The 57,671-nt window shown below is 49.7% G+C and carries 52 protein-coding genes, 1 tRNA gene and 3 pseudogenes (1 of these 56 running past the window's edge); 17 read left to right on the forward strand and 39 right to left on the reverse strand.

Annotation, left to right across the window (positions count from 1 at the left end; genetic code table 11):
- Positions 1-106 precede the first annotated feature (106 nt).
- The 12 genes from H9644_RS19980 to cydA all read right to left on the reverse strand — a co-directional run bounded on the left by H9644_RS19980 (position 107) and on the right by cydA (position 9,289).
- Positions 107-182, reverse strand: a tRNA-Lys gene (locus H9644_RS19980).
- 164 nt (positions 183-346) lie between these two features.
- Complete coding sequence (gene cpoB / locus H9644_RS19985) at positions 347-1,135, reverse strand: cell division protein CpoB (protein ID WP_191776248.1); 789 nt, start codon at positions 1,133-1,135, stop codon at positions 347-349.
- A 9-nt stretch (positions 1,136-1,144) separates the two neighbouring features.
- On the reverse strand, positions 1,145-1,666 hold the full coding sequence (gene pal, locus H9644_RS19990; RefSeq protein WP_001295306.1) for a peptidoglycan-associated lipoprotein Pal: 522 nt from the start codon (positions 1,664-1,666) through the stop codon (positions 1,145-1,147).
- Between the two features lie 34 nt (positions 1,667-1,700).
- Positions 1,701-2,993 (reverse strand): Tol-Pal system beta propeller repeat protein TolB, encoded by a 1,293-nt coding sequence (gene tolB, locus H9644_RS19995; protein WP_010352214.1) that lies wholly within the window; start codon positions 2,991-2,993, stop codon positions 1,701-1,703.
- Positions 2,994-3,125: 132 nt separating this feature from the next.
- The gene (gene tolA / locus H9644_RS20000; RefSeq protein ID WP_191776264.1) at positions 3,126-4,406 is read right to left on the reverse strand and encodes a cell envelope integrity protein TolA; all 1,281 of its coding nucleotides are present in this window, start codon (positions 4,404-4,406) and stop codon (positions 3,126-3,128) included.
- A gap of 63 nt (positions 4,407-4,469) precedes the next feature.
- The gene (tolR, locus tag H9644_RS20005) at positions 4,470-4,898 is read right to left on the reverse strand and encodes a colicin uptake protein TolR (RefSeq protein WP_000090097.1); all 429 of its coding nucleotides are present in this window, start codon (positions 4,896-4,898) and stop codon (positions 4,470-4,472) included.
- 3 nt (positions 4,899-4,901) lie between these two features.
- Positions 4,902-5,594 (reverse strand): Tol-Pal system protein TolQ, encoded by a 693-nt coding sequence (tolQ, locus tag H9644_RS20010; protein ID WP_074399532.1) that lies wholly within the window; start codon positions 5,592-5,594, stop codon positions 4,902-4,904.
- Entirely contained in the window at positions 5,591-5,995 is a 405-nt protein-coding gene (gene ybgC, locus H9644_RS20015; protein WP_001098372.1) for a tol-pal system-associated acyl-CoA thioesterase, read from the reverse strand. The genes tolQ and ybgC overlap by 4 nt, the downstream gene beginning before the upstream one ends.
- A 149-nt stretch (positions 5,996-6,144) precedes the next feature.
- Positions 6,145-6,438, reverse strand: a complete 294-nt coding sequence (ybgE, locus tag H9644_RS20020; protein WP_064528854.1) for a cyd operon protein YbgE — start codon at positions 6,436-6,438, stop codon at positions 6,145-6,147.
- Entirely contained in the window at positions 6,438-6,551 is a 114-nt protein-coding gene (gene cydX / locus H9644_RS20025) for a cytochrome bd-I oxidase subunit CydX (protein ID WP_000270283.1), read from the reverse strand. The genes ybgE and cydX overlap by 1 nt, the downstream gene beginning before the upstream one ends.
- Positions 6,552-6,565: 14 nt before the next feature.
- On the reverse strand, positions 6,566-7,705 hold the full coding sequence (cydB, locus tag H9644_RS20030) for a cytochrome d ubiquinol oxidase subunit II (RefSeq protein ID WP_064528856.1): 1,140 nt from the start codon (positions 7,703-7,705) through the stop codon (positions 6,566-6,568).
- 15 nt (positions 7,706-7,720) lie between these two features.
- Positions 7,721-9,289: a cytochrome ubiquinol oxidase subunit I gene (gene cydA / locus H9644_RS20035; protein WP_064528858.1), complete on the reverse strand. Its 1,569-nt coding sequence runs from the start codon at positions 9,287-9,289 to the stop codon at positions 7,721-7,723.
- 1,383 nt (positions 9,290-10,672) lie between these two features.
- Between cydA and glmS the strand changes: the two genes are divergently transcribed.
- The 8 genes and pseudogenes from glmS to H9644_RS22020 all read left to right on the forward strand — a co-directional run bounded on the left by glmS (position 10,673) and on the right by H9644_RS22020 (position 19,081).
- Positions 10,673-11,122, forward strand: a complete 450-nt coding sequence (gene glmS, locus H9644_RS20040; protein ID WP_064528860.1) for a methylaspartate mutase subunit S — start codon at positions 10,673-10,675, stop codon at positions 11,120-11,122.
- Positions 11,122-12,510: pseudogene (gene glmL / locus H9644_RS20045) on the forward strand (methylaspartate mutase accessory protein GlmL). Before glmS ends, glmL begins: the two are co-directional and overlap by 1 nt.
- Positions 12,511-12,528: 18 nt before the next feature.
- Positions 12,529-13,974 (forward strand): methylaspartate mutase subunit E, encoded by a 1,446-nt coding sequence (locus H9644_RS20050; protein ID WP_191776267.1) that lies wholly within the window; start codon positions 12,529-12,531, stop codon positions 13,972-13,974.
- Positions 13,974-15,215 carry a methylaspartate ammonia-lyase gene (locus H9644_RS20055; protein ID WP_191776270.1) on the forward strand — a complete coding sequence of 414 codons (1,242 nt, stop codon included), beginning with the start codon at positions 13,974-13,976 and terminating at the stop codon, positions 15,213-15,215. Before H9644_RS20050 ends, H9644_RS20055 begins: the two co-directional genes overlap by 1 nt.
- 3 nt (positions 15,216-15,218) lie before the next feature.
- Positions 15,219-16,589 (forward strand): acyclic terpene utilization AtuA family protein, encoded by a 1,371-nt coding sequence (locus tag H9644_RS20060; protein WP_191776273.1) that lies wholly within the window; start codon positions 15,219-15,221, stop codon positions 16,587-16,589.
- The gene (locus H9644_RS20065) at positions 16,586-16,903 is read left to right on the forward strand and encodes a DUF4387 domain-containing protein (protein WP_064528869.1); all 318 of its coding nucleotides are present in this window, start codon (positions 16,586-16,588) and stop codon (positions 16,901-16,903) included. The genes H9644_RS20060 and H9644_RS20065 overlap by 4 nt, the downstream gene beginning before the upstream one ends.
- 290 nt (positions 16,904-17,193) lie before the next feature.
- Positions 17,194-18,846, forward strand: coding sequence for a class I fumarate hydratase (locus tag H9644_RS20070; protein ID WP_225221487.1), 1,653 nt, complete (start codon positions 17,194-17,196; stop codon positions 18,844-18,846).
- Between the two features lie 46 nt (positions 18,847-18,892).
- Positions 18,893-19,081 (forward strand): hypothetical protein, encoded by a 189-nt coding sequence (locus H9644_RS22020; protein ID WP_404825906.1) that lies wholly within the window; start codon positions 18,893-18,895, stop codon positions 19,079-19,081.
- On the opposite strand, the gene H9644_RS20080 is transcribed toward H9644_RS22020, so the two are convergent.
- The 10 genes and pseudogenes from H9644_RS20080 to sdhC all read right to left on the reverse strand — a co-directional run bounded on the left by H9644_RS20080 (position 19,015) and on the right by sdhC (position 30,872).
- Positions 19,015-19,920: a LysR family transcriptional regulator gene (locus H9644_RS20080; RefSeq protein WP_191776276.1), complete on the reverse strand. Its 906-nt coding sequence runs from the start codon at positions 19,918-19,920 to the stop codon at positions 19,015-19,017. The genes H9644_RS22020 and H9644_RS20080 overlap by 67 nt on opposite strands.
- Before the next feature lie 269 nt (positions 19,921-20,189).
- A pseudogene (locus tag H9644_RS20085) lies at positions 20,190-20,495 on the reverse strand (aromatic amino acid lyase); the annotation flags it as partial.
- 473 nt (positions 20,496-20,968) lie between these two features.
- Positions 20,969-21,838 (reverse strand): succinate--CoA ligase subunit alpha, encoded by an 870-nt coding sequence (gene sucD / locus H9644_RS20090; protein WP_064528877.1) that lies wholly within the window; start codon positions 21,836-21,838, stop codon positions 20,969-20,971.
- Positions 21,838-23,004 (reverse strand): ADP-forming succinate--CoA ligase subunit beta, encoded by a 1,167-nt coding sequence (sucC, locus tag H9644_RS20095; RefSeq protein ID WP_001048602.1) that lies wholly within the window; start codon positions 23,002-23,004, stop codon positions 21,838-21,840. Before sucC ends, sucD begins: the two co-directional genes overlap by 1 nt.
- A gap of 274 nt (positions 23,005-23,278) precedes the next feature.
- A complete protein-coding gene (gene odhB, locus H9644_RS20100) occupies positions 23,279-24,493 on the reverse strand; it encodes a 2-oxoglutarate dehydrogenase complex dihydrolipoyllysine-residue succinyltransferase (protein ID WP_064528879.1) in 1,215 nt (404 codons plus the stop codon).
- 14 nt (positions 24,494-24,507) lie between these two features.
- A complete protein-coding gene (sucA, locus tag H9644_RS20105; RefSeq protein ID WP_064528881.1) occupies positions 24,508-27,309 on the reverse strand; it encodes a 2-oxoglutarate dehydrogenase E1 component in 2,802 nt (933 codons plus the stop codon).
- A 319-nt stretch (positions 27,310-27,628) separates the two neighbouring features.
- On the reverse strand, positions 27,629-28,345 hold the full coding sequence (sdhB, locus tag H9644_RS20110; protein ID WP_064528883.1) for a succinate dehydrogenase iron-sulfur subunit SdhB: 717 nt from the start codon (positions 28,343-28,345) through the stop codon (positions 27,629-27,631).
- 15 nt (positions 28,346-28,360) lie between these two features.
- Positions 28,361-30,127, reverse strand: a complete 1,767-nt coding sequence (sdhA, locus tag H9644_RS20115) for a succinate dehydrogenase flavoprotein subunit (RefSeq protein WP_064528885.1) — start codon at positions 30,125-30,127, stop codon at positions 28,361-28,363.
- Positions 30,127-30,474: a succinate dehydrogenase membrane anchor subunit gene (sdhD, locus tag H9644_RS20120; RefSeq protein WP_064528887.1), complete on the reverse strand. Its 348-nt coding sequence runs from the start codon at positions 30,472-30,474 to the stop codon at positions 30,127-30,129. The genes sdhA and sdhD overlap by 1 nt, the downstream gene beginning before the upstream one ends.
- A complete protein-coding gene (gene sdhC / locus H9644_RS20125) occupies positions 30,468-30,872 on the reverse strand; it encodes a succinate dehydrogenase cytochrome b556 subunit (protein ID WP_064528889.1) in 405 nt (134 codons plus the stop codon). Before sdhC ends, sdhD begins: the two co-directional genes overlap by 7 nt.
- A 380-nt stretch (positions 30,873-31,252) precedes the next feature.
- Here sdhC and H9644_RS20130 point away from each other — a divergent pair, with 380 nt between their 5' ends.
- The 6 genes and pseudogenes from H9644_RS20130 (at position 31,253) to H9644_RS20155 (ending at position 38,156) form a co-directional block, all read left to right on the forward strand.
- Positions 31,253-31,360: a hypothetical protein gene (locus H9644_RS20130; RefSeq protein WP_123057984.1), complete on the forward strand. Its 108-nt coding sequence runs from the start codon at positions 31,253-31,255 to the stop codon at positions 31,358-31,360.
- A 204-nt stretch (positions 31,361-31,564) separates the two neighbouring features.
- Complete coding sequence (gene gltA, locus H9644_RS20135) at positions 31,565-32,848, forward strand: citrate synthase (protein ID WP_064528891.1); 1,284 nt, start codon at positions 31,565-31,567, stop codon at positions 32,846-32,848.
- Between the two features lie 391 nt (positions 32,849-33,239).
- Positions 33,240-33,806 (forward strand): fimbrial protein, encoded by a 567-nt coding sequence (locus H9644_RS20140; RefSeq protein ID WP_064528893.1) that lies wholly within the window; start codon positions 33,240-33,242, stop codon positions 33,804-33,806.
- A 100-nt stretch (positions 33,807-33,906) separates the two neighbouring features.
- Positions 33,907-36,349, forward strand: a pseudogene (locus H9644_RS20145) (fimbria/pilus outer membrane usher protein).
- 14 nt (positions 36,350-36,363) lie between these two features.
- Positions 36,364-37,098 carry a fimbrial biogenesis chaperone gene (locus H9644_RS20150; RefSeq protein ID WP_064528895.1) on the forward strand — a complete coding sequence of 245 codons (735 nt, stop codon included), beginning with the start codon at positions 36,364-36,366 and terminating at the stop codon, positions 37,096-37,098.
- Positions 37,095-38,156, forward strand: a complete 1,062-nt coding sequence (locus H9644_RS20155; protein WP_064528897.1) for a fimbrial protein — start codon at positions 37,095-37,097, stop codon at positions 38,154-38,156. The genes H9644_RS20150 and H9644_RS20155 overlap by 4 nt, the downstream gene beginning before the upstream one ends.
- 275 nt (positions 38,157-38,431) lie before the next feature.
- Here H9644_RS20155 and H9644_RS20160 read toward each other — a convergent pair whose 3' ends face one another.
- The 8 genes from H9644_RS20160 to H9644_RS20195 all read right to left on the reverse strand — a co-directional run bounded on the left by H9644_RS20160 (position 38,432) and on the right by H9644_RS20195 (position 45,248).
- Positions 38,432-39,730 carry a TRAP transporter large permease gene (locus tag H9644_RS20160; RefSeq protein WP_191776280.1) on the reverse strand — a complete coding sequence of 433 codons (1,299 nt, stop codon included), beginning with the start codon at positions 39,728-39,730 and terminating at the stop codon, positions 38,432-38,434.
- On the reverse strand, positions 39,730-40,191 hold the full coding sequence (locus H9644_RS20165) for a TRAP transporter small permease (RefSeq protein WP_191776283.1): 462 nt from the start codon (positions 40,189-40,191) through the stop codon (positions 39,730-39,732). The genes H9644_RS20160 and H9644_RS20165 overlap by 1 nt, the downstream gene beginning before the upstream one ends.
- Before the next feature lie 59 nt (positions 40,192-40,250).
- Positions 40,251-41,168 carry a C4-dicarboxylate TRAP transporter substrate-binding protein gene (locus H9644_RS20170; protein WP_404825907.1) on the reverse strand — a complete coding sequence of 306 codons (918 nt, stop codon included), beginning with the start codon at positions 41,166-41,168 and terminating at the stop codon, positions 40,251-40,253.
- A gap of 78 nt (positions 41,169-41,246) precedes the next feature.
- Positions 41,247-42,443: a UxaA family hydrolase gene (locus tag H9644_RS20175; protein ID WP_191776289.1), complete on the reverse strand. Its 1,197-nt coding sequence runs from the start codon at positions 42,441-42,443 to the stop codon at positions 41,247-41,249.
- A complete protein-coding gene (locus H9644_RS20180) occupies positions 42,443-42,754 on the reverse strand; it encodes a UxaA family hydrolase (RefSeq protein WP_074399540.1) in 312 nt (103 codons plus the stop codon). The genes H9644_RS20175 and H9644_RS20180 overlap by 1 nt, the downstream gene beginning before the upstream one ends.
- A gap of 14 nt (positions 42,755-42,768) precedes the next feature.
- On the reverse strand, positions 42,769-43,524 hold the full coding sequence (locus tag H9644_RS20185; RefSeq protein ID WP_191776292.1) for an SDR family NAD(P)-dependent oxidoreductase: 756 nt from the start codon (positions 43,522-43,524) through the stop codon (positions 42,769-42,771).
- A gap of 11 nt (positions 43,525-43,535) precedes the next feature.
- Complete coding sequence (locus H9644_RS20190) at positions 43,536-44,549, reverse strand: zinc-binding alcohol dehydrogenase family protein (protein WP_191776295.1); 1,014 nt, start codon at positions 44,547-44,549, stop codon at positions 43,536-43,538.
- Between the two features lie 12 nt (positions 44,550-44,561).
- Positions 44,562-45,248 carry an RraA family protein gene (locus H9644_RS20195; RefSeq protein ID WP_191776298.1) on the reverse strand — a complete coding sequence of 229 codons (687 nt, stop codon included), beginning with the start codon at positions 45,246-45,248 and terminating at the stop codon, positions 44,562-44,564.
- 262 nt (positions 45,249-45,510) lie between these two features.
- On the opposite strand from H9644_RS20195, the gene H9644_RS20200 reads away from it, so the two are divergent.
- Together H9644_RS20200 and H9644_RS20205 are read left to right on the forward strand one after the other, a co-directional pair.
- Entirely contained in the window at positions 45,511-46,224 is a 714-nt protein-coding gene (locus tag H9644_RS20200) for a FadR/GntR family transcriptional regulator (protein WP_191776301.1), read from the forward strand.
- Positions 46,225-46,403: 179 nt separating this feature from the next.
- Complete coding sequence (locus H9644_RS20205) at positions 46,404-47,450, forward strand: AbrB family transcriptional regulator (RefSeq protein ID WP_191776304.1); 1,047 nt, start codon at positions 46,404-46,406, stop codon at positions 47,448-47,450.
- Here H9644_RS20205 and nei read toward each other — a convergent pair.
- The 5 genes from nei to ybgI are packed head-to-tail and all read right to left on the reverse strand — an operon-like array spanning position 47,447 to position 51,346.
- A complete protein-coding gene (gene nei, locus H9644_RS20210) occupies positions 47,447-48,238 on the reverse strand; it encodes an endonuclease VIII (RefSeq protein ID WP_191776306.1) in 792 nt (263 codons plus the stop codon). The genes H9644_RS20205 and nei overlap by 4 nt on opposite strands.
- A 35-nt stretch (positions 48,239-48,273) precedes the next feature.
- Complete coding sequence (gene pxpA, locus H9644_RS20215) at positions 48,274-49,008, reverse strand: 5-oxoprolinase subunit PxpA (RefSeq protein ID WP_191776308.1); 735 nt, start codon at positions 49,006-49,008, stop codon at positions 48,274-48,276.
- A complete protein-coding gene (pxpC, locus tag H9644_RS20220; RefSeq protein WP_064528924.1) occupies positions 48,998-49,930 on the reverse strand; it encodes a 5-oxoprolinase subunit PxpC in 933 nt (310 codons plus the stop codon). Before pxpC ends, pxpA begins: the two co-directional genes overlap by 11 nt.
- A complete protein-coding gene (gene pxpB, locus H9644_RS20225) occupies positions 49,924-50,580 on the reverse strand; it encodes a 5-oxoprolinase subunit PxpB (RefSeq protein WP_064528925.1) in 657 nt (218 codons plus the stop codon). The genes pxpC and pxpB overlap by 7 nt, the downstream gene beginning before the upstream one ends.
- A gap of 22 nt (positions 50,581-50,602) precedes the next feature.
- Positions 50,603-51,346: a radiation resistance protein YbgI gene (ybgI, locus tag H9644_RS20230; protein ID WP_191776316.1), complete on the reverse strand. Its 744-nt coding sequence runs from the start codon at positions 51,344-51,346 to the stop codon at positions 50,603-50,605.
- A 270-nt stretch (positions 51,347-51,616) separates the two neighbouring features.
- Between ybgI and dtpD the strand changes: the two genes are divergently transcribed.
- Positions 51,617-53,098: a dipeptide permease DtpD gene (gene dtpD, locus H9644_RS20235; protein ID WP_064528926.1), complete on the forward strand. Its 1,482-nt coding sequence runs from the start codon at positions 51,617-51,619 to the stop codon at positions 53,096-53,098.
- A gap of 137 nt (positions 53,099-53,235) precedes the next feature.
- Here dtpD and phrB read toward each other — a convergent pair whose 3' ends face one another.
- From phrB to H9644_RS20255, 4 genes are all read right to left on the reverse strand, one after another.
- Positions 53,236-54,654, reverse strand: a complete 1,419-nt coding sequence (phrB, locus tag H9644_RS20240) for a deoxyribodipyrimidine photo-lyase (RefSeq protein WP_064528927.1) — start codon at positions 54,652-54,654, stop codon at positions 53,236-53,238.
- Positions 54,651-55,160, reverse strand: coding sequence for a YbgA family protein (locus H9644_RS20245; protein WP_064528928.1), 510 nt, complete (start codon positions 55,158-55,160; stop codon positions 54,651-54,653). The genes phrB and H9644_RS20245 overlap by 4 nt, the downstream gene beginning before the upstream one ends.
- A 150-nt stretch (positions 55,161-55,310) precedes the next feature.
- Positions 55,311-56,447 (reverse strand): ISAs1 family transposase, encoded by a 1,137-nt coding sequence (locus tag H9644_RS20250; protein WP_191776310.1) that lies wholly within the window; start codon positions 56,445-56,447, stop codon positions 55,311-55,313.
- 733 nt (positions 56,448-57,180) lie between these two features.
- Positions 57,181-57,671, reverse strand: the 3' portion of a protein-coding gene (locus H9644_RS20255; protein ID WP_225567294.1) for an N-acetylmuramidase family protein. 121 nt of this gene lie beyond the right edge of the window; 491 of the gene's 612 nt are visible here — the last part of the coding sequence; the start codon falls outside the window, past its right edge; its stop codon occupies positions 57,181-57,183.

Below are 57,671 nucleotides of genomic sequence, written 5' to 3' on the forward strand. Positions count from 1 at the left end.
GGTGATGACGGGATCGAACCGCCGACCCCCTCCTTGTAAGGGAGGTGCTCTCCCAGCTGAGCTAATCACCCGATACTACGCTGGATACTACAACTAACTATGTTAGTGGTGGGTCGTGCAGGATTCGAACCTGCGACCAATTGATTAAAAGTCAACTGCTCTACCAACTGAGCTAACGACCCACTTTTGCGTTGCTTTTGGTTTGTTTGATATCCCGTGGCAACGGCGGCATATATTACTGATTTCAGACTTGAGCGCAACAAAAATTTCGATGTAGATCACTCAACTGCTTATGATTCGCACGACACGACCAGAAATAATGCGACTTCTGGTCGCGTGTTATGCATTACATGGCGTTCAGACGTTTTTGCGCCTGTTTAGCGCCATCAGTACCAGGGTATTTACTGATAACCTGCTGATACACGGCTTTTGCTTTCGCGGTGTCACCTTTATCCTGCATGATGACGCCGACTTTAAACATCGCATCTGCAGCCTTTGGTGACTTCGGATAGTTTTTCACCACCGAAGCAAAATAGTACGCCGCATCATCTTTCTTACCCTTGTTGTAGTTTAACTGACCCAGCCAATAATTGGCGTTGGGCAGGTAAGTTGAATCAGGATAATTTTTGATGAAATTCTGAAATGCCACCATCGCATCATCCTGGCGGGATTTATCCTGCACCAGCGCAATAGCTGCATTGTAATCAGTGTTTGCATCGCCGCTTTTCACCGGCGCGCCAGCATTTGCAGTACCTGCATCAGCTGTCGGCGTCGTTGCCGCCGCCCCGCTTTGATCGCCGCTGGTTGATTGTGCCGCTGCGCCACCGCTGCTGAGGCTATCGATCTGCAACAGGATCTGCTTTTGCCGCTCCACGACCTGATTCAGTTGATACTGATTTTCCTGAATTTGACCACGCAGGGAATCAATATCGGACTGATTATCAGAGAGTTGTTGCTGGAGTTGGGTTAAAAGCTGGCTGTGAGCATTAGAAATACGCTCAAGTTGAGTGACACGGTCTTCGACCGAGCCTGAGCCGACACTACTGATTGGTGCCTGAGCAAAAGCGGCCCAGGGGGCCGCTATACCAACCAGTAACGACAGACTCAATAGTTGATGTCTGAAGTTACTGCTCATGCAATTCTCTTAGTAAACCAGTACCGCACGACGGTTTTTGGAGTATGCCGCTTCGTCATGACCCAGTACTGCAGGTTTTTCTTTACCGTAAGAAACGATGGAGATCTGGTCTGCAGAAACGCCTTTACCCTGCAGGTACATCTTAACGGCGTTTGCACGACGTTCACCCAGGGAGATGTTGTATTCCGGAGTACCACGTTCGTCCGCGTGACCTTCTACGGTGACTTTGTAAGACGGGTTGCTACGCAGGAAGTTTGCGTGTGCATCCAGCATTTGAGCGAAGTCAGAACGGATATCGTATTTGTCCAGATCGAAGTAAACGATGTTGTTCTGCTGCAGCTGTTGCATTTGCAGACGAGCCTGCTCTTCGGAAGACATGTTGCCATTTCCGCCGTTCGCATCCATACCAGTGCCGGCACCCAGCATGCCTTCGCTGCCGTCATTGCTGGCGTTCTTGTTGGAAGAACATGCCGCAATTGCCATAACAGGCAGAGCAATCATCAGCCCTTTCAGCACTTTGTTCAGTTGCATTTCAATGATTCCTTTACTATTCAATTAATTATTATCACAGATACGGCGACCAGGCAGGGAATTTGACCTGTCCATCAGTTGCCGGAAGACGCGCTTTGAAACGCCCATCTGTAGAAACCAAATTCAGCACGGATCCCATCCCCTGAGAAGAGCTGTAGATTACCATAGTGCCGTTAGGTGCCAGACTTGGCGTTTCATCCAGGAACGTTGAGGACAGAACTTGTACGCCTCCCGTTACCAGATCTTGTTTGGCAATGTGCTGCTGCCCACCATTGGAGCTGACCATTACCATAAATTTACCGTCGCTGCTGACATCCGCATCCTGGTTCTGCGAACCTTCCCAGGTAATACGTTGCGGCGCACCGCCGTTGATATTCACTTTATAAACCTGCGGACGACCGGCCTGGTCAGAGGTAAAGGCCAGGTTCTGACTGTCCGGGAACCAGGTCGGTTCGGTGTTGTTGCTGCGACCATCTGTCACCTGACGGATTTGACCAGAGGCTAAATCCATTACGTACAGATTCAGGCTACCGGTTTTAGACAGCGCGAAAGCCAGTTTGCTGCCGTCTGGCGAGAATGCAGGCGCACCGTTGTGACGCGGGAATGAAGCAACCTGACGCACCGCACCGTTAGCCAGCGTCTGGATAACCAGCGCGGAACGACCGCTTTCGAAGGTAACATATGCCAGTTTAGAACCGTCCGGTGACCACGCCGGAGACATCAGCGGCTGCGGAGAACGGTGAACCACAAACTGGTTGTAGCCATCATAGTCAGACACGCGCAACTCATACGGGAACTGGCCGCCATTGGTCTGAACAACATAGGCAATACGGGTACGGAACGCACCTTTAATGCCGGTCAGTTTTTCAAACACTTCATCACTGGCGGTATGACCAGCGTAACGCAGCCATTGCTTGTTTACTTTGTATGAGTTCTGAGCAAGTACAGTACCCGGTGCACCGCCGGTATCAACCAGCTGATAAGCGACATTATAAGAACCGTCCGGATTCGGAGTTACCTGACCTACAACGACAGCGTCAATGCCCAGCGCAGACCATGCAGCCGGTTGAACTTCCTGCGCGCTACCTGGCTGTTGAGGCAGACGAGCGCGATCTAACGGATTAAATTTACCGCTGTTACGCAAGTCAGCAGCAACGATGCCGCCAATATCTTCAGGTGCCGCACCTGGTCCCGCCCACTGGAATGGAACGACACCAATAGGACGACCGGAATCTACACCACTGTCGATCACAATGCGGACTTCAGCATGCAGAACTGACGCCCACAGTATGAGAAAACCAAATGCTACTCGTAATGCCTGCTTCATCATATCTCCCTTATCTGGACAGATAGCCCACGATAATTTAGCAGAATGTTAACAAACTCAAATACACAAAACTACCAGAACCCGACGATAACCGGTGTCTGATGTTGACCGCCGTGACGCCCAACATCGCGATTACGGTTTGAAGTCCAATGGTGCGTTCTTGAACACTTCATATACTGCCTGGCTTGGTGGTTTTGGGATCTTCGCAAGTTTAGCTGCTGCCAGTGCAGCCTGACAAAGTGCGGGATCGCCACCTTCAGGTTTGATATCCAGTAACATGCCATCTGGTGCCAGTTTTATGCGCAACGTACAGGTTTTACCTGCATAAGACGAAGCATCATAGAACTTACTTTCGATAGCAGATTTAATCTGCCCGGCATAGTTATTGATATCTGCGCCTGATGCGCCATTGTTTTTAGTATTACCACTCCCGGCAGGCGAAGCATTGTTCCCTTTCGCCCCTCCCCCCGTTTTCGGTGCATTCTTACCAGAGCTTAGTTCACCGAAAATATCATCTGCCTCTGCGGCAGCTTTTGCTGCAGCCGCTTTTTCAGCTGCTGCTTTTGCCGCTGCCGCTTTTTTGTCTGCGGCGGCTTTTTCTGCAGCGGCTTTCTTATCAGCGGCAGCCTTTTCAGCAGCCGCTTTTTCTGCCGCTGCTTTTTTCTCGGCTGCGGCTTTCTCTGCGGCTGCTTTCTTATCCGCAGCCGCCTTTTCAGCAGCCGCTTTCTTCTCAGCTTCTACCTTCGCCTTTTCAGCAGCTTCAGCAGCTGCTTTCTTTCTAGCTTCCGCAGCGGCTGCTTCTGCCGCTTCCGCTTTCTTCTTCAGCGCCGCTGCAGCTTTGGCGGCTTCGGCCTCAGCTTTTTTCTGCGCTTCTGCTGCGGCTTTGGCGGCTTCTGCTTCTGCTTTTTTCTTCGCGTCCGCAGCTGCTTTCTTCGCTGCTTCTTCCGCAGCTTTAGCATCCGCTTCGGCCTTCGCTTTAGCATCTGCCGCAGCTTTCGCTGCCGCCTCTTCCGCTTGTTTTTGCTTTAACTCAGCTTGTTTAGCCGCTTCTTCAGCCTGCTTTTTCTGCTCCTGAGCTGCTAAACGTTCTTTTTCAATTTGCTTCAGGCGTTCCTGTTCTGCAGCTTGTTTCTCGCGCAACTCTTCAGCAGCCTGCTGCTCCTGTTTCTTACGCTGTTCTTCAGAACGCTGCGCACTTGATTCCTGGCTTTGCATGCGCTTGTACTGCTCAACTATTGCGCCTGAATCAACCATGACGGCGTCGATGGATGAACCACCGCCGCCACCGGCTGAAGCTTCTATGTTCTCATCGAACGAACTCCAGATCAGCGCCGCAAATAAAATGATATGCAGCACTGCTGAAATAATTATCGCCCGTTTGAGCTTGTCGTTTTGTTCGGTTGCCTTTGACACTCTCGGTTCCCAAAAACTGTTCGCCTGTTACCCGCTCTCTTAAAGCAAGGGAAACGCAGATGCTTAAATAGGCTGCGTCATTAAACCAACCGATTTCACACCCGCACTGTGTAACAAGTTCAGCGCTTTAATTATTTCATCGTAAGGCACATCTTTTGCGCCACCGATCAGAAAGACCGTTTTCGGGTTGGCCTTGAAACGACTGGACACTTCTGCCACCACCTGTTCTGGTGGTAAACGCTCCAGACGATCTTTCTCAACCACCACGGTGTACTGACCAATACCAGACACTTCAACAATCACAGGCGGATTATCGTTACTGCTCACTGCCTGTGATTCAGTAGCGTCTGGCAGATCGACCTCCACGCTCTGGGTAATAATTGGCGCCGTTGCCATAAAGATCAGCAGCAGCACCAGCAGTACGTCCAGCAACGGTACGATGTTGATTTCGGACTTGAGATCGCGACGACCTCGTCCACGCGCTCTGGCCATGGCTTACCCCTTGTTGCTCTCGCTAACGGTAAACGCCTGGCGGTGCAGAATCGCGGTAAACTCTTCCATAAAGTTGTCGTAATTCAGTTCCAGTTTGTTTACGCGCTGGTTGAGGCGGTTGTAGGCCATAACCGCTGGAATAGCGGCGAACAGACCGATAGCTGTGGCAATCAACGCTTCTGCGATGCCTGGCGCAACCATTTGCAGTGTTGCCTGCTTCACCGCGCCGAGAGCGATAAAGGCATGCATGATCCCCCAGACTGTACCAAACAGACCGATATATGGGCTGATAGAACCCACCGTGCCGAGGAACGGAATGTGCGTTTCCAGACTTTCCAGCTCACGGTTCATGGAAATACGCATCGCGCGCGACGCACCTTCCACTACGGCTTCCGGTGCATGGCTGTTGGCACGATGTAGGCGCACAAATTCTTTGAACCCACTGTAAAAGATTTGTTCCGACCCCGAGAGATTATCTCGTTTTCCCTGGCTCTCCTGATAGAGGCGAGAAAGTTCGATTCCAGACCAGAATTTATCCTCAAACGCTTCTGCTTCACGAGCTGCGGCGTTAAGAATACGGGTCCGCTGGATAATAATGGCCCAGGATGCGATTGAAAAACCAATCAAAATCAACATGATAAGTTTAACCAGAAGGCTCGCCTTCAGGAACAAATCAAGGATATTCATGTCAGTCACTGCTTAAACTCCGCGACAATAGACTTGGGAAGCGCACGAGGCTTCATTTTGAGTGGGTCAACGCAAACAATCAGAACCTCGGCTTCATTCAGCAGAGTATTCTCAGCGTTGACAATACGTTGCGTGAAAACCAAAGAGGTGCCACGCATTGATGTTATTTCAGTCTGTATTTCGAGCATATCGTCGAGCCGCGCAGGTGCGTAATATTCCACCGTCATCTTACGCACCACGAAGGCAACGCGTTCAGCCATCAGCGCCTGTTGACTGAAGTGATGATGACGCAGCATCTCTGTACGTGCTCTTTCATAAAAAGCGATGTAACTGGCGTGGTACACCACACCACCGGCATCGGTATCTTCATAGTAGACGCGAACCGGCCATCGAAACAGCGTTGTATTCACTTTACATCCCGGTAATGCAACAAAAGTTAGAACTTTTAAACGCTGCTACTATACGCGTGCGATTGAGGTTTGGGAATGAGGGCAAGTTAAGGGAGCGTAAAAATTTATGGACTGTTGAAGGTCCATAAATTTTTAAAGAGAATTCTGATTTAAAAGAAGAAGAAAATCAGCCCGACAATGAGAACAATATCGGCAAGCAGTGGGCAAAAAATCCCTTGCCAAAGAACCTTCTGCGGACGAAAACCCACGCCGTGAATTACGCCTGCGCAGACGGCCCACATCAGCAATAATCCATGCCAGATTTCCAGTTCACTGGTCTTCGCGGCAAAACGTGATGGGTCCCAAAACATACATCCTGCTAACAGAAGTGCCATCACTAAGGAAAGCGCCCGCAAGGGGCGCTTTTCCATTACCGCATACAACGTTGCGATAATCTTACTCATTAGCTGTCTTCTTGACCGGCTTTACCTGATTCGACGTGCTCAAGCGCCAGCGCGGTGATTACCCCAAACGAACAGGCAAGAAGCGTTCCCAGAATCCATGCGAAATACCACATTATTAGCTCCTTACTTAGTACAGAGAGTGGGTGTTACGTTCAATGTCTTCTTTGGTGATACGTCCGAACATTTTCCAGTAACACCAGGTGGTGTAGAGAAGAATGATCGGAACCAGAACCACCGCAACCCAGGTCATAACGTTAAGCGTCAGCTGGCTGGAAGTTGCATCCCACATTGTCAGACTTGCATTCATCATGGTGCTGGACGGCATCACAAACGGGAACATTGCGACACCGGCAGTCAGGATGATGCAGGCCAACGTCAGGGAGGAGAACACAAACGCCCACGCGGCTTTATCCATACGTGCAGTCAGGATGGTCAGCAGCGGCAGAACAACACCCAGCGCCGGAATAGCCCACAGAATCGGCATATTGTTGAAGTTCACCAACCATGCGCCAGCTTCACGAACCACTTCTTTATTCAGCGGGTTAGAGGCTGCGTAATGGTCCATTGTCGATTTCACGACATAACCATCGATACCGTACATCACCCATACACCAGCCAGTGCGAAGCACACCAGTGTCACCAGCGCCGCCACCTGAGCCGTTGCACGGGTACGCAGGTGCAGTTCGCCCACGGTACGCATTTGCAGATAGGTTGCGCCCTGAGTGATGATCATCCCGACGCTCACCACACCAGCCAGCAGGCCGAACGGATTAAGCAGCTGGAAGAAGTTACCGGTGTAGTACAGACGCAGATATTCATCCACGTTGAACGGTACGCCCTGCAACAGGTTACCGAACGCCACGCCAATCACCAGCGGCGGAACGAAGCTACCAATGAAGATGCCCCAGTCCCACATGTTGCGCCAACGGGTGTCTTCAATCTTGGAACGATAATCAAAACCGACCGGACGGAAGAACAAAGACGCCAGCACGAGGATCATCGCGACATAGAAGCCGGAGAACGCAGCGGCATAGACCATCGGCCAGGCAGCAAACAGCGCGCCGCCCGCGGTGATAAGCCAAACCTGGTTACCGTCCCAGTGTGGTGCGATGGAGTTAATCATAATTCGACGCTCGGTGTCGTTACGACCGAGGAAACGGGTGAGCATGCCCACCCCCATGTCGAAACCGTCAGTGACTGCAAAACCAATCAGCAGAATGCCAACCAGCAGCCACCAGATAAAACGCAATACTTCATAATCGATCATTTGACGACTCCTGTCTTAGCGTGCCGGCTGAGTAGTCGTGGAAGACTGCTCAAAGTGATAGCGACCGGTTTTCAGGCTGCTTGGGCCAAGGCGTGCAAATTTGAACATTAAGAACAATTCTGCCACCAGGAACAGGGTATACAGACCGCAAATCAGTACCATCGAGAAGATGAGGTCGCCTGCGGTCAGTGACGAGTTCGCCACGGCGGTAGGCAGCACTTCACCGATAGCCCACGGTTGGCGACCATATTCAGCAACGAACCAGCCAGCTTCTACAGCAATCCACGGCAGCGGCATACCGTACAGCGCGGCGCGCAGCAGCCATTTTTTCTCGCCAATACGATTGCGGATGACACTCCAGAAGGAAAGCGCAATGATTGCCAGCAGCAGGAAGCCACACGCCACCATGATACGGAACGCGAAGTACAGCGGCGCTACACGCGGAATGGAGTCTTTGGTTGCCTGTTGAATCTGCGCTTCAGTCGCATCAGCCACATTCGGCGTATAGCGTTTCAGCAGCAGACCGTAGCCAAGGTCTTTCTTCATACTATTGAACTGGTCACGGACAGCCTGGTCGGTAGAACCAGAACGCAGTTGCTCGAGCAGAGAGTATGCCTTCATCCCGTTACGGATGCGTTCTTCATGCTGCACCATCAGCTCTTTCAGGCCGATAACCGGTGTATCCACGGAACGCGTTGCGATAATACCCAGAGCGTAAGGGATCTGGATCGCAAATTTGTTCGTCTGCTCATCCTGATCAGGAATACCGAACAGAGTAAAGGCAGCAGGCGCAGGTTGAGTTTCCCACTCGGCTTCAATTGCAGCCAGTTTGGTTTTCTGCACGTCGCCCATTTCGTAACCAGATTCATCACCCAGAACAATAACAGACAGAACGGCAGCCATACCGAAGCTGGCAGCGATAGCAAAGGAGCGTTTTGCGAAGGCGAAGTCACGGCCTTTCAGCATATACCATGCGCTGATACCGAGGATGAACATCGCGCCAGTCACATAACCAGACGCTACAGTGTGAACGAATTTCACCTGAGCAACCGGGTTAAGCACCAGCTCGGAGAAGCTCACCATCTCCATACGCATGGTTTCGAAATTGAAATCCGACGCGATTGGGTTTTGCATCCAGCCGTTCGCGACCAGAATCCACAGAGCGGACAGGTTTGAACCGAGCGCCACCAGCCAGGTGACACACATATGCTGAACTTTACCCAGACGATCCCAACCGAAGAAGAACAGACCTACAAAGGTGGATTCGAGGAAGAAGGCCATCAGACCTTCGATTGCCAGCGGCGCACCGAAGATATCCCCTACATAGTGGGAATAGTAAGACCAGTTAGTCCCGAACTGGAACTCCATGGTCAGACCGGTTGCCACGCCCAGAGCGAAGTTGATACCAAACAACTTGCCCCAGAACTTGGTCATATCTTTATAAATCTGTTTGCCGGAAAGGACGTAGACCGTTTCCATAATGGCCAGCAGGAACGCCATACCGAGCGTCAGTGGCACAAAAAGGAAGTGGTACATCGCGGTCAAGGCAAACTGTAAGCGCGACAGTTCGACTATATCTAACATCATGACTCCTTGCTCATCGCATGAAGACTCCGAGAGTGAACCCCGTTAGAAAGGGTCACACGCATGCCCCAATACAAATGTATTTGCTCGCCCCTATCGTTGCCACTTCATCAAAAGAGGAAAAGACAATGATAAAAAGTTACAAATATGTTAATGAATAAACCAAATTGATCCCGCAATTATATTACGCTGCAAAATCCTTACAATAAACAGGTTTTTATTGAGCAAATTTGCATTTTTCGACAGTGATCAATTTATAGCGAAATTGTCACTACCCCACCAATTTGATCTACAACAATTTATCGCATTTTACTGATTTTTTTCAAGATTTAAAAATTGATTTATATCAAAATCAATCAAATATGTTAATCACATGTAAACTATAGATTACTGATGATTTTATTGTTAATTTATTGTGATATATAAGTGCAAAATATTTATCCACCAGGAAAGATATAGATAAAAAACCAGTACTTTATTTAACAAAAGCACCTTGCCGACTTTTTATAATACTAATTGATTAGATTAGCCAATTTGTTTTCATTTTACATAACATATTTTTATCAAAGTTAATTGATTGTTGTCTTTATGAGCACCAATCTTTATCCCCGGAATGTTATTGTTTTCTTGCTAATAATCACATTAAAGGATTGATTTGTAGATTGCAGGGAGAAGAAAAGAAAATTTTTAAGCGAAATTGCATCTGATATAAGTATTTTTCCATTCTTATATTCAACGAACAGCTCAGTGACCCAACACCAAACAACATGAGATTCAATAACTAAGTTTATCCTGTGTTGTTATATGTAAATTATTTTTATTAGCCCAACTGCAAGGCGAGACAATGAAACGGTATTATATCTGAACGTTATTGAACACCAGCCCCCTCTAAGTAATACGCTCGACTGGTCCAGAATAATCATTTCATTAGAGATGATTAATTATGTCCAATGAATAGCCCCCCCAAATGAGTTATTAACCATTTGTTACTTTCAACATTACCGTTACAATTCTATGTTAATACGGCAGTAAATTGTATTAATAATGCACAGCCAACTTTATGGAACTGCTTTTATAACCAGCCCACTCTCACAAAAATGCAAATCAGATGTTGATCACAAATATATCAACACATTAAATCAATATAATTTGAAAAATTAAAATCAATAACAGCCATATATGTAAATAGTTGAAATAACTGTCATATTTAAAGCAACCACATAAACAAGCATTTTTCGAAAAATATTTTGAAAATAGATCAATTGCAACCTGACGACAGGACAAAGACACTCCAGTGTTATTAATCATGTGCCGCAGAAAACGGCCATAAATACGACGTGTGTAACTTATTTTACCCTCTCTCTGTCTTACAAAGGATTCCCCATGAAGAAAGCAACACTTGTGCTGGGCGTTATTGGTGCCGACTGCCATGCAGTTGGCAATAAAGTTCTGGATCGCGTTTTTACTTCCCACGACTTCAGAGTCATTAACCTGGGCGTAATGGTCAGCCAGGATGAATATATTGATGCCGCCATTGAAACTGGCGCTGACGCGATAGTGGTTTCCTCTATCTATGGACATGGTGATATCGACTGTCTGGGCATGCGTGAACGCTGCATCGAACGTGGACTTGGCGACATTCTGCTCTATGTAGGCGGTAACCTGGTGGTGGGTAAACATGACTTCGCCGACGTGGAAATCAAATTCAAAGAGATGGGTTTTGACCGCGTCTTCGCCCCCAGTCATGACTTAGAAGATGTCTGCCAGCTGATGGCCAACGATATCAACCAGCGTCATGGTGTTGAAACACGTATTTTCGAAGAGGCCATCTGATGCAAATCGTCTCTGTCGATATTGGATCGACGTGGACCAAAGCTGCCCTCTTTACCCGGGAGGGGGACGCGTTAACGCTGGTTAACCACGTTCTGACTCCAACCACCACGCGTCATCTGGCCGATGGTTTTTTCTCAAGCCTGAATCAGGTGTTAAACGTAAATAACGCCCTCCCCCTGTTAAAAAGTGGCGAAGTCGCATTGAAGTACTCCTCTTCAGCCAAAGGTGGACTGGCGGTTGCCGCAATGGGATTAGTGCCTTCTATTACCCTGGAATCCGCGAAAGTAACCGCTCACTCTGCTGGCGCTAAAATTGCGCAGAATTACTCCTACAAGCTGAACCGCCGTGATATTCAGGCGCTGGAAGAGTCACCACCCGATATCCTCTTGTTCACGGGCGGCACCGATGGCGGAGAAGAGAGTTACGGGCTAAATAACGCCCGTGTGCTGGCGGAATCAAAACTCGATTGCGCCATTATTTATGCCGGAAACCGGGATATTCAGGACAACATACAGGACATCCTCGGGCATAAAGATCTGACCATCGTCGATAACGTCCTGCCTGATCTTGAAAATCCCTCCCCTTTCGCCGCACGTCAGGCCATCTGCGACATTTTCCTCAAACGCATTGTTAAAGGAAAAGGGCTGGATGTAATTGTTGATGAAACGGGCGAAGAGCCGATGCCGACGCCGTGGACAGTTTTTGAACTGGTTAAGGCAATCAGTAATGTCGATAGCAGTTGGAAAGAGTTCATGCTGATCGACATGGGCGGCGCAACCACCGATATGTATTCTGCCTGCGCCAATAATCTCTCGCCCGACACCGTTTTACACGGCGTACCGGAACCATTCGTAAAACGGACCGTTGAAGGCGATCTGGGAATGCGCGTCTCAGCCATAGTGGTTGGTGAAAGCGCAAAAGACTTAGTTAATGTGCTCTTTTCTCAGCACCCCACACAGCAGGACGCTTTTTATCATTATCTCCGTCATTTAGTCGCACATCCCGATCATTTACCCACTAACGCAGAAGAAAAATATTTCGATACTGTGCTGGCCGGGCTGCGCGTAGGTTACGCCACTGAACGTCATGCCGGCACCAAAAAAGAGGTCTGCACCTGCGTCGGCAATGTCGATTTACAGATGGGACGCGACCTGACCACCGTGCGCAAAGTCGTTGGTTCCGGTGGATAGCTGTCGCGCGCAAGCCAGTTTGATATTCATCGTTGGTTGAAACACCGCGAGTTAAACGACGACGGCAAACGCATTCTCTTACCGACCGAATTTGAATATTACCGAGATCCACGGGGGCTATTTCCACTGCTGGCAAACGTCGCCAGAGTAGATCCGCAGGCCGCCGCGCGTACCAGTATTCAATGCTTAACCCTATAACAATTAAGGCAGCAATCAATGGAACTTCGAAATAAGAAATTAACCCATGACGAATTCATGACCGAGCGGCAACAGGTACTGAAAACCTGGGAAACCGGCAAGGATGTTGAAAACTTCGAAGATGGCGTTAAATATCAACAAACCATTCCTGATCATAAACGCTTTTCCCTTGCCCTACTGAAAGCAGACCTGGAAGGTAAAACACTTAGCCAACCGCGCGCAGGCGTGGCGTTGATGGACGAACACATCGAACTACTCAAAACTCTGCAAGATGAGTGTGATCTGCTGCCGAGCACCATCGATGCCTATACCCGTCTGAATCGTTACGAAGAAGCCGCGATAGGGATTAAAAAATCCATCGAAGCCGGAACCTCTAAACTGAACGGTTTACCGGTGGTTAACCACGGCGTCGCAGCATGTCGTCGTCTGACCGAAACCCTGCAAAAACCGCTACAGATCCGCCACGGCACACCAGATGCGCGGCTGCTGGCTGAAATTTCAATGGCCAGCGGCTTCACCAGCTATGAAGGCGGCGGCATTTCCTACAATATTCCGTATGCCAAACGCGTGACACTGGAAAAATCGATCCGCGACTGGCAGTACTGCGACCGTTTAATGGGGCTGTATGAAGAGTACGGTATTCGCATCAACCGCGAACCGTTTGGCCCGCTTACAGGTACCTTAATTCCACCGTTTATCTCGCACTCTATTGCGATAATCGAGGGCTTGCTGGCGCTGGAACAGGGCGTGAAATCTATCACCGTCGGTTATGGTCAGGTCGGAAGCCTGACGCAAGATATTGCGGCGATCCAGTCTTTGCGTGAACTCGCTCACGAATACTTCCAGAACCATGGCTATGCAGATTACGAATTAAGTACGGTGTTCCACCAGTGGATGGGCGGTTTCCCGGAAGACGAGTCAAAAGCGTTCGCGATTATCTCCTGGGGCGCGGCGGTTGCCGGAATGTCGGGCGCAACAAAAGTGATAACCAAGAGTCCGCATGAAGCCTGGGGCATCCCTACCGCTGCCGCCAACGTGCAGGGGCTGAAAGCCTCCCGCCAAATGCTCAATATGGTTAGCGATCAGAAATTCCCGCCGTGTCCTGCGGTGGAACTGGAAGTTGAGCTGATTAAGAGCGAAGTTCGCGCCGTGCTGAATAAAGTGTTCGAACTGGGGAATGGGGATATCGCGCGCGGTACGGTGCTGGCATTTGAAGCGGGCGTACTGGATGTGCCTTTTGCGCCAGCCGCCTGCAACGCGGGCAAAATTCTTCCGGTCCGCGACAACACCGGCGCAATACGCGTGCTGGAAGCTGGCGCCGTTCCGTTGCCAAAAGACATTCTCGACCTTCACCACGATTATGTTGCCGAACGCGCACGCGTTGAAGGACGCCAACCGACATTCCAGATGGTTGTAGATGACATCAATGCTGTATCCCACAGTAAATTAATAGGAAGACCATAATGAAAATAAAACAGGCCCTGTTCACCGCTGGCTACTCCTCATTCTATTTCGATGACCAGCAGGCGATAAAAAACGGAGCGGGTCACGACGGATTTTTTTATACCGGAGAGCCGGTTACGTCTGGTTTTAGCGCAGTTCGTCAGGCTGGGGAATGCGTTTCAGTTCAGTTGATTCTGGAAAATGGTGCAGTCGCGGTTGGTGATTGTGCTGCGGTGCAGTACTCCGGAGCAGGCGGTCGCGATCCGCTGTTCCTCGCAGAGCATTTTATTCCGTTCCTTAATGACCATATCAAACCGTTACTGGAAGACCGCGATGTGGATGCGTTTGTGCCGAACGCCCGTTTTTTCGACAAGCTGCGTGTTAACGGCAACTTGCTGCATACCGCCGTGCGCTATGGGTTATCGCAGGCGCTGCTTGACGCTACCGCGCTGGCAACGGGTCGTCTGAAAACTGAAGTAATTTGCGATGAATGGCAGCTACCGCGCGTGGCGAAATCCATTCCTTTATTTGGCCAGAGCGGCGACGATCGGTATATCGCCGTCGATAAGATGATCCTCAAAGGGATCGACGTGCTGCCCCATGCACTGATTAATAACGTCGAAGAGAAGCTGGGCTTTAAGGGGGAAAAACTGCGCGAATATATCCGCTGGCTGTCAGATCGCATTCTGAGCAAACGCACCAGCGCTCGCTACCACCCTACCCTGCACATCGATGTATACGGCACCATCGGTCTGATCTTCGACATGGATCCTGTTCGCTGCGCGCAATACATCGCCAGCCTGGAAGAAGAAACACAAGGTCTGCCGCTGTACATTGAAGGTCCGGTCGATGCCGGTAACAAGCCTGACCAAATTCGCCTGTTGACTGCCATCACCAAAGAGCTGACGCGCCTCGGTTCCGGCGTGAAAATTGTCGCTGACGAATGGTGTAACACCTACCAGGATATCGTTGATTTTACTGATGCAGCCAGTTGCCACATGGTGCAAATCAAAACGCCTGATCTGGGCAGTATTCACAACATCGTCGATGCGGTTCTGTACTGCAACAGCCACGGAATGGAAGCCTATCAGGGTGGCACCTGTAACGAAACCGATGTCAGCGCCCGTACTTGCGTCCACGTAGCTCTTGCCGCGCGTCCCATGCGGATGCTGGTAAAACCGGGAATGGGGTTTGACGAAGGCCTCGACATCGTGTTCAACGAAATGAATCGGACTATCGCGCTGATGCTGGCTAAGGATTAACAGATGGCTCGTTCTTTTAAAGTCTTATCACCTACTGCAATCCTCGGTTATGGCTTCCCTGAAGAGAGCTTCCGCAAAGCGATGGCGGAATCTCCCGACCTGATCGCCGTTGACGCCGGTTCTTCCGATCCTGGACCGCACTATCTGGGGGCGGGTAAACCATTTACCGACCGCGCGGGGGTTAAACGCGACCTGCGCTATATGATAACCGCAGGGGTACAAAATAATATTCCGGTGGTGATCGGGACGGCAGGTGGTTCTGGTGCTGCCCCGCATCTTGAATGGTGTCGTCAAATTATTCACGAGATTGCGCAAGAGGAAAAACTTTCGTTCTCGATGGCGCTGATCCCGGCGGACGTTGACAAAGCCATCGTCCACCAGGCGCTGGATAACGGCAAAATCACGGCACTGGATTTTGTCCCGCCGTTAACACACGACGCGATTGACGAAAGTACCTATATCGTCGCGCAAATGGGTATTGAACCCTTCCAGCGGGCGCTGAAAGAAGGCGCACAGGTGGTACTGGGCGGCCGGGCTTATGATCCGGCCTGTTTTGCCGCGCTACCAATCATGCAAGGCTTTGACGAAGGGCTGGCGCTGCATTGTGGGAAAATTCTTGAGTGCGCGGCAATCGCCGCAACGCCCGGTTCTGGCTCTGACTGTGCGATGGGCATCATTGATGACAACGGCTTTACACTAAAGACATTTAATCCGCAGCGTAAATTTACCGAAACGTCAGCAGCTGCACACACGCTGTATGAGAAATCCGATCCCTACTTCCTGCCGGGACCTGGCGGTGTTCTGAATCTGAAAGGCTGCACCTTCAAAGCCGTGAACGACGGTGAAGTTTATGTCAGCGGTTCTAAGCATGAAGAAACGCCATATGCACTGAAGCTGGAAGGCGCGCGGCAGGTGGGCTTCCGCTGCCTGACCATCGCCGGCACTCGCGACCCAATCATGATCGCCGGGATCGACAAAATCATTGAAGAGGTCAAAGCCAGCGTGACGCGCAACCTGTCACTTCCCGATGACAGTATTCGAATGACATTCCACCTGTACGGTAAAAATGGTGTCATGGGCGACCACGAGCCCGTGGAAACTGCCGGACATGAACTGGGGATCGTCCTGGATGTGGTCGCACCGACGCAAGAAATCGCCAACAGTGTTTGCTCACTGGTGCGCTCCACTATGTTGCACTATGGCTATGAAAATCGCATCGCCACTGCGGGCAACCTGGCGTTCCCGTTCTCCCCTTCTGATATCCAGAGTGGCCCCGTATACGAGTTTTCTATCTATCACCTGATTGAAGCCAACGACGCACTGCGTTTTGATTTCCATATTGAACAGGTGACGCCAGAAGGAGTTCAGGCATGAAACAGTCTATTGTCTCACTGGCACAGGTTATCCGCTCGAAAAATGCCGGGCCGTACGAGCTGGTGTTAGATATTTTATTTAAAACGAAAGAAAACTATGAGCGCGTTAAATCATCCGGGCAATTAACCCCAGAACTGATTGCTGACTTATATCATGTTGAACCTGACTTTATTCATCGTATTGTCTGGTTTGATCCTTCTAATGCAGTAAAAATCGTCATGCCACGAGATATCATCTCCGGGAATGTGGGCGATAATGATGTTTATGGTGCGCAGCAGCACGCCCCTTTATTAAGCATTCATTTTGATATTTAGTAATTAATACTGTTTAGATTATCAATCCCATAAATGTACCTGCACAGATATTTATGTCAGGTGCATTTATCTAAACATATCAATAAAATAGATTACGATGCGCGCCAATATTATCACAGCAGGAATAAATAGTGGCCTACGTTCCCCTAAAAATCATAAAACAATCACTCGTAATTAAATAATACTTAAGTCAATACCGAATGACAACGTGATATAACTCATCCAGTCTCTGCGGGAAAAAAGGCCTGCCTTATCATTCGGTAAAAATAACCACAATGTGAGAACACATTATGTCTAAACCATTTATCTGGCAAGAACCGTTTTTACAATATAAAGACGCAACGGAATATAAATTAATCAGCAATCAATACATTACAGTAACGGAAATAGACGGCGAAGAAGTGATAAAAGTCGCCCCGGAAGCATTAACGTTGCTTGCCCGGGAGGCATTTTATGAAGCCTCTTTTTTCTTACGTCCCGCTCACCTGCAACAAGTCGCCAGCATTCTGAACGATCCGCAGGCCAGCAGTAATGACAGATATGTGGCCTTGCAGCTACTGCGCAATGCCGAAGTCTCAGCAAAAGGGATATTACCCAACTGCCAGGACACCGGCACCGCCACCATTGTCGCCAGCAAAGGGCAACACATCTGGACCGGAGGCAATGACGCCGAAGCCTTAAGCAAAGGTATTTACACCACTTTCCAGGAAAATAATCTGCGCTTTTCACAAAATGCGCCGCTGGATATGTATACCGAAGTCAATACACAAACCAATCTTCCGGCACAGATTGATATCAGCGCCGTCCCCGGCGACGAGTACCATTTTCTGTGTGTCAATAAAGGAGGTGGCTCCGCCAATAAAGCTGCGCTTTACCAGGAAACCAAATCTCTCCTGCAACCAGAAAAACTGACTGCGTTTTTAATCGAAAAAATGAAATCGCTGGGAACTGCCGCCTGTCCGCCCTACCACATCGCCTTTGTCGTCGGGGGACTTTCTGCCGATCAGGCGTTAAAAGTCGCCAAACTAGCGTCGACAAAATACTACGATAATCTGCCCACCAGCGGAAACGAGCAGGGACAAGCTTTCCGCGATGTTGAGCTGGAAAAAACCTTACTCGACGCCAGCCAACAATTTGGCATTGGTGCTCAGTTTGGTGGCAAATATTTCGCTCATGATATTCGTGTTATTCGTCTGCCGCGCCACGGTGGCTCCAGCCCAATTGCTATGGCGCTCTCCTGTTCCGCCGATCGTAATATTAAAGCCAAAATTAACAAGCACGGTATCTGGCTGGAAAAACTCGAACATAATCCGTGGCAATATATTCCAGCCTCAATGCGGGAAGAAAATCACGCACATAACGTACAGATTGATCTAAATCGTCCATTGCGTGAAGTAATGCATGATCTCGCCACATTACCGATCGGCACCCGTGTGTCGTTAAGCGGCCCCATTGTGGTGGAGCGTGATATCGCCCACGCCAAAATAAAAGAACGACTGGATAACGGCGAACCGATGCCGGATTACCTGAAGCATCATATCGTCTATTACGCTGGCCCTGCGAAAACACCGGAAAATATGGCCTGTGGTTCTCTTGGGCCAACTACGGGCGGTCGAATGGATGGTTATGTCGACGCCTTCCAGGCCGCTGGCGGCAGTCTGGTGATGTTATCGAAAGGCAACCGCAGCCAGCAGGTTACCGATGCCTGTCACAAACATGGCGGCTTTAATCTGGGAAGTATCGGCGGTGCGGCGGCGTTACTGGCGCAAGAATATGTCAAAAGCCTGCATTGCCTGGAATATCCGGAGTTGGGCATGGAAGCAGTGTGGATGATGGAGGTTGAAAACTTGCCCGCGTTCATTCTGGTGGATGATAAAGGCAATAATTTCTTTAGCCAGTTTGAGCAGCAACACCGCTGCGCCACTTGCCCTGCGGGGCATTAATGAAAGTGAACGTTACGATTTAGTCGTGCTGGATGAGCTGACCTTTATGCTGGCTTACCATTTTCTGGATACTGAAGAGGTGAACGCTTCACTGCCAAATCACCCGGTCAGGCACAGCCAGGTATCGACTGGTAATGACTGCGCCTGGCATCTCGCCAGGCGCAGGTTTTACATCTCCTCCGGTACGACCGATTTTGCAAACAACCACTCACGAAAGAGTTGCAAGTGCGGATAATCAGCCTTCTCTTCCCGCCACGTCATAATAAATCGATTGCCGGTGCGAATAGGCACATCACACGGGATCACCATATCACCGCTATCTAAATCGTGTTGAATTGCAAACCGAGGCAAAAGCGCCACACCGAGATTAGATCGCACGGCGGCAATCAGCATTGAAAGTAAATCAAAACGTGGCCCGTTATTCACCAACGGGCTACTAACGCCAGACAATGCAAACCACTCTTCCCAGCCAGTAATACGGGTACTTTGATGCAGCAGTGGTAGCTCACTTAATAGCTCTGCAACAGACAGTTTTTGGTCAGGAAGTGAAAGTAAACTGCCGCTGCATACCGGCAGGATCTCTTCCTCAAAGAGATATTCTACCTCCGACCAGGGCACGCAAAAATTTTCACGCATAATGACGGCATCGTATTCCCGATTCAGAAAATCCCCGTTATTAGCCAATGAGTGAATATTGACAATAATATCGGGATACAATTTATTGAACTCACGTAAATTAGGGATCAACCAGTGCGTACTGAAAGTCGGATTGACAGCAAGCTCAATAACCTGAACCGTAGGCTGCCAGGTCATGATAGTATTTGTGTCACGTTCAAGCTTATTCAATGTTTCTTTAACAATTCCCAGATAATGCTTTCCGGCATCATTAAGAAATATTCTTCTTTTAGAATGCGCAAATAATGATATATGTAGAAACTCTTCCAGTGCGCTAACTTGCCTGAATACTGCGCTTTGAGTTAACGCTAACTCCTCTGCCGCTCTGGTATAACTTTCATGGCGTGCGACTACCTCAAAAGTTACCAGCAATTCCGTTTTGGGTATTTTTCCTCTCATAATGCCGTCCCTTAAAAATAGTTTAAACTATCAAAAAATCATTACTTATTGCTAAGTAATGGCAACCAAAGCAGCGATAAATATTTTATAAAAATCATGAACGATATTTATAACCCACAAGCCCGTCGTGACAATTCTCTCAATCAGATAATAATAATCCGAAAAGCACAGCGCCCTTCGGATTATTATGATTCGAGTTAAGTGAAGATTATTAAATTGATAGCAATTATCATATCTGTGGATATTATGATAAACAATCAACAAAAAATTTATTTTTGATTTATAGCATATCCTTCTAAGAATTTTTGCGAAGCTGCAATATCTGGGGTAAAGACCCGATCCTGGTCGACAAACGGCACGACTTTTCTATATTCGGTAAACATCGCTTTGGTGGATTTTCCTAATGCCAGTTGTGGATTGGCCTGCAACCGCAAATCGAGAGCCTGTGCGGAATGCATCAGTTCAATGCCATAAATCACGTTCAGATTATCGACAACCTGTTTCAATCTTCTGGCCGCGTGGTCGTTATTGGCACCGGTATCTTCAATACCTCCGGCAACGGGTTGAATATCGAAAGAAACAGGTAACGGGTACGCAGACGAAAGTCGATGCTACTTTGCTGTCACTCGATATTTAATTATCAAGTTTCCGCCAGAGTCACCGCCAGCGGTTGTGCGCGCCCATGCCCCCCAGACCCGCAGTCAGGATCCATTTACCCATTATCCTTAAAATAATAAAAATTGGAGCGTGACAGATAATTCGAAACAGAAAAAACAGGTATGCACAGAAAATTTTAAAATATGGTTCATGGAGAATATGAATTTTCATTTTCCACAAAATGACATCGTGAGGACGCGCCTGTCGCTTTAAGGATATTGCTGCGGTTATCGACGCCCAGCAGAAAGCTGCCTGCGGTCAGATTTCAACCGTGGTTAACGTTTAAGGCATAAAAAAAGGCCATCATAAGATGGCCAACCATGTCGAAACCGACAGCCCTTCGCCATTCCTGTAGAGGGAAGCGGCGAGGGCTATTTCTTATTACAGATATTTATTTCAGAACAGTTTTCAGTGCTTCACCGATGTCAGCCAGGCTGCGAACGGTTTTCACGCCTGCGGCTTCCAGGGCAGCAAATTTCTCATCCGCAGTCCCTTTCCCACCGGCAATGATGGCCCCCGCGTGGCCCATACGTTTGCCTTTCGGCGCAGTCACACCAGCAATGTAACCAACAACTGGCTTGGTAACGTGCTCTTTAATGTATGCAGCCGCCTCTTCTTCAGCGCTACCGCCGATCTCACCGATCATCACGATCGCTTCGGTCTGCGAGTCTTTTTCGAACATTTCGAGAATATCGATAAAGTTAGAGCCAGGGATCGGATCGCCGCCGATACCAACACAGGTCGACTGACCGAAACCGTAATCCGTGGTCTGTTTAACCGCTTCATAGGTCAGTGTACCGGAACGGGAAACGATACCCACTTTACCCGGTTTGTGAATGTGACCCGGCTGGATACCGATTTTGCATTCACCCGGAGTGATTACGCCCGGGCAGTTCGGGCCGATCATACGAACGCCTGCTTCGTCCAGTTTCACTTTCACAGTCAGCATATCCAGCGTCGGGATGCCTTCAGTGATGGTGATAATCAGTTTGATGCCTGCATCGATAGCTTCCAGAATGGAGTCTTTGCAGAACGGAGCCGGTACGTAGATAACAGAAGCGGTAGCGCCAGTGGCAGCAACGGCTTCACGCACGGTATTGAACACCGGCAGGCCGAGGTGGGTAGTACCACCTTTACCTGGGGTTACGCCGCCAACCATCTTAGTGCCGTATGCAATGGCCTGTTCAGAGTGGAAAGTCCCCTGGCTACCAGTAAAGCCCTGGCAGATAACCTTGGTGTTTTTATCAATTAAAATGGACATTATTTCCCCTCCACTGCGGCAACAACCTGCTGCGCTGCATCCGTCAGACCTTTTGCTGCAATAATATTCAGGCCGCTGTCAGCCAGTTTCTTCGCGCCGAGTTCGGCGTTGTTACCTTCAAGACGTACTACTACCGGTACGTTAACACCCACTTCCGCTACCGCGCCGATGATACCGTCAGCGATCAGGTCGCAACGAACGATACCGCCGAAGATGTTAACCAGAACGGCTTTCACTTTGTCGTCAGAGAGGATGATTTTGAACGCTTCAGTTACGCGCTCTTTGGTTGCGCCGCCGCCAACGTCAAGGAAGTTAGCCGGTTCGCCACCGTGCAGTTTAACGATGTCCATCGTACCCATCGCCAGACCTGCGCCGTTAACCATACAACCGATGTTGCCATCCAGCGCAACGTAGTTCAGTTCCCACTGTGCAGCTTGTGCTTCACGCGGATCTTCCTGCGACTGGTCGCGCATTTCGCGCAGATCAGGCTGGCGGAACAGGGCGTTGCCGTCAGCGCCCAGTTTGCCGTCGAGGCAAATCAGATCGCCCTGTTTGGTAATGACCAGCGGGTTGATTTCGATAAGCGCCAGGTCGCGCTCCAGGAAAATGGTCGCCAGGCCCATAAAGATTTTGGTGAACTGCTGAACCAGTTTACCTTCCAGACCCAGTTTGAATGCCAGCTCGCGCCCCTGATACGGCATCGGGCCAGTCAGCGGATCAAGCGCAACTTTGTGGATCAGGTGCGGGGTTTCTTCCGCCACTTTTTCGATTTCCACGCCGCCTTCGGTGGAGGCCATAAAGACCACGCGACGGGAACTACGGTCAACAACAGCACCGAGATACAGCTCTTTAGCGATATCGGTCGCTGCTTCAACCAGAATCTGGTTAACCGGTTGGCCATTGGCATCTGTTTGATACGTTACCAGACGCTTGCCTAGCCAGTTTTCTGCAAAAGCACGGATGTCTTCTTTGCTGTTTACAACTTTCACACCGCCCGCTTTACCGCGGCCACCAGCGTGAACCTGACATTTTACTACCCACGGACCGGCACCGATTTTTGAAGCGGCTTCTTCTGCTTCGCGCGGAGTAGTACAGGCATAACCCACTGGTGCTGGTAAGCCATAGCGGGCAAACAGTTGTTTTGCCTGATATTCATGTAAGTTCATGTGTTCTGTCCATCCTTCAGTAATCGTTATCTTTTAAACCGTAGACCGAATATGACGTATCGTTTCCGGGCATTGTCGGTCACCTGTAGGCCTGATAAGACGCGTTAGCGTCGCATCAGGCATCGCTTGTCGGATGCGGTGCGAGCGCCTTATCCGACCTACATTGGTGGTCCCCGTAGGCCTGATAAGACGCGCAAGCGTCGCATCAGGCTTCAATTGCCGGAGAAGGCGATAATGTCTTATCCGGTCTACGGTGCAGGTGAAACTTAAACTACTACACGTCCAACAGCAGACGCGTCGGATCTTCCAGCAACTCTTTGATCGTTACCAGGAAGCCCACAGATTCGCGACCATCGATCAAACGGTGATCGTAGGACAGCGCCAGGTACATCATCGGCAGGATCTCAACCTGACCATTCACTGCCATCGGACGATCTTTGATAGCGTGCATACCCAGAATTGCGCTCTGCGGCGGGTTGATGATAGGCGTAGACATCAGGGAACCGAACACACCGCCGTTAGTGATGGTGAAGTTACCACCGGTCAGATCTTCAACCGTCAGCTTGCCGTCACGGCCTTTAATTGCCAGTTCTTTGATTTTCTTCTCGATGTCTGCCATGCCGAGGGTATCGACATCACGCAGAACCGGCGTCACCAGACCACGCGGCGTAGAAACCGCCATGCTGACGTCGAAATAGTTGTGGTAAACCACATCATCGCCGTCGATAGACGCGTTCACTTCCGGGTAACGTTTCAGGGCTTCAACCACCGCTTTCACGTAGAAGGACATAAAGCCCAGACGGATGCCGTGACGTTTTTCAAACGCTTCGCCGTACTGCTTACGCAGATCCATAATCGGTTTCATGTTGACTTCGTTGAACGTGGTCAGCATGGCGGTGGAGTTTTTCGCTTCCAGCAGACGCTCTGCCACACGCTTACGCAGGCGAGTCATTGGTACACGTTTTTCGCTACGTGCAGCCAGTGCCGGTTGAGCAGTCGGGGCTGCTGCTGGTGCAGCGTCTTTCGCCGGAGCTTTCGCCAGATGTTTTTCCACATCTTCACGGGTCAGACGACCACCTACACCGGTGCCTTTAATGGCACTGGCATCGAGGTTGTGTTCAGCCAGCAGGCGACGGATCGCCGGGCTTAACGCATCGTTGTTTTGCTCTTCCAGAGAAGCCTGCTGGCGTTGCGCCGGAGTGGACGCTTTCTCTTCAGATTTGGCGCTGGTTTCTTTACCGGCGCTGTTGCCTTCACGCAGGCGACCGAGGATCTGACGAGACGTTACGGTTGTACCTTCATCTTCCAGAACCGCATCCAGAATGCCGTCTGCTGATGCCGGTACTTCCAGTACCACTTTGTCAGTTTCGATTTCTACCAGCACTTCATCACGTACGACTGCGTCGCCGGGTTTTTTATGCCAGGTTGCGACGGTGGCATCGGCTACGGATTCAGGCAGGTCAGGGACCAGAATATCTACGCTACTCATTGTGTATCCTTTATTTATTCGACGTTCAGCGCGTCATTAACCAGATCTTGTTGCTGTTTCTGGTGAACGGACATATACCCTACCGCCGGGGAGGCGGAGGCCGGGCGGCCTGCATAACGCAGAGAAGCCCCAAATGGAATCACTTCACGGAAATGATGCTGGCTGCAGTACCATGCGCCCTGGTTGAGCGGCTCTTCCTGGCACCAGACAAAATCCTTGACGTGAGCATATTGCTGCAACACTTCCTGCATCGCTTTATGCGGGAACGGGTAGAGTTGCTCGATACGCACGATGGCGACATCGTGTTGATTGTTCTTACGACGTTGTTCCAGCAGGTCGTAATAAACCTTACCAGAACACATCACTACACGTTTAACGCCTTTCGGATCAAGTTCATCGACTTCACCGATGGCCGGCAGGAAGGTGCCGTTCGCCAATTCGTCCAGCGTAGAAACTGCCAGCGGATGACGCAGCAGCGATTTCGGCGACATGACCACCAGCGGACGACGCATCCCGCGCAGCGCCTGACGACGCAGCATGTGGTAAACCTGTGCCGGGGTCGACGGTACGCAAACCTGCATGTTTTGCTCGGCGCAAAGTTGCAGATAACGTTCCAGACGCGCGGAGGAGTGTTCCGGTCCCTGTCCTTCATAACCGTGCGGCAGCAGCATGACCAGACCACACATACGGCCCCACTTCTGTTCACCAGAAGAGATGAACTGGTCGATAACCACCTGAGCACCGTTAGCGAAGTCACCGAACTGCGCTTCCCAGATGGTCAGAGTGCGGGGTTCTGCAGTGGCATAACCGTATTCGAACGCCAGCACTGCTTCTTCAGACAGAACGGAGTCCCAGACGCGGAACGCGCCCTGACCGTTATGGATGTGTTGCAGCGGCGTGTAAGTGGAACCGTTAGACTGGTTATGGATCACTGCGTGGCGGTGGAAGAACGTACCGCGACCGGAGTCTTCGCCCGACAGGCGAACCGGGATGCCTTCATCAACCAGAGTGGCGTAAGCGAGGTTTTCCGCGCCGCCCCAGTCGAACAGTTTCTCACCAGCAGCCATTGCCTGGCGATCGCCATAAATCTTGGCAACGCGAGACTGCATTTCAATCGCTTCCGGCACCGTGCTGATGCGTTTAGCCAACTCCTGCAGGCGCTTCATCTCAACTTTATTCGGGTACTCTTCGTCCCATTCGTGGTTGAGGTATGGCGACCAGGTGAAGGAGTGCATGTTCATCGGACGCCACTCTGCCACTACGCAATCGCCAGCATCCAGCGCATCGCGGTACAGGTTAACCATCTCGGTGGCATCTTCCAGCGTCACCACTTTTTCCTGCTCCAGCTTGTCAGCGTAGATTTTGCGCGGCGTCGGATGTTTTTTGATTTTCTGATACATCAGCGGCTGGGTTGCGCTCGGCTCGTCGGCTTCGTTGTGGCCGTGACGGCGATAGCACACCAGGTCGATGAAGACATCACGTTTAAAGGTGTTACGGAAATCGAGCGCCAGACGGGTAACAAAGGCAACGGCTTCCGGATCGTCCGCGTTAACGTGGAAAATCGGCGCCTGCACCATCTTACCGATATCAGTACAGTACGGCGTAGAACGGGCATCCAGCGGGTTAGAGGTGGTGAAACCGACCTGGTTGTTGATAACGATACGTACCGTACCGCCAACTTCATAACCACGCGCTTTCGACATGTTCAGGGTTTCCTGAACCACGCCCTGCCCGGTCACTGCGGCGTCACCATGAATGGTGATTGGCAGCACTTTGTTGCTGCTCGGCTCATCAAGTCTGTCCAGACGGGCACGAACAGAACCGATAACTACCGGGCTTACAATCTCAAGGTGAGACGGGTTAAACGCCAGCGCCAGGTGAACCAGGCCGCCATCGGTCTGGAAGTCAGACGAGAAGCCCATATGGTATTTCACGTCGCCCGTGCCGAGGTGTTCTTTATGTTTACCGGCAAACTCGTCGAACAAGTCTTGCGGTTTTTTACCCAGCACGTTCACCAGCACGTTCAGACGACCACGGTGCGCCATCCCAAGAACCACTTCACGGGTGCCGCTGTTGCCAGCGTGGCGGATCATCTCTTTGAGCATCGGGATTAACGCGTCGCCGCCTTCCAGCGAGAAGCGTTTTGCGCCTGGGAATTTTGCGCCGAGGTAACGTTCAAGACCTTCAGCAGCGGTCAGTTCGCTTAAGAAGCGTTTTTTCTCTTCGCTGTTGAACGTCGAGCGACCGGACTCGATACGCTGTTGAATCCAGCGTTTTTCTTCGGTGCTGGTAATGTGCATATACTCGGCGCCAATCGGGCCGCAGTAGGTTTGCTTCAGGGCTTCCAGCAGTTCGCCGAGTTTCATGGTTTCTTTGCCGCTGGCAAATGAACCGACGTTGAAAGTCTCCTGGAAGTCAGCTTCGGTCAGATCGTGGAAAGACGGGTCCAGATCGGCCACTTTATCTTGCTGCCACAGTCCCAGCGGATCGAGATTCGCATGCTGGTGACCACGGAAGCGGTATGCGTTAATGAGCTGCAGGACTTTAACCTGCTTCACATTGGTGTCAGGGTCGGAGATCGTTGAAGAGTAACGTGAAGCATCTTTCGCCAGGCGGCGGAAATATTCACGCGTTTGAGAGTGAAATTGATCCGGTTTGACTCCCGTACCAGGTAACTGCTGGAACGTCGAACGCCAGTTAGCGTCAACCGAGTCAGGATCGGTTAAGAAGTCTTCATAGAGCTGTTCTATCCAGCTCTGGTTTGCGCCAGAGAGGTAAGAAGAGTCCAACCAGGCTTTCAAAGCGCTGTTCTGCATCGTGATCCCTTAAGCATCTTTTTTATGCTTACTTCGCCGTGGATACTACCACGCACATTTCACATCAGATGTGCGTGCCGGGGTTCACTTGTTGCGGACTTGTCGTGTTTTCTGCGTCCGCTAAGGAACCTTTAAAAACTGTCTTAGTGTCAGGGGCAGTTTTTAAAGATTTCCTGCATTTCTTTGTTACGCCTGATGCGCCGTGCTTATCAGGCCTACGGGTAATGACGTGTAGCTATGTAGGCCGGATAAGGCGTTCACGCCGCATCCGGCACTGGTTGCCTGATGCGACGCCTACGCGTCTTATCAGGCCTGGGGCTTACGCATTACGCTGCAATAACATCGACTTGATATGGCCGATGGCACGCGTCGGGTTCAGCCCTTTCGGGCATACACTGACGCAGTTCATGATGCTGTGACAGCGGAATACACTGAATGCATCGCTCAAACCGTCGAGCCGCTCGTCAGTCTCGGTATCACGGCTATCGATCAGGAAACGATACGCCGCTAACAAGCCTGCCGGACCGATAAACTTATCGGGATTCCACCAGAAAGACGGACAAGAGGTTGAACAGCATGCGCAGAGAATACATTCATACAACCCATCGAGTTTTTCGCGCTGCTCTGGCATCTGTAAATGCTCGCGAGCTGGCGGATTTTGCCCATTATTCAACAAGTAAGGCTTGATTTTCTCATATTGCGCATAGAATTGTCCCATGTCTACCACCAAATCGCGGACAACCGGTAAACCAGGTAACGGGCGAATTACAATTTTCTTACCCGGCTGGTTGAGTGCCGAAATCGGGGTAATACAGGCCAGACCATTCTTGCCGTTCATGTTCAGACCGTCGGAACCGCACACACCTTCACGGCAGGAGCGGCGGAACGACAGGCTGGGATCTTTCTCTTTCAACTGGATAAGCGCATCCAGCAGCATCATGTCGCGACCTTCATCCGCTTCCAGGGTGTAATCCTGCATACGCGGAGCATCATCAACATCCGGGTTATAGCGATAAATTGAAAACTCGAGTCTCATTTTCCTGTCTCCGCATTAGTAAGTACGAATCTTCGGCGGGAATGCCGGACGCAGTTTCGGTTCCATGTTGACTTGACGTCGCGTCATGGATTCCGACTCTGGCAGATACAGGGAGTGGCACAGCCAGTTTTCATCATCACGATCCGGGAAGTCGAAGCGGCTATGTGCGCCACGGCTTTCGGTACGGAAGTTGGCAGAAACAGCCGTTGCATACGCCGTTTCCATCAGGTTATCCAGTTCCAGGCACTCAACGCGCTGGGTGTTGAACTCGCTGGAAGTGTCATCCAGACGGGCATTTTTCAGACGCTCGCGGATCACTTTCAACTGCTCAAGACCTTTCGCCATCGCATCACCTTCACGGAAGACCGAGAAGTTATGCTGCATGCATTCTTGTAGTGCTTTACGAATCGCCACCGGATCTTCACCGTTACGGTTGTTGTTCCAGCGATTCAGACGATCGAGAGAAGCTTCTACATCAGACTCGCTGGCATCGCGCAGTGCGCCCTGCTCGGCGATAGACTCTTGCAGATGCAGACCTGCCGCACGACCAAATACCACCAGGTCCAGCAGCGAGTTGCCGCCCAGACGGTTGGCGCCGTGTACTGATACGCAGGCAATTTCACCTACCGCGAACAGGCCAGGGATCACCACATCTTCGCCCTTCTCGTTCACCGTCAGCGCCTGACCAGTCACTTTGGTCGGAATACCGCCCATCATGTAGTGACAGGTTGGGATAACCGGAATCGGCTCTTTCACCGGATCGACGTGAGCGAAGGTACGGGAGAGTTCCAGGATACCCGGCAGACGGGATTCGAGAACTTCTTTACCCAGGTGATCGAGTTTCAGTTTTGCGTGCGGTCCCCACGGACCATCACAGCCGCGACCTTCACGGATTTCGATCATGATGGAACGCGCCACCACATCACGCCCTGCCAGGTCTTTGGCGTTCGGCGCATAACGTTCCATAAAGCGTTCGCCATGTTTGTTCAGCAGATAACCGCCTTCACCACGGCAACCTTCGGTTACCAGTACGCCCGCACCTGCAATACCGGTCGGGTGGAACTGCCACATTTCCATATCCTGCACAGGTACGCCTGCACGGATAGCCATGCCGACGCCGTCGCCGGTGTTAATGTGGGCGTTAGTGGTGGACTGATAAATACGCCCTGCCCCGCCAGTCGCCAGCACGGTAGCGCGAGCTTTGAAGTAAACCACTTCACCAGTTTCAATGCACAGTGCGGTACAACCGACCACCGCGCCATCGGCGTTTTTCACCAGATCCAGCGCATACCACTCAGAGAAAATAGTGGTGTGGTTTTTCAGGTTCTGCTGATAAAGCGTGTGCAGCAGTGCGTGACCGGTACGGTCGGCAGCCGCCGCAGTACGTGCCGCCTGCTCGCCGCCGAAGTTTTTCGACTGGCCGCCAAACGGACGTTGATAGATACGACCATCATCAAGGCGCGAGAACGGCAGGCCCATGTGTTCCAGTTCCAGAATCGCTTCTGGCCCGGTTTTACACATATATTCAATCGCGTCCTGGTCACCGATATAGTCCGACCCTTTTACGGTGTCGTACATATGCCATTCCCAGTTATCTTCATGGGTGTTACCCAGCGCAACGGTAATGCCGCCCTGCGCAGAAACGGTATGGGAACGGGTCGGGAAAACTTTAGAGAGCAGCGCACAGGTCTGGCCGCTCTGGGAAATTTGCAGCGCCGCGCGCATACCTGCGCCTCCGGCACCAATCACAACTGCATCAAATTCTCTGACTGGCAATTTCATCACACACCCCACACCACAACGAATCCATAAATCACGTAAACCACCAGTGCAACGACAATCACCAGTTGCAGAATCAGGCGCACGGCCAGTGGCTTAACGTAGTCGGTCAACACCTGCCACATGCCTATCCAGGCATGGATCAAAATGGAAAACAGTGCCAACAGAGTGAAGACTTTAGTGAACGCAGAGGCAAAGAAACCAATCCAGACGTCATATGTCAGTTCGCCACTGATAGCAAAAAAACCGACCATATAAATGATGTAAAGCGTCAGGACGATAGCAGTAGCGCGAACGAGGATGAAATCATGTACGCCATTGCGTCCTAATGCGGAGGCGTTGCTTACCATACGAGGACTCCTGCAAGAATTGAAAGCACGACAGTAATGACAAAGGAGACTTTGGCAGAGCGTTTACCCGCTTCGAATGTTTCTTCCAGATGGCCAAAATCCATCATCATGTGGCGAATACCTACGACGACGTGATATGCCAGAGCGGTAAGGATGCCCCACATGATAAATTTCACGAAGAAGCTGCCCATAATGGCGGAAGCTTGCTCGAAACCTTCAGGGGAAGAGAGGCTGGTACCCAGAAGCCACAGTAGGATGCCCACTGCAACAAACGTAATCACACCGGAAACGCGATGAAGAATGGACGCTATCGCCGTGATGGGGAACCGGATGGTCTGTAGGTCCAGATTAACAGGTCTTTGTTTTTTCACATTTCTTATCATGAATAACGCCCACATGCTGTTCTTATTATTCCCTGGGGACTACGGGTACAGAGGATAACTTTCTGTTACCTGGAGACGTCGGGATTTCCTTCCTCCGGTCTGCTTGCGGGTCAGACAGCGTCCTTTCTATAACTGCGCGTCATGCAAAACACTGCTTCCAGATGCGAAAACGACACGTTACAACGCTGGGTGGCTCGGGATTGCAGGGTGTTCCGGAGACCTGGCGGCAGTATAGGCCGTTCACAAAATCATTACAATTAACCTACATATAGTTTGTCTGGTTTTATCCAGAACAGTGATCCGGGTCACGATAACAACATTTATTTAATTTTTAACCACCACATTTGACAATCATTCAACAAAGTTGTTACAAACATTACCGGGAAAAGCATATAATGCGTAAAAGTTATGGGGTCACTATTTCACCTAAGATTAACTTATGTAACAGTGTGGAAGTATTGACCAATACATTCGAGACAGTTATTAGTGATAGACAGGTTTAATAATTCGGATTGCTAAGTGCTTGATTCGCCGTTTATTCGTCATCAATGAATTCTTTACCTGCAAGCGCCCAGAGCTCTGTACCCAGGTTTCCTCTCTTCCACAGAGCGGCGAGCCAAATAACAAACGGGTAAAGCCAGGTTGATGTGCGAAGGCAAATTTAAGTTCCGGCAGTCTTATGCAATAAGGCGCTAAGGAGACCTTAAATGGCTGATACAAAAGCAAAACTCACCCTCAATGGGAACACAGCTGTTGAACTGGATGTGCTGAAAGGCACGCTAGGTCAAGATGTTATCGATATCCGTACGCTTGGTTCGAAAGGCGTATTCACCTTTGACCCTGGTTTCACTTCAACCGCATCCTGCGAATCTAAAATTACTTTTATTGATGGTGATGAAGGTATTTTGCTGCATCGTGGCTTCCCGATCGATCAGCTGGCAACCGATTCTAACTACCTGGAAGTTTGCTACATCCTGTTAAATGGTGAAAAACCAACGCAGGAACAGTATGACGAATTCAAAACCACAGTAACTCGTCATACCATGATCCACGAACAGATCACCCGTCTGTTCCACGCTTTCCGTCGTGACTCGCATCCGATGGCGGTCATGTGTGGTATTACTGGTGCGCTGGCGGCGTTTTATCATGACTCTCTGGACGTCAATAACCCGCGCCATCGTGAAATCGCTGCGTTCCGTCTGCTGTCGAAAATGCCGACCATGGCAGCGATGTGCTACAAATACTCCATCGGGCAGCCATTTGTTTACCCGCGTAATGACCTCTCCTACGCCGGTAACTTCCTGCACATGATGTTCTCCACGCCGTGCGAGCCGTATGAAGTCAATCCAATTCTGGAACGTGCTATGGACCGTATTCTGATCCTGCACGCTGACCACGAACAGAACGCCTCTACTTCTACCGTACGTACCGCAGGCTCTTCGGGCGCAAACCCGTTTGCCTGTATCGCGGCAGGTATTGCCTCTCTGTGGGGACCAGCACACGGCGGCGCCAACGAAGCTGCACTGAAAATGCTGGAAGAAATCAGCTCGGTTAAACACATTCCGGAATTTGTTCGTCGTGCGAAAGACAAAAATGACTCTTTCCGTCTGATGGGCTTCGGTCACCGCGTGTACAAAAACTACGACCCGCGCGCCACCGTAATGCGTGAAACCTGCCATGAAGTGCTGAAAGAACTGGGTACCAAAGATGACCTGCTGGAAGTGGCCATGGAGCTGGAAAACATCGCGCTGAACGACCCGTATTTTATCGAGAAGAAACTCTACCCGAACGTCGATTTCTACTCTGGTATCATCCTGAAAGCGATGGGTATTCCGTCTTCCATGTTCACCGTCATCTTCGCCATGGCCCGTACCGTTGGCTGGATTGCTCACTGGAGCGAAATGCACAGCGACGGCATGAAGATTGCCCGTCCGCGTCAGCTGTACACCGGTTATGAAAAACGCGACTTTAAAAGCGATATCAAGCGTTAATCGTTGATTGTCTGGCAGTAAATCTTTCTAACCCGTCTTTTCTATGGCGGGTTATTTTTTATATGCCTGCACGCAAAAAATCGTAAAGATGAAATCCATTATCGGACCAACATAGATATTGTAAAAAAATAACACCGTTCAATTTATAAGCAGACTAATTATTTTTTAATTACCCTCTCCTGATAGCAACATTTTTAACTCCATGAAAATGAGGAACATCTCTAATAATCCCGTCTCCTTTTTATTAAACAATTAATTCATCGCGTCAATTAATTAGACTTGCATTTAATAAAGTTAACATTATTTTAAAATAAAACTAAAAACATTTGATATTCAAATAAGTTATTCTGTATCGCTATATCTTTTTTTTATTTCCTCTAAGGACTCCGTTATGTTTAAAGGACAAAAAACACTGGCGGCACTGGCCGTATCTCTGTTAATTTCTGCCCCTGTTTATGCTGCTGATGAAGGCTCTGGTGAAATTCACTTTAAGGGCGAAATTATTGAAGCGCCTTGTGAAATTAAACAGGAAGACCTTGATAAACAAGTAAATCTTGGTGAGGTAACCAAGAGCCGCATCAACCAGGATCATCACAGCGCATTGACGCCTGTCGATATTCATTTAGTTAACTGTGACCTGCCAGGTTCAGATAACGGTTCAGGTACCCCAATATCAAAAGTCGCAGTAACCTTTGATAGTTCGGCGAAAACGACAGGAGCCTCCCCAATGCTCAGTAACACCAGCGCTGGTGAAGCCACAGGTGTTGGCGTGCGCTTAATGAACAAAGACCAGTCCAACATCACTCTGGGTACAGCAAGTCCTGATATTGGGCTGGAACCCACTGCCACAGAACAAACCCTGAACTTCTTCGCCTGGATGGAGCAGATTGATAACGGTACTCCTGTGACTGCTGGTGAAGTCACCGCTAACGCAACCTATGTTCTGGATTATAAATAATTATAGCGTTGTCATATTTTAGTCTATGCATATGACGGCTTGAGTGATTAAATGTATTATGGCGGCAAGTTAGCCGCCTTTCTTCAAATATTTACCAGGTATGGATGCCGTGAATATTTATCGATTTTCTGTTTTATCCTGCCTGACAATGACTATTTCATCTGCATTGGCGGTGGAGTTCAACCTTAACGTACTTGATAAATCGATGCGCGATAGCGTTGATATTTCTCTGCTCAATGAAAAAGGCGCTATCGTTCCCGGTGATTATTTTGTTAGCGTCGTTGTTAATAATATTCAAATCAGCAGCGGGCAAACTATTCACTGGCAAAAAAACAACGATCAAATAATTCCTTGTATCAATGATTCACTACTGGATAAATTTGGCCTTAAAGAAAAAATCCGCCAGACATTGCCGCAGGTTAATCAGTGTTTCGATTTTAGCAGCCTGCCGGAAATCAACTTTACGTTTGTTCAGACCAACCAACAGCTTAATATCACGATTCCACAAGCCTGGCTGGCATGGCATTCAGACAACTGGGCGCCGCCTGAAACATGGGATGCTGGTGTTTCGGGTATCTTGCTGGACTACAACCTGTTTGCCAGCACTTATCGTCCGCAAGAAGGGAGCAGTAATACCAATCTGAATGCTTACGGTACAACGGGTATTAACGCCGGAGCATGGCGGTTGCGTAGCGATTACCAACTCAACCAGTCCGACAACGGTGATGTGCACAATCAATCCGGGGCTATTTCCCGAACCTATCTGTTTCGCCCGCTACCACACGCTTGGCGAAACCGATCTCAGCTCCAATATTTTTGACGGTTTTTCGTATACCGGTGCCGCCCTGACCAGCGATGACCGAATGCTTCCCTGGGAATTACGCGGATACGCACCGCAAATTAGCGGCGTGGCGCAAACTAACGCTACCGTCACCATAAGCCATACCGGACGCGTCATTTATCAGAAAAAAGTCCCACCGGGCCCTTTCATCATTGATGACATGAATCAGTCTGTTCAAGGCACACTGGATGTCAAAGTGACGGAGGAAGATGGCCGGGTTAATAATTTCCAGGTATCCGCAGCGTCAACGCCTTTTCTGACCCGCCAGGGGCAGGTGCGTTATAAACTTGCTGCGGGTCGTCCGCGCCCTTCTTTATCTCATCATACTGAAAACGAAACGTTTTTAAGTAATGAAGTTTCCTGGGGGATGCTCTCCAATACTTCACTGTATGGCGGGTTGATTCTCGCCGGGGACGATTATCATTCTGGCGCGCTGGGTATCGGGCAAAATATGCTGTGGCTGGGGGCGCTCTCCTTTGACGTGACCTGGGCTAAAAGTCGTTTTGATAATCAACCGGACGAGAAAGGTTACAGTTATCGCGTTAACTACAGTAAACGGATAGATGCCACCGACAGTCTTCTTTCGATAGCGGCGTATCGTTTCTCCGATCGCCATTTCCATAGCTACGCCAATTATATCGATCATAAATACAATGACGCTGATGCTCAGGATGAAAAAAAGACAATCAGCCTTTCCGCCGGGCAACCCATTGCACCGCTGAATCTCAACCTGTACGTCAACCTGTTGCGTCAAACCTGGTGGAATGCGGAGTCTTCCACAACCGCCAATATTACCGCTGGCTTCAACGTTGATATTGGTGACTGGAAAGATATTTCCGTCTCAACCTCGTTTAACACCACACATTACGAAGACAAAGCTCGTGATAACCAGATTTACCTGTCGATTTCATTGCCTGTTGGTAACGGTGGCCGCATTGGTTATGACATGCAGGACAGCAAAAATAGCACCTCACACCGCATGTCGTGGAACGATACCCTGGATGACCGCAACAGTTGGGGAATATCAACCGGACTACAATCTGACCGCCCTGACAATGGCGCACAGGTTAGCGGCAATTATCAGCATTTTAGTTCTGCCGGCGAGTGGGATCTGTCTGGTACGTACGCCGCTAATGATTACAGCTCTGCCAGCACCAGCTGGAGTGGCTCCTTTACTGCTACACGCTATGGCGCTGCGTTTCATCGCCGTAGCTCCACCAACGAACCTCGTCTTATGGTCAGTACAGACGGTGTGGCCGACATTCCCATTCAGGGTAATCTCGACTACACCAACCGTTTTGGCATTGCGGTCGTACCGTTTGTTTCCAGCTACCAACCCTCAACTGTCGCGGTCAATATGAACGACTTGCCCGACGGCGTCACGGTATCCGAAAACGTGGTCAAAGAAACCTGGACGGAAGGTGCAATCGGCTATAAAGCGCTGGCTTCACGTTCCGGAAAAGATGTTAACGTTATCATCCGTGACGCCAGCGGACATTTCCCGCCACTCGGCGCCGATATCCGGCAAGAAGAAAGCGGAATCAGCGTCGGAATGGTGGGGGAAGATGGCCACGCCTGGTTAAGTGGTGTGGGTGAAAGTCAGCGATTCACAATACGTTGGGGTGATCAACAGCGTTGTTTAATTCAGCTTCCTCAGCACCTGGAAGATATGAGTAAACGCCTGATTCTCCCCTGTCATTAATTAAGGAAAAGACAATGGCAATTTTTAAAGGAATGCCCCTTATTCTGCTGATCGTGAGCTTATGCAGCCATGCTGCCTTACAGCCCGATCGCACTCGTATTGTGTTTAACGCCAAAGATAAAGCGACCAGCCTGCGAATAGAAAATCGCAGCGATAAACTTCCCTATCTCGCATACTCATGGATAGAAAATGACAAAGGGGATAAAAGCGATGATTTCCTCGTCGCCTTGCCACCAATCCAACGTCTGGAAGCGAAAGCGACATCGCAGGCGCGTATCGTCAAGCAATCTTCCACCAGTCAATTGCCGACCGATCGTGAATCGCTGTTTTACTATAACCTGCGTGAGATCCCCCCAGCCCCGGAAAAAGGAACCGGTCATGCCATCCTTCAGGTTGCTATCCAGAGCCGTATAAAGTTGTTCTGGCGGCCCGCCGGATTACGCAAAAAATCGGGCGAGCATGTGGAACTACAATTACAGGTCAGCCAGCAAAATAATCAGCTTACCCTGAAAAACCCAACGCCTTATTACCTGACCATCGCCTATCTTGGCCGCGACCAAAAAGGCATTTTGCCCGGTTTTAAAAGTACGCTCATAGCGCCTTTTTCTTCGGCAATCGCCAGTACGGGTAACTATAACGGCAACCAGTTTTATCTTGGTTATATGGATGACTATGGCGCGTTGCGTATGACTACGCTCAACTGTCAGGGGCAATGCAAAATGCAGCGCGTGGTGGAGAATAAACAATGAGTATAAGCAAAGGACTGTTACTCATTGCCTGTTTGTTATTTCTGCCCTTAAAAAACGCGTTGGCGATGGACTGTTATTTTGGCGCCTCAGGCGGCCCAGTGGAAAAATCAGAAACGATTATGTCATTCGCCGTCCCGGCTAACGCCAAACCGGGAGATAAAATCTGGGAATCCGATGATATTAAAATCCCCGTCTATTGTAATAACAATACCAACGGTGATTTCGAAAGTGAGCATGTTTATGCCTGGGTAAACCCCTACCCCGGCATGCAGGATCGTTACTATCAACTCGGCGTAACCTATAACGGTGCTGATTATGACGCCAGCCTCGGAAAAAGCCGTATCGATACTAACCAATGTATCGACAGTAAAAAAATTGACATGTATACACCAGAGCAAATTATCGCTATGGGATGGCAAAATAAAATTTGCTCTGGTGATCCTGCAGCTATCCATAAATCGCGAACGTTTATGGCGCGTATGCGACTATACGTCAAACTACGCGAAATGCCGCCGCACGATTACCAAAGCACCCTTAACGATTACACTATCGTACAATTTGATGGCGCTGGCAGCGTCAACGAAGATCCCTCGGCCAAAAACCTGAAATATCACATCTATGGGCTGGAAAATATTCGTGTTCTTGACTGTAGTGTCGACTTCGCCATTACTCCCGATAATCAGGTCATCGATTTTGGCAAATTTAACGTGCTGGATATTCGCCGTCACAATATGACAAAAACGTTTTCCATCAAAACGACCAAAACCCAAAATGGTGAGTGTACCGATGGCTTCAAAGTCAGTTCTTCGTTTTATACCGAAGAAACACTGGTGGAAGGCGATCAGGCGTTGCTCGTGGGTAATGGATTACGACTGCGTATGCTGGATGAAAATTCTTCACCCTATACATTCAATAAATATTCTGAATACGCCGACTTTACCAGCGACATGCTGGTCTATGAAAAAACCTATACGGCAGAACTGTCATCTATAAGCGGCACGCCAATTGATCCCGGCCCCTTTGATACCGTGGTGCTATTCAAAATTAACTACAACTGATTCTATTCACGCGGATAGAGCGTTGTATGTGTCACTGTCGTTATATTGTTATCAACGTTCTGGCCTTCTGGTCAGAACTTTTTTTAACCAGCAGAGTGAAAAACATACTCACCACCCTGCACTGCTTCCCTCGCGCGGAATTTTCTGATTTAGCCTATCTCTTTTTGCGCTCAGGTTGCTCATCGCAAGGAAATAGTACAAAAGTCTCTGGATAAAATGCCCCCGAAAAAAAATCACGGGGGTCATTCTCAATCAAAGCATATTACATTTATTATTCAAACCAGCAGCAAAGATATTGCCGGGATATAGGTAATAACCAACAGCAGTAAAATCAGACTTATCAGTAATGGCACCGCTTCACGCATAAATTGCCCGACAGAAACCTGCACGGTATTACATACCAGCAGCATCACTGTTCCGACAGGTGGTGATAACGTTCCTAACGATAAGTTGAGGATCATGATGATGCCAAAATGTACCGGATCAATGCCAAAATGAGCCACCACAGGTTTAAGTAATGGGACTAATATCAGCAGGATGGCGCTACCTTCAAGGAACATGCCAAGCACCAGCAGCAATAGATTGATAATCAATAAAAAGACATATTTATTATCGGTCAGAGTAGTGACAAACTCCGCAACCGTGATACCTGCCCGCTCAAGGGAAAATATCCAGCCCAGTGCGGCACTCGCCATAATGATTAACATTACAGATGCCGTGGACCGCGCCGTCTCAGAGAGCGCAGTAAATACATGGCTGATTTTCAGTTCGCGATAAATCACAAAACCAATAAACATTACCAATAATACTGCTACCGCTCCGGCTTCTGTTGGCGTAAAGATATTTGCCCGAATACCACCGATAACCGCAACGATTAAGAACAGTGCTGGCCAGGCCTGCACCAGCGCCACTGACACTTCTTTCGGTTTTGGCCAGTGTTCGCTGGAAGGTTTTAAACCGCGCCGAATAGCCACCAGCCATACGGTGACAATCAACATAGCAGAGCACAGCAGACCTGGCAGGATCCCGGCCATAAACATGGAACCAATGGAGACATCCGCCACCAGTCCATACAGGATCAATGCAATACCCGGTGGAATGATTGGTGTAATCAGCGAACCACAAGCTGTTATTGCCGCCGCAAAGCCCCGGGAATATCCTTTCTGTTCCATTTCCGGCACCATCATGCGCGATAACATCGCGGCGTCCGCCAGGTTAGAAGCGCTGACACCGCCCATCATGGTACTGACCAGAATATTAGCCCCACCCAGACCACCGCGCATTCTGCCAATCAACACGTTGGCAATTTGCAAAATACGCGCGGCAATACCGGTATAGCTCATTAACGTGCCTAATAAGATAAAAAACGGAATAGCCAACAGCGAAGGGGTTTGTGTCGTGGCAATCAAACGCTGAATTGCCACCATTAACGGCACGTTTGAATAGCAAAGGAAGTAGGTCAGAATGCCGCAAAACATCGCCAGCCATACCGGCATATTGATAAATAAACAGATGAACATAAGCGGGATGATCATCAGCCAGCTTCCCGCCAGTAATTCACTCAATGCTGTCATTATTCACCTTCCTTGCGTGGCGTTTTCTTGATCAGGTGTAAGGCAGTAAAACAGGCGACACCGATAGCGCCAACCGTGACGGCAATATCGATCCAAAACCAGGATATTTTTAATATTTGCGTGGTTTTAAAGGCTGTCCCGGCAGCTAATTTCCATGCTGACCAGGCCATCACAATCAGTAAAATAATAGATACCAAAGAGACAAATAACGTTAAAATACGTTGCCAGCGTGGTGTCAGCGCATCAGCTAAAAATGGAATCGACAAATGGGTATTATCCCGTTCGGCAACGACCGCACCAAACATGACTACCCAAATCATTAATAAACCGGAAACCTCTTCTGTCCACTGCAATGGCATATTAAAACAGTAACGCATTATTACCGCAGCAATGGTCATAATTACCAATATAAAGAGCGTTAATACCGCAGAAACTTCAATCACTTTCCCGAAAAGATGCATAAACACCTCTGCTCTTAATGGTCGGTGCCGAAACACCGACCTGTCCTTATGCCATGAAATTATTTCAGCTGTTGCTGAATAGTGTCATATAAACCAGGAGTCCATTCCGGGAATTGTTGATAGACTTTTAACGCTTTTTCTTTGAAAGGTGCCACGTCAGGATAGATAATTTCTACGCCCTGCTCCTGCATGGTTTTCAGCATTGCCGCATCTTGCTCAGTGGTAATTTTCTGGCTATATAAACCGGCTTCATACGCTGTCTGGTGAATAATATCTAGCTGCGCAGGTGTCAGGGTACTGAAAAATGCTTCGCCGCCCAACCATAATGATGTATTGGTCAGATAGTTCACCATTGACAGATATTTCGCCTGCTCATGCAGTTTTTGCCCATACAGAACAGAAACCGGGTTTTCCACACCATCGATCATCCCCTGCGTCAGCGCCGGATAAACGTCTCCCAGCGGCATTGGCGTTGGAGTTGCGCCCATTGCTTCAATGGCTTTAATCTGCATGACGTTATTCGGCACGCGGATCTTCATCCCTTTCAGGTCTTCTGGTGTACGAATCGGTTTTTTAGCAATGATCTGTCGAGTGCCGTACAGATAGTTGCTCATGACAATATGCACACCTTTTTCCCGCAGTTTCTGTTCTTTTTGTTTAAACCAGTCACTGGCATAAATCGCAAACAGTTTCTGTGGATCTTCGGTTAAATATGGCCCAAACAATATACCCAGGTCTGCATCATAGTCAGTTAAAAAACCTACATCACTGATGGTGATAATATTCATCCCCATCAGTGCTTGTTCAGTAATATCTTGTTTTGAACCTAACTGTGAACTTGGGTAAAGTTCAAAAACAATATCTCCATTGCTTTTTTTCTTCACCAGTTCTTCCCAGTACTTCACTACTGTATCCGCTGGTTCGCCGGGGTTACTTTCATAGGCGATTTTGATAGTTACCGGTGCGGCATTCAGCATCGGACTTAATAAAGCGAAAAGAAATAAAAAGGGTGCCAGTAATTTTTTCATTATTATTACCTGTAAGAGCTTTATCGATTAACGGGGATCTGCCCGACAGACTGCACTTTTGCTGTAATCAAATGCTTTATACGTTAAAACAAACTCCTGATGTTCCAGTCGTTCTGCGGCACAATGTTGACCGTTTGCGATATTTTCAATCAATTGCATAATATCGTCTGCAATATCGTCGAGCGTTGCGCCTTCGCTAATAATACGTCCGGCATTAACGTCCATATCGTCAGATAAATGCTCCCACGTCTGCGGGTTATTACACACTTTAATAATGGGTGCGATCACGGAACCAATAACTGAACCGCGCCCCGTGGTAAATAACACCATATGACAGCCAGAGGCGATAAGTTCCAGTGCTTCTGAGGAGTCATTAATATTCGGATAACCAAAACGAGGTTCACCATCAGGCACCACGTCCATCAACCAAAGCCCAGGAAAGGGCGTTTGTTGCGTCGGTAAAATAACGCCAACAATCAGCGCATCGCCCGACTTGGTATAAGCCCCGAGGGATTTTTCTTCCTGAGTGGTTAAGCCACCTTCAGCATTACCGTTAGAAAAACTCCCCAGCCCCATCAAACTGTAATAACGCTCTGCTTTTGTCATTGCCGCTTCGATGGCATCACGTGCCTGTACGCTGCCCGCGCGCGACATCATATGTTGTTCACAGCCAAGCAACTCACCGCTTTCTTCAAAAATGCAGGTAGCCCCTTTCTCCAGCAACTGATTAAAGGCGCGCCCTACTGCCGGATTGCCCGTGATACCACTGGTGCCATCGGAACCACCGCAGATAGTGCCAACCACCAGGTCACTCCAGTTCAGGGTGCAACGCGGTGTATCCGCAAGCTGTTCCAGCATTCCAGCGACCAACTGCTTACCTAGCGTAATGGTGTTGGTCGTACCTTTATTTTCCTGAATGACCAGCGTATGGCACGGTCGCCCACTTTCTCGTACTTCTTGCTCCAGCCGACGGCGATCAAAATTCTCGCATCCCAGCGAAATAATCAGTACGCCGCCGACGTTGCTATGAGTCGCCAGATTTTTAACCAGCCGGTAGCCGTAATCACTGGGATAACAACCTGAAAAACCAAAATACTGCACATCGTGACAAGGAAATCCCTCTGCAATCTTTTTAGCAACATGGCTGGCACACTCCACCATAAAGATTACCTGCACAGTATTACGAATACCCGGTCGGCCATTTTGCCGTACATAACCTTCCATTATGCTTTTTCCTCTGGCTGATAGCCGGCATCATCATGATGAAAAATGGCGATGGCATTGCTGGCAAGATTATGGGAATGCACGTGTTCACCCCGGGCAATATCGCGAGTGACATGGCCGATAATGGCGCCATATTTCAGAATCGAATCTCCCGTTTTCAGCGCTTCACTGGCCAGTTTGTGGCCCAGCGTCACGGAACTACAAGCCACCATTTCCCCCTCATCCCACCAGACGACATCGCCACTGGCGATGTCATTCAGCGCGACCACGCAATTATCTCTGGCATGAAGCTTTAACGCTCGTTTGCGCATAATTCCTCCGTACATCAGAAACCGATCAATGCGCCGCCATCAACCACCAGCACCTGACCACTGACAAACGCCGCTGCATCTGAAGCCAGATAAACCGCAGCCCAACCGATATCTTCCGGCTTGCCGAATTTTTTCATCGGTGTACGACCAAGGATTTTGTTACGACGTTCGTCATCACCCTCAATGGCCTTACGCAACATTGGTGTATCGATCCAACCAGGCGCAATGCCATTGACGCGAATCCCGTGTCCGGCAAGTTCCGTGGTCATACCGCGAATCATGCCGAGATAGGCTGATTTCGCAGCGCTGTAGCCAGTAACCAGAGGCTGCCCAAGAAATGAGGTCATAGAGGCGGTAAACAGAACACAACCTTGACCGCGCTGTTTCATATGCGGCACAAGGGCTTTGGTTAACGCAAATGCGCCGACTACGTGAACGTCGAGCACTGACTCAAAATCACTGACGCTCATCTCTTCAATCGGTTTTTTGCAGTGATTGCCTGCGTTATTGACCAGGATATCGATCGCCCCGTGTTCGCTAATAAGCGCATCAACTTTTTCCTGCGCGGCTGCGAAATCTCCGACATCCATTTGTATCCAACTCGCCTGCTCGCCCAGTGTTCCGGCTGTCTTTTGTGCCAGTTCACCGTTCAGGTCAGCAATAATGACTTTTGCACCACTGGCGATCATGCACTGTGCCATTGCCAGCCCCAGTCCACTGGCTGCACCGGTGATCAACGCGGTTTTGTTATGTAAAGAAAAAGCATTCATGGTGTCGTTCCTTAAAGGTCAATGAGGATTTTTGTATACGCGCCGGGATCACTTGCCCAGTCGTTAAAAGCGTGATCAGCTTGTTCCAGCGGGTAGTGAGCGCTCACCAGATTACTGACCGGATAACGCCCGGACTCCATCAATGCCAGCACGGCACGAAAATCCGCCACGGTGGCATTGCGGGAACCACGGATATCCAGCTCTTTCATCAGGAACTGCGCACTCTGATAACTCACAGGCTTTTTGGCGTAACCGACATAAACCACGCGACCGCTAAAGGCCACCAGCCCTGTAGCCTGTTCAATGGTTTGTTGATTACCCACCGCTTCAATCACCACTTCCGGACCGCGGCCGTCATTTAACAGCGCCAGTTCTGCCGCCACGTCACATTGCAGCGAATTAAGAAAACGTTGCGCGCCGCACTCCTGGGCAATGTTCTGCTTGCGATCATCAATATCGATAGCAATTACGCGCGCTCCCATAGCGGATGCAGCAGCAATAGCGCCAAGGCCAATTACCCCACAACCGATAACCGCTACCCATTCACCCACATTAATTTGCGCACGTCTGGCAGCATGTAGTCCCACCGCCAGCGGTTCTACCAGCGCTAACTCATCAACGCTTAAGGCATTACAGACAATGACTTTATGTGCAGGCATCGTCAGTTGTTGCGCCATCCCACCCTGGCGTTGCACACCGAGAGTTTGGTTGTTCTTACAGGCGTTAGGGCGACCACTCAGACAGGAGCTGCACACGCCACACTCAGTGCAAGGCAGCACGACCACCCGGTCACCCGGCTTGACTGCACCTGCCATATCGCCAGTTGCCAGCACCGTGCCGCCAATTTCATGCCCCGGAATACAGGGGTAATTAACCAGCGGATTCAGCCCCCGCCAGGTATTGAGGTCAGAGCCACACAGCCCGACACGCTCAACATTGATTAGCACTTCGCCTTTACCGCAGAGCGGTTCGGGGATATCAACAAATCGCGCCTGACTTCCCTGCTCAATTGTTAATGCCTTCATTCGTTGCTCTCCTTACATTACGCCGAAGGTTTCAAAGGCCTGTACCGTACTCATGCCATCACTGATGGCTTTGCGAACTTCGCTTTCGGTTGCCACTTTTTCCAGAGCCAGGGTAATGACTTCTTTCTCAACGGTCTGAGGAATGATCAGTAAGCCATCACGATCGCCAAACACGATATCGCCCGGATTCACCCGCACACCGTGAAATTCAATGGGTACGCCGAAGTCGATGACCTTGCCGCGCGGACCTTGATCCTGTGCGTAAGTGCCATGACAAAAGGTGGGAAATTTCAGCTCAAGAATTTCAGCAGAGTCACGGGCGTAACCATCGAGTACCGCACCTGCTGCTTTCAGATGCATGGCACGGGTCGACATCAACCCGCCCCACAAGGCATAGCGCAGAGAGCTGCCAGTCGTGATGTAAACATCGTTCTCTTTGAGGGCGTCCAGCGCTTCAAACATGATGCCAAACGGTTTTTCGCCAATCGCCGTCTTACCCGACGTCGATTTGGTTTCGTAAACGTCGGACTCCAGCACCGGCATTGCCCGGCCTGCCACCACCATATTCACATCCAGCGGCTTGATCGCCGGAGAAACAAACTGGTGCATATAGCCCAGCGTGTCGAGAATATCGCCAACCACGGCGGTAAATAGCCGGGTTTTCATCAACGCAAAAAGTTCGTTATCACTCTTCCACATTACTTTTACCTGTAAGCCTGTTTAACAGGTTTACAGGGTAAGGAGAAAAAGCGCACAATACTGCGAAGGGCGTCACGAAAAAATTGTGTATTTGCTATTTCTGCGTCACGCTTTGACGCAATATGTCTTTGATTCGTACTGCATGGCGGGCGCACAGGCGCATTAGTCTATTGATAATCAAGGGTTCTGGAGGAAAATATGAAGGATACAGCCCCGGCATTCTGGATTTTACCGGCCAGGAAAAAGTACAACAGGAGTAAAAATGAGTGAGAGTGCGTTATTGACCAGCGTAACGTTATCGTCACAGGTTAAAAATCATATTCTTAATCTGATCGCCGAACAAAAATTGACACCGGGGATGCCAGTTCCCAGTGAAGTCCAGTTGATTCAGAAACTGGGCGTCAGCCGGGGAATTGTGCGTGAGGCCTATCGTTCACTTGCCGCCCTGGGGATTCTGGAGACGCGCAGCGGTAAAGTGCCACGAATCAAAAAGTTTGATGATGAAGTGCTGCGCGTGGTGTTTGGATTTGCCCTGGCGACCGAACAAGTGACAACAGAGCAAATTTTGCAAGTACGCCGCTGGCTGGAGCTTGGGGTCGTGGAAGCGGCTGCCCGCAATGGCGAAGAGGAAGATTTTGCTAACCTACGGGCTGAAATGGCAAAAATCCGCGAACAGTTCGATGATGTCGAAAGCTTTATCACCCATGATATCCGTTTCCATCAGTTACTCGCCGTTGCCTCAAAAAATCCGCTTTTTATGATGTTATTGCAGGCATTGCATCAACAATTACGTCAATCCATCCAGGAGGGGTTAGACGCACAAAGCGATCAGAAAGAGTACGGTAATCACATCATCACACTACACCAGAAAATCTGCGACGCAGTGTGTGCCAGAGATGTCGAAACTGCGACTCAAGCCATGAAATCACACTTCGACAGCCCGGTCAGTGCACTGATCAATAATTCCTCGCCATAAGACTTATTTCAGTTCAATCGTTTACTCTTCCCTCTTTAACAAACGAGAGGGAGACAACGGTACTTAATACGCCCTTTAGCCAAAATCTGCCTTTTTCTTGATTACCGCTATTTTTTCGTTAAGGCGCATTCTTTATGCTGTATCGATACACCAAAGGTAAGTTAAACAGGGAGTGATGGATGCCAGTGCTACAGTGGGGAATGTTATGTGTACTGTCACTTCTCCTTTCTATTGGCTTCCTCGCTTTACATCTCCCGGCAGCGCTGCTGCTTGGACCGATGATCGCCGGGATCATCTTCAGTATGCGCGGGGTTACCCTGCAACTCCCCCGCTCCGCTTTTCTCGCCGCGCAAGCCATTCTTGGCTGCATGATTGCGCAAAACCTGACAGGTTCAATTCTCACCACGCTGGCGGTTAACTGGCCGATTGTGTTAGCTATTTTACTGGTGACGTTGCTTTCCAGCGCTATCGTGGGATGGTTACTGGTGCGCTATAGCTCACTGCCAGGAAATACTGGTGCCTGGGGTTCCTCGCCTGGCGGTGCGGCGGCAATGGTCGCGATGGCGCAGGATTACGGTGCAGATATCCGCCTGGTGGCGTTTATGCAATATCTGCGGGTGCTGTTTGTCGCAGGCGCGGCTGTTCTGGTTACGCGGATGATGCTGGGCGATAACGCTGAAGCGGTTAACCAGCAGATAGTCTGGTTCCCGCCAGTCAGCATTAATCTCCTGCTTACGATTTTGCTCGCTGTCATTGCGGGTACAGCGGGATGCCTGTTGCGTATACCTTCCGGCACGATGCTTATCCCGATGCTGGCAGGTGCGGTGCTCCAGTCAGGTCAGTTCATTACGATTGAACTGCCGGAATGGCTACTGGCAATGGCATATATGGCGATTGGCTGGCGGATTGGTCTTGGTTTCGATAAACAAATTCTTCTGCGAGCACTACGTCCGCTGCCACAAATTCTGCTGTCGATTTTTGCTCTGCTGGCTATTTGTGCGGGTATGGCGTGGGGACTGACCCGGTTTATGCACATTGATTTTATGACCGCCTACCTCGCTACCAGCCCCGGCGGGCTTGATACGGTGGCGGTCATCGCCGCAGGGAGTAATGCCGATATGGCACTCATTATGGCAATGCAGACCCTGCGTCTGTTCAGTATTTTGCTCACAGGACCAGCCATTGCGCGGTTTATTTCAACCTATGCGCCGAAACGTACGGCCTAGTGCTGACAACCAGGGCACCAGTAAAACGGGCGCGATGACAGCGTGGTTTTCTCAATGATGCCGCCACAGCGTTCGCACTTCTCGCCATCACGATGAAAAACCTTAAAGCGAAACAGCGCGCCGTGATGTTTATTTTCATCCACCTGCCCCCGCGTAGCGTAAGAAAGACGCGGAATATCCAGTAGCGCGTGCGCGAGTGCATCCAGTTGCGCCGCGTTAAGATCTTTCGCTTTATGACTTCCGGTCAACCCGACCAACCAGAGGATCTCCACGCGCAGGTAATTGCCAAGCCCTGCCAGAAACGCCTGGTCGAGCAGTAATCCGCCAAACTGACGGTTACGAAAGCGTGGCGACAATAACCGTTCTTTCACCACATCCGGCGTCAGATTCGGGTCGAGCACATCAGGGCCAACGCGTTGTAAGAACGGATGCGTTGTCAGTTGTTCCGCCGTCAACATCTCAATATCCGAGGCGCTATAAAGCAGAATGGTTTTGTCGGCAGTTTGCAGTTTTACCCGCAACACCCGCGTGGTCTGCGGCTCTTCGCCGGTATCAACCACGCGCCAGACGCCGTAAAGCTGATTATGGCTATAGAGCGTTAAACCGTCGGAAAAATGGGTCAGCAACGCTTTGCCGCGCGTTTCCACATGGGTGACGTGTTGACCAATAAGTTGTGATTGATAAGGTTTTAACTGCGGGAAAGCAAACCAGACATCAGTTAGTGGTTTGCCTTTGATCGCCGCCTCCAGGTTATCCGCTGCACGGCGGATCTCCGGGCCTTCAGGCATGGTGATATCCTTTTTTCGTTCTTTGTTCAGCGGGATTATGCTGCGACAACAATCCCCTTTTTGGTAAATGTAGAGCGTAGTCGGCGGGCAAACGCCAGTGCGTGCTTGCCGTCGCCATGCAGACAGACCGTTTGCGCCGTGACCTTCGCCCATTCTCCGGTGATACTTTTGACTCTGCCGTGTTGCACCATCTCCAGCGTTTGCGCCAGCGCCTGTTCTTCATCTTCAATCAACGCGCCCGGCTGGCTTCGCGGCACCAGCGAGCCGTCGGCCTGATATCCGCGATCGGCAAACACTTCCTCGCGCGTTGTCAGGCCATTACGCTTGCCTGCCCGGATCAGCTCGCTTCCCGCCAGTCCAACAAGAACCAATGTTGGATCGCAAGCGTAAATTGCTCTGGCGATGGCGTCCGCCAGTTGTGCATCTTTCGCCGCCTGGTTGTATAACATGCCGTGGGGTTTAACATGACGTATTACGCCACCTTCCGCTCGGGCAATCGCTGCCAGGGCGCCAATCTGGTATAGCGTCTGAGCGTAAACCGTTTCCGGCGGCAGTTGCATGGCGCTACGCCCAAAATTTTCCCTGTCGGGAAAACTCGGGTGTGCGCCAATCGATACACCATTTTTTATTGCTTCACGCACGCAAGCCTGCATGGTTTGCGCATCGCCTGCATGAAATCCACAGGCAATATTGGCCGAGGATACCAGCGTTAACAGTTCAGCGTCGCTGGCACAGCCTTCGCCCAGATCGGCGTTAAGATCAATCTTCATTGTGCAGCCGCCACGCTAATTGTTCGAAATAACGTTGCTGATCTTGCCGCGCTTTCAGTGCCTCTTCCAGTGAGCTCTGGACAAAATGAATGGGCTGACCGAGTGGAATTTGCGCCAGATGGTACATGTCGGCCTCAATGATGCAGGCAATGCGCGGATAACCGCCGGTAGTTTGCGCATCGTTCATCAGCACAATTGGCTGACCGTTATGCGGCACCTGCACCACGCCCGGCAGCAAACCGTGAGATAACAGTTCGCGATCGGTGGTGCGTTTTAAGATTTGCCCCTGTAAGCGATAGCCCATCCGGTTACTTTGTGGGCTAAGTTGCCAGGGCGAACGCCAGAATGCATCCTGCGAGGCGCGGTCAAATTCGTGATATTCCGGCCCCGGCAAGGCACGAATACGATTGCCCCACAGTAGCTGTTTAACGCCCTGTGCTTCCATAAAATCCCGCTTCGCTTTGCCAATGGGAAGCCTGTCACCATCCCTCAGTAAACGCCCTTCCAGCCCGCCAATCCCCACTTTGAGATCGGTACTACATGACCCCATCACTGGCGGGACATCAATACCGCCCGCGACCGCCAGATAGCTACGAACACCATGTTGCGGACGTTTAAGGGTTAAACGCTGGCCTGCTTTCATCGGCAAGCGCCAGCCAGTCCACACGGCGTTATCATCCAACCGCGCTTCGCAGCCTGCGCCAGTCAGGGCAAACCAGCCATCGCTTTCAAATTCAACCGTTAGCTGACCGAGCGTGATCTCAAGTGCAGGCGCGTTAGCATCATTGCCCACCAGCAGGTTAGCAATACGTAGCGCAGGCATATCCAGAGCACCGCAGTGGCTGATACCCGACTGACGAAAGCCGTGACGGCCGCCATCCTGCACGGTGGTGTACATCCCCGCACGAATAATCTTCAGCATACTCCCCCCTTCTGCGGCACAAAGCGCACGCTGTCTCCCGGACGTAATAAGATAGGTTCGTCACGCGCCGGGTCAAACAAACTGAGCGAGGTATGGCCTATCAACTGCCAGCCACCCGGCGTTGCCAGCGGATAAACACCGGTCTGCGACCCGCCGATCCCGACAGAACCTGCCGGAACGAGCAAGCGCGGTTCAGCGCGTCGCGGCGTGTGTAGTTGTTCCGGCAAGTTCCCGAGATACGGGAAACCCGGTTGAAAACCTAAAAACCAGACCACGTATTCTACGGAGGAGTGCAGTTCAACGACCTGTTTTTCGCTCAACCCACAATGCGCCGCGACCACCGCCAGATCCGGCCCGCCTGCGCCGCCGTAAACCACCGGGATTTCGATATAGCGTGACTCTGGTTCCAGCGCCTCACTCTCCTCCCACCAGCGTTGCAAACGCTCAATGGCATCCAGCGCCAGCGACTCAGGATTACGCAAAATCACCGTGATATTGTTCATGCCGGGAATGGCTTCAACGACATTCGGCATATCCACCAGACGCTGGGCCAGCCGCCAGATCCGTTTCTGGCTGGCCAGCGTCACCGGCGGTTCCAGTTCCAGCACTACCGCCGTTTCACCTATCAGATAACAACGCGCTCGTTGCACTTTCGATCCCTCTGACTATTCGTTATGCAGGATTAGGAATATCAATAAAGGTCACATCAAGATCGGTATTTTCATTCAACCACTCACTCAACGCGCGAATACCGCCGCGTTCTGTAGCGTGATGACCCGCCGCATAAAAATGCAATCCTTGCTCGCGAGCCGAATGAATGGTCTGTTCAGAAACTTCGCCAGTAATAAAAGCATCCACGCCAAAACGGGCGGCGCTATCGATAAAACTTTGTCCGCCACCGGTGCACCAGGCGACGCGTTTCACCACCTCAGGTCCGGTATCGCCACACCACAACGGCTTGCGTCCCAGACGCGCTTCAATCCATGATGCCAGTTCCAGCCCCGGCACCGGCATCGTCAGTTCGCCCCACAGCACCAGTGGTTCGATCTCGCCCATTACCGTAATCCCCAGCAATGCCGCCAGCTGTGCGTTATTGCCAAGCTCAGGATGCGCGTCCAACGGCAGATGCCAGCCATACAGGTTGATATCATTCGCCAACAATGTTTTTAAGCGGTTACGCTTCATACCGCGAATTACTGGCGATTCCCCTTTCCAGAAATAACCATGATGCACAATGACCGCATCCGCGCCCAGGCGTACCGCTTCATCGAGTAGCGCCTGGCTGGCGGTGACACCGGTAACAATTTTTTGCACCGTCTCTTTGCCTTCCACCTGCAAACCATTCGGCGCGTAATCACTTATCGCCGCGCTGTTCAATTTCTCATTAATCAGTTGTTCCAGTTCGGTGTTTTTCATCATTGCGCCTTCCATATTCTGATAGCTACTCCGTTAACATAGCGTTACCTCGCCTGTTCGTCGATAGCCAATCTTTCGACATATTAAGAAACAAACCCATCGCCAAAAGGCGCAAATTGTTTATCTCATAAATGCATAGTTCATGTATATTTATGCAATCAGACAGCATATTGCATAAATAATCAGATCTGTATCAAAGTTTTAACTTTAAGGAAACACACGCACGCCGCGCAACTATTACGTGGTGTCGCATCCAACCGCGGAATTACTATGAATAAACACGCATCACAGCCGCGCGCTATCTACTACGTTGTCGCGCTGCAAATCTGGGAATATTTTAGCTTTTACGGCATGCGTGCCTTGCTGATTCTCTATCTCACCAATCAACTGAAATACAACGACACCCACGCTTACGAGCTATTTAGCGCCTACTGTTCGCTGGTGTATGTCACGCCGATCCTCGGCGGTTTTCTGGCGGACAAAGTGCTCGGCAACCGCATGGCGGTAATGCTGGGGGCATTGTTGATGGCTGTCGGGCATGTGGTGCTGGGTGCCAGTGAAATCCACCCGACATTCCTCTATCTGTCGCTGGCGATTATCGTTTGTGGCTATGGCTTGTTTAAATCCAACGTCAGTTGTCTGCTTGGTGAACTGTATGAACCGACCGATCCACGTCGTGATGGCGGTTTCTCGCTGATGTATGCGGCGGGTAACGTGGGGTCAATTATCGCCCCTATCGCCTGTGGCTACGCTCAGGAAGAGTACAGCTGGGCAATGGGCTTTGGCCTGGCAGCGGTTGGGATGATCGCGGGTCTGGTCATTTTCTTATGTGGCAATCGTCATTTTGCTCATACCCGCGGCGTTAACAAAACGGTGCTGCGTGCGACAAACTTTCTTCTGCCAAACTGGGGATGGTTGCTGGTTCTGCTGGTCGCAACGCCTGCGCTGATTACCGTGTTGTTCTGGAAAGAGTGGTCGGTATACGCCTTAATTGTCGCTACTATTATTGGCCTTGGCGTACTAGCGAAAATTTATCGTAAAGCAGAAAACCAGAAACAGCGTAAAGAGCTGGGGCTGATTGTGACGATCACCTTCTTCAGTATGTTGTTCTGGGCCTTCGCGCAACAGGGCGGCAGCTCAATCAGCCTCTATATCGACCGTTTCGTTAATCGCGATATGTTTGGTTATACCGTTCCGACCGCTATGTTCCAGTCGATTAATGCCTTCGCGGTCATGCTGTGCGGAGTGTTCCTGGCGTGGGTGGTAAAAGAGAGCGTCGCGGGTAATCGTACCGTGCGCATTTGGGGGAAGTTTGCTCTTGGCCTCGGCCTGATGAGCGCCGGGTTCTGCATTCTGAGCTTAAGCGCCCGCTGGTCTGCAATGTATGGTCATTCTTCTCTGCCACTGATGGTGTTAGGCCTGGCGGTGATGGGCTTTGCGGAACTGTTTATCGACCCGGTTGCCATGTCGCAAATTACGCGCATTGAAATCCCCGGCGTGACCGGCGTATTAACCGGCATTTACATGCTGCTTTCCGGCGCGATTGCTAACTATCTGGCGGGCATCATTGCCGATCAGACATCGCAAGCTTCGTTTGATGCTTCCGGGGCGCTCAATTACTCCATCAATGCATATATTGAAGTGTTTGATCAAATCACCTGGGGTGCGCTGGCGTGCGTGGGACTGGTACTAATGATTTGGCTGTATCAGGCGCTTAAGTTCAGAAACCGCGCACTGGCACTGGAGTCTTAATAAGTCAACACCGATGCCTGATGCGACGCTGACGCGTCTTATCAGGCCTACAAACACGTTGAAATTTCAGGTTTTGTAGGCCGAATAAGGCATTCACGCCGTATCCGGCATCTGGGCACGATTGCCTGACGCATCTGTTATTTCCCCTTCCTCGCCGCCTCATACGCTGCCAGCGTTCGCAGCCTTACCTCTTTGTGATCGACAATGGGTTGCGGATAATCCAGCTTCACGCCTGTTTTCTCCGCCCACTTCCACGGTTCATGCACCGCTTTCCCTGGCACATCGCGCAACTCCGGTAACCACAGGCGGATAAACTCGCCTTCGCGGTCAAATTTCTCGCCCTGAGTTGTCGGATTAAAGATACGGAAATAAGGGGCCGCATCGGTTCCGGTAGAAGCAGCCCACTGCCAGCCGCCATTATTGGCAGCCAAATCACCATCAATCAGCTGCGACATGAAATACCGCTCCCCTTCCCGCCAGTCGATCAACAAATCTTTCACCAGAAAGCTGGCTGTGATCATCCGCAGACGGTTATGCATCCAGCCAGTGCTGTTAAGCTGACGCATGGCGGCATCGACAATCGGGTATCCGGTTTTACCTTCCTGCCAGGCCTTTAAATGCGCGGGATTGCTTTGCCACTGTACGCGGTCGGTCCAGGCAATAAACGGATGATGTTTACACAGCGATGGGTGATACGTTATCAGGTGACGGTAAAACTCGCGCCATATCAACTCATTAAGCCAGACACTACCCGGTCCACCTTCCAGCGCCTGCGGTTGTTCCGCCAACAGGCGATGCAAGCACTGGCGAGGCGATAACCCGCCCGTTGCCAGGCTGGCGGACAAACGGCTGGTACCATCCACTGCCGGAAAATCTCTCTGTTGCTCGTACTCTCCAGCACCGTTCTGGCAAAACTGGCGTAATTGCGCAATCGCTGCTTTTTCTTCCACCGGAAAATGTGCGGTTTCGAAAGACTGACGGGGATAATTCAGCGCAATTGGCGCGCCTGCTGCTATCGCCCCGCATGGGCGCACTTTTGGTGCAGTGACACACTCCGGGAGCCCTTCCCGCAGCCGTTTCAACCAGGCGTTTTTAAATGGCGTAAAGACTTTGTACATCTCGTGATTGCCGGTCATCACCGCGCCTGGCGACAGGATCACGCTGTCATCAAATCCTTCACACACCACGTTACGCAGCGCTCTCTCAACCTGCACATCCCGCGCCCGCTCATTCACTTCATACTGATAGTTATAAAAAAGATGGGTAACGCGGTTTTCCTCGCACACCTGTTTAACTATTTCGACGCTGGCGGCAAAGTCATCCACTTCACGGAATAATAAAGGAATACTTTTTTCCGCCAGTGCAATTTGCAGTGCATTAAGTTGAGCATTGATAAATTCAGCCTGACGCGGCGACATGTTATGCGCTGCCCACTGACGTGGTGTGGCTATATACAGCGCCACCACACGTGCAGACGAATTACGGCAGGCGGCAGCCAGCGCGAGATTATCGTGCAGACGTAAATCCTGGCGAAACCAGACCAGATGGGTGGTCATAAAACTCCTGCATGGCGCAAGTTAATAACACGCGGCCAAAGTTCGAAATAACGCTGCCCTGAAAGCCAGGCGTTAGGGTAAAGCGCCATATAGTGTTTGATACGCATCAGCGGCGCAAGAAGAGGTTGCTCGCCACGGCGATAACTGTCGATAAGCGCAGCCAGGTGCTGCCGTTCCGTGGAGTCAAGATGGGGACGGAAATAACCCTGAACGTGCATCAAAACGTTGGTGTGATCGCGCGAGTTGGCGGAGTGAGAAAGCAAAACAATTACGCGCTGGCGGTACTGGTTGTAATAGTCATTAAGATTTTGCCACTGGTGAATATCAGCCACAAACGGGCCAAGTTTGCGGTACTCAGGCTGGGAATGAGCCAGAAATACGAGCTTATAGCGGCTGTGATAATCGAGAAGCGCCCCGCGCGTTAAGCCTCGCTCTTTGAGATTATGTAACTCATGCAAAACAAAAATGCGGATAAGGGTGCTGTCATCTAATAGTTGGTGATCCATTACTGCTCCTGAACGGTTTACAGGAGTAAGTGTAGACGATGGGGAATGAGATTTGTGGGGCTAATCCTGTTGTAGGAATGCGTGAGTGTGCTAAACGAGAATTAAATAATAAAAATCCGGGAAGATTTAATTTCTTACCCCAGGGCAAGATTACGAAAGCCCGCACCCCGCAAGGACTGACGCGAGGTAGTCTATGTCCATAGATGCTTTTCTCATCTTACGTCTTAACCCAGCCTTGAATACCTTATCTTTCGCCAAAATATTAATAGCGATGTGCCGTATACCTGAAAATAATTCTGCTGCGTTTCCTCTTCTTATTTTGCAGTCGTCTTCATTCATTACCTCGTCAAGGCGCCAGTGCAGCTTATTCTCCACGTTCCAGTGATTTCGAATCGCTGTCGCAATCTTCTCTGCGGTTAAATCAGCAGATCTGATATAATATCTGACCATCATTTCGGGCTCTTTCTTTTGTTCTGTTGTTATTGAGCGAAATGAGACTGCCATGCATAATTTCTTCAGCCCTTTCCATTCAAACGTGAAATCAATAAGTTCATCCGGGACGTCGCAAACAATATGCAGACGAATTTCTTCTCTGCCGTGACTTTTTTCACTAATTGCGTAACTGTCATGCTCTGGATTATTTAATTCTTTCAGCGGGAATTTTTCCTCAAAGGCTTTATTAAGCCGCCCCTGATTTCCTTTTACAGCAAATAAATAATCACCTCCCTGTTTTTGTATCTTCTCTGCAATATCTTTCTGGCAACCCATCGCATCAGTCGTGATAATTTTTCCTTTAATATCCAACATGTTAAGAAGTTCAGGGATAGCTGTAATCTCATTAGATTTCTCATCCGTCTTGATCTGTCCGAGAACCAGACTGTGCATAGTTGAGAACGCACTAATAACGTGAATAGCTCCCCTGCGACGACTTTTATCATGCGAGTGCCGGAGTGTTTTTCCATCAATTGCAATGACGTCTTTATCATTTGATGAATGGCAGTCACGCATCCAGTTAATAAAGCACTCGTGAAATTTTGCAGGACTGATACAGGATACAACTCTGGCAATGGTATCGTGAACAGGAATACCATTTTCAAAATCACCATATTGTTTTAAAAAATCGAGATGTGTTTCCCCAAAATCCTCTATATCTTCCCATCCCTCTGCACCAGAAATGACGGCGCAAATAGTCAACAGTAGAATATCTGACAATTTATGTTCCACTTTCCAGGCTTGTCTGTAATTGGGAATAATAGAAATATGTTCCATCAATTTTTTAATTTCCATTTTGCTCTCCTTATTTATGCAAGGAGTATTTGATTATATATAAGCTATGAAAAACAGTTTTAGGTAATAAGGAATATCTCAATTTTTGAACATAAAATGCGAATCATTTAGTACAATAAAGCAGCGTTACGTGATCTTTCCCTGACTCATCTCCCTGTTCTGCTGCACGGCTTATTGAGCCAAACGCTTCCGGCACCCATCCTCCGTACGGGCTGTACGTCATATCACCGCTGCTGTTCTCCTCCAGCGGCTGAAAACCCAGCTTCAGTAAATCGTATCCCCGAACGTTATAAGATATAATTTACTGACAACCTAGTGCACTATTAATATCACATTGAAGTTTTTTTTCCAGATTATAAAGCCTATCCACTTTATAATCTTTACAATTATACACATACTCTTTCTTTGTTTTCATATCAATGACGCTCCCCCCCGCATATTATTACCGCTGTCGTAATTACTAAACACCGAGTACTTATATCCACTTTGAATGAAACTAATACTCAAGTAATCCACTTGAAATCTGGAGTAATGGTTATATAAAAACCCTGAATATACTGGCCCCTCTGAAATGAATTGAAATTTATTTCCATGCTGATTATTCATTTCATAAATCAATTTTTTATCAACACCTGTCAATGACAAAGTCCCTTTAGTTGTATTACATAAAAAATAACTATCCTCTGCGCATAGAGTCCAGGGGATTCCAGATAAAACAATAAAAATCAGCACCCTATCTATATTGCTCATAATTAACCCTCATTCTGTCGTCGTACCCTCGCTGACTTTGTCCATTATAATTTAGAGCGAAATTAAGCCAATCTTTATCTCTAATAGCACGTAATAATACAGGATTAGCTTTTATGAGGTTAATAAATGCCACCAGATGATTTTTCTCTGACTCTGAAATCGACATCACAAATTCTTCGGACGAAGAACAACCGGCAACCTGATAATTTGAAGCCAATATCTGAAATTTTCCCCACGATGCCGATTTAAGCGCAACTTGCTTATCTAAAGCATATGCACGAAGTAATTTTTGATATTGCTCAGACCATGTTCCATAACCGCCAGAACGTCTGTTAGAAATATCAGGCTGAGAATCATATACACCATTCGTATATCGATGAAAATGATGTCTTTCAAAAAGAATTGAGGGGACATAATCATCTTCTTGTTCAAATTTAAAATAGCTACCGGAACCACCGGTTTCAGATTTTGCAA

This window comes from Escherichia whittamii (genome assembly GCF_014836715.1).
Classification (GTDB): Bacteria; Pseudomonadota; Gammaproteobacteria; order Enterobacterales; family Enterobacteriaceae; genus Escherichia; species Escherichia whittamii.

Excerpts from the sequence above, each read along its gene's own strand:
- H9644_RS20140 (WP_064528893.1), top strand. The coding sequence starts at position 33,240 with ATGTTTAAAGGACAAAAAACACTGGCGGCACTGGCCGTATCTCTGTTA.
- glmS (WP_064528860.1), top strand. The coding sequence starts at position 10,673 with ATGAAGAAAGCAACACTTGTGCTGGGCGTTATTGGTGCCGACTGCCAT.
- sucD (WP_064528877.1), bottom strand. The coding sequence starts at position 21,838 with ATGTCCATTTTAATTGATAAAAACACCAAGGTTATCTGCCAGGGCTTT.
- H9644_RS20180 (WP_074399540.1), bottom strand. The coding sequence starts at position 42,754 with ATGCGCAAACGAGCGTTAAAGCTTCATGCCAGAGATAATTGCGTGGTC.
- H9644_RS20070 (WP_225221487.1), top strand. The coding sequence starts at position 17,194 with ATGTCTAAACCATTTATCTGGCAAGAACCGTTTTTACAATATAAAGAC.
- ybgI (WP_191776316.1), bottom strand. The coding sequence starts at position 51,346 with ATGAAAAACACCGAACTGGAACAACTGATTAATGAGAAATTGAACAGC.
- H9644_RS20195 (WP_191776298.1), bottom strand. The coding sequence starts at position 45,248 with ATGTGGAAGAGTGATAACGAACTTTTTGCGTTGATGAAAACCCGGCTA.
- H9644_RS20165 (WP_191776283.1), bottom strand. The coding sequence starts at position 40,191 with ATGCATCTTTTCGGGAAAGTGATTGAAGTTTCTGCGGTATTAACGCTC.
- sdhC (WP_064528889.1), bottom strand. The coding sequence starts at position 30,872 with ATGTGGGCGTTATTCATGATAAGAAATGTGAAAAAACAAAGACCTGTT.
- H9644_RS20170 (WP_404825907.1), bottom strand. The coding sequence starts at position 41,168 with ATGCTGAATGCCGCACCGGTAACTATCAAAATCGCCTATGAAAGTAAC.
- cpoB (WP_191776248.1), bottom strand. The coding sequence starts at position 1,135 with ATGAGCAGTAACTTCAGACATCAACTATTGAGTCTGTCGTTACTGGTT.
- cydA (WP_064528858.1), bottom strand. The coding sequence starts at position 9,289 with ATGTTAGATATAGTCGAACTGTCGCGCTTACAGTTTGCCTTGACCGCG.
- cydB (WP_064528856.1), bottom strand. The coding sequence starts at position 7,705 with ATGATCGATTATGAAGTATTGCGTTTTATCTGGTGGCTGCTGGTTGGC.
- H9644_RS20175 (WP_191776289.1), bottom strand. The coding sequence starts at position 42,443 with ATGGAAGGTTATGTACGGCAAAATGGCCGACCGGGTATTCGTAATACT.
- dtpD (WP_064528926.1), top strand. The coding sequence starts at position 51,617 with ATGAATAAACACGCATCACAGCCGCGCGCTATCTACTACGTTGTCGCG.
- H9644_RS20065 (WP_064528869.1), top strand. The coding sequence starts at position 16,586 with ATGAAACAGTCTATTGTCTCACTGGCACAGGTTATCCGCTCGAAAAAT.
- phrB (WP_064528927.1), bottom strand. The coding sequence starts at position 54,654 with ATGACCACCCATCTGGTCTGGTTTCGCCAGGATTTACGTCTGCACGAT.
- pal (WP_001295306.1), bottom strand. The coding sequence starts at position 1,666 with ATGCAACTGAACAAAGTGCTGAAAGGGCTGATGATTGCTCTGCCTGTT.
- tolB (WP_010352214.1), bottom strand. The coding sequence starts at position 2,993 with ATGAAGCAGGCATTACGAGTAGCATTTGGTTTTCTCATACTGTGGGCG.
- sucA (WP_064528881.1), bottom strand. The coding sequence starts at position 27,309 with ATGCAGAACAGCGCTTTGAAAGCCTGGTTGGACTCTTCTTACCTCTCT.
- tolR (WP_000090097.1), bottom strand. The coding sequence starts at position 4,898 with ATGGCCAGAGCGCGTGGACGAGGTCGTCGCGATCTCAAGTCCGAAATC.
- sdhA (WP_064528885.1), bottom strand. The coding sequence starts at position 30,127 with ATGAAATTGCCAGTCAGAGAATTTGATGCAGTTGTGATTGGTGCCGGA.
- H9644_RS20060 (WP_191776273.1), top strand. The coding sequence starts at position 15,219 with ATGGCTCGTTCTTTTAAAGTCTTATCACCTACTGCAATCCTCGGTTAT.
- H9644_RS20150 (WP_064528895.1), top strand. The coding sequence starts at position 36,364 with ATGGCAATTTTTAAAGGAATGCCCCTTATTCTGCTGATCGTGAGCTTA.
- odhB (WP_064528879.1), bottom strand. The coding sequence starts at position 24,493 with ATGAGTAGCGTAGATATTCTGGTCCCTGACCTGCCTGAATCCGTAGCC.
- H9644_RS20185 (WP_191776292.1), bottom strand. The coding sequence starts at position 43,524 with ATGAATGCTTTTTCTTTACATAACAAAACCGCGTTGATCACCGGTGCA.
- ybgE (WP_064528854.1), bottom strand. The coding sequence starts at position 6,438 with ATGAGTAAGATTATCGCAACGTTGTATGCGGTAATGGAAAAGCGCCCC.
- H9644_RS22020 (WP_404825906.1), top strand. The coding sequence starts at position 18,893 with ATGCTGGCTTACCATTTTCTGGATACTGAAGAGGTGAACGCTTCACTG.
- pxpA (WP_191776308.1), bottom strand. The coding sequence starts at position 49,008 with ATGAAGATTGATCTTAACGCCGATCTGGGCGAAGGCTGTGCCAGCGAC.
- sucC (WP_001048602.1), bottom strand. The coding sequence starts at position 23,004 with ATGAACTTACATGAATATCAGGCAAAACAACTGTTTGCCCGCTATGGC.
- H9644_RS20160 (WP_191776280.1), bottom strand. The coding sequence starts at position 39,730 with ATGACAGCATTGAGTGAATTACTGGCGGGAAGCTGGCTGATGATCATC.
- gltA (WP_064528891.1), top strand. The coding sequence starts at position 31,565 with ATGGCTGATACAAAAGCAAAACTCACCCTCAATGGGAACACAGCTGTT.
- H9644_RS20245 (WP_064528928.1), bottom strand. The coding sequence starts at position 55,160 with ATGGATCACCAACTATTAGATGACAGCACCCTTATCCGCATTTTTGTT.
- sdhB (WP_064528883.1), bottom strand. The coding sequence starts at position 28,345 with ATGAGACTCGAGTTTTCAATTTATCGCTATAACCCGGATGTTGATGAT.
- sdhD (WP_064528887.1), bottom strand. The coding sequence starts at position 30,474 with ATGGTAAGCAACGCCTCCGCATTAGGACGCAATGGCGTACATGATTTC.
- H9644_RS20190 (WP_191776295.1), bottom strand. The coding sequence starts at position 44,549 with ATGAAGGCATTAACAATTGAGCAGGGAAGTCAGGCGCGATTTGTTGAT.
- H9644_RS20080 (WP_191776276.1), bottom strand. The coding sequence starts at position 19,920 with ATGAGAGGAAAAATACCCAAAACGGAATTGCTGGTAACTTTTGAGGTA.
- H9644_RS20205 (WP_191776304.1), top strand. The coding sequence starts at position 46,404 with ATGCCAGTGCTACAGTGGGGAATGTTATGTGTACTGTCACTTCTCCTT.
- cydX (WP_000270283.1), bottom strand. The coding sequence starts at position 6,551 with ATGTGGTATTTCGCATGGATTCTGGGAACGCTTCTTGCCTGTTCGTTT.
- H9644_RS20055 (WP_191776270.1), top strand. The coding sequence starts at position 13,974 with ATGAAAATAAAACAGGCCCTGTTCACCGCTGGCTACTCCTCATTCTAT.
- H9644_RS20130 (WP_123057984.1), top strand. The coding sequence starts at position 31,253 with ATGCGTAAAAGTTATGGGGTCACTATTTCACCTAAGATTAACTTATGT.
- H9644_RS20250 (WP_191776310.1), bottom strand. The coding sequence starts at position 56,447 with ATGGAAATTAAAAAATTGATGGAACATATTTCTATTATTCCCAATTAC.
- H9644_RS20155 (WP_064528897.1), top strand. The coding sequence starts at position 37,095 with ATGAGTATAAGCAAAGGACTGTTACTCATTGCCTGTTTGTTATTTCTG.
- pxpC (WP_064528924.1), bottom strand. The coding sequence starts at position 49,930 with ATGCTGAAGATTATTCGTGCGGGGATGTACACCACCGTGCAGGATGGC.
- H9644_RS20200 (WP_191776301.1), top strand. The coding sequence starts at position 45,511 with ATGAGTGAGAGTGCGTTATTGACCAGCGTAACGTTATCGTCACAGGTT.
- nei (WP_191776306.1), bottom strand. The coding sequence starts at position 48,238 with ATGCCTGAAGGCCCGGAGATCCGCCGTGCAGCGGATAACCTGGAGGCG.
- H9644_RS20050 (WP_191776267.1), top strand. The coding sequence starts at position 12,529 with ATGGAACTTCGAAATAAGAAATTAACCCATGACGAATTCATGACCGAG.